The organism is Cellulomonas sp. P4_D11 (genome assembly GCF_056401915.1).
The window spans coordinates 107,218-161,894 of sequence record NZ_JBFUIK010000005.1 but is presented as its reverse complement, the minus strand read 5'-3'; the positions used below and the strand labels follow the sequence as shown (position 1 = coordinate 161,894).

Here is a 54,677-nt window from a genome sequence, read left to right as displayed (position 1 = left end):
GGGCTGCATCGTGAAGCCGAGGCCCAGCCCGAACAGGATCGACACCGTGAAGACGAAGGGCAGCGTCGTGCCGGACTCGAGGCGCGAGAACAGGAGGGCGCCGGTGCCCATGAGGATCGTGCCGGCCACCGGGAACAGCTTGTAGCGGCCCGTGCGGGACGTGGTCTGACCCGCGATGATCGAGCCCGACATGATGCCGAGCGTGAACGGGATGAGCGTGAGCCCGGCCTCGGTGGGCGTCTGGCCCTTGACGATCTGCAGGTACAGCGGCAGCGTCGCGAGGCCGCCGAACATGCCGAGGCCGATGACGGTGTTGGCGCCCGCGCCCACCGAGAACGTGCGGTTCCGGAACAGGTACAGCGGGAGGATCGCGTCGGCCTTGGCGTACCGCTCCGCGAGGATGAACGCGACGATGCCGAGCACGCCGATGACGTAGCAGGAGATCGAGCGCGTCGAGTCCCAGCCCCAGATGCGGCCCTGCTCGGCGACGACCAGCAGCGGGACCAGGGCGACGACCAGCGCGAGCGCGCCCGGGTAGTCGATCTTGTGGTTCACGCGCTTGAGCGGTGGCAGGTGCAGCACCCGCGAGATGACGATGATCGCCACGATGCCGATGGGTACGTTGATGAGGAAGACCCAGCGCCACCCGGTGATGCCGAGGATCGTCTCGGCACCCGCGAAGAACCCGCCGACGACCGGCCCGAGCACGGACGACGTGCCGAACACGGCGAGGAAGTAGGCCTGGTAGCGGGCGCGCTCACGCGGGGCGACCAGGTCGCCGAGGATCGTGATCGCGAGCGCCATGAGGCCGCCCGCGCCGAGGCCCTGGATGCCGCGGTAGATCGCCAGCTGGTACATGGAGTCGGCGGTGCCGGACAGCAGCGAGCCCACGACGAAGATCGAGATCGAGATCATGTACAGCGGCTTGCGCCCGTAGATGTCCGAGAGCTTGCCGTACAGGGGCGTCGAGATCGTGGCCGTCAGCAGGTACGCCGTGGTGACCCACGCCTGCAGGGACAGCCCGTTCAGGTCGTCGCCGATCGTCCGGATGGACGTCGCGACGATGGTCTGGTCGAGCGCGGCGAGGAACATGCCGAGCATCAGGCCGCCGAGGATCGTGAGGATCTCGCGGTGAGTCGGGGGGACGAAGGTCGAGGCGCTCGCCTCGGCGGGTGGTTCGGTCGTGGTGCTCTGCTGGGACATCGGACCTTCTCGGCAGACGGGGGGACGCGGCATGCGACTGCACTGGCGGGCGACGCTACGGGAGGGGTACGACACCCCACATTGATTGCGCAGGACAACCATCCCGCACGAACTCCGCAACAACCGTGCCAGCCCGATGTGTTCCCGGTCACGAACATTCGGCCGAGGAGCGGAGGGACGCGTCGGCCGGGCGGCCGGGGAGTTCGCCGGCGGCTACCGTGTCGGGATGCCCGTGCCAGCGACCGGACCCCTGCGCCTCGCGCGTGCGGGGACCGTCGCCGCGGTGACCGTCGCGCTCGCGGCCCTCGCACACGTGCTGGCCGGCGGGGACCTGCCGCCGTTGGTCGTGCTGGTCCCCCTGACTGCGCTCATGCTGGCCGCGGCGGTCGTCCTGACCGCTCGCCGGCTCGGCGTCGCCGGGGCGCTCGCGCTCCTCGGCGTCGGGCAGCTCGCGGTGCACTCGTCGTTCAGCCTGTTCACGTCGATGGCCTGCACGGCGGGGCCGACGGGCGAGGCCGCGCTGTTCGGGCACCTGCACCACGCGGGCATGGTGATGCAGTCGCCGACCGGGTGCTCGACCGCGGACGGGGGCGGCGTCTCGCAGCCGTTGCTCGGCGGGTCGGCCATGCTCGTGCTGCACGTCGTCGCCACCGTCGTGGCCGCCCTCGTCATCGTCGGCGCCGACCGCGCCCTCTGGTGGCTCGCCGCCTGGTTGCGGCCGCTCGTGGGCATCGGCGGCCCCGTCGTCGTCGTGCCCCGCCCGTCCTTGCCGACGCCCGCCGAGGTCCCCTGGTCGGCGACGTCCTGGTGGCGCGACGTCGTGCCGCTGCGCGGTCCGCCCGCGTGGCAGTTCCCCGTGGTCCCCCTGCGCTGACCGGTCGTGCCGGTGGCGGGCCGGCCGCGCGCTGCCACCGACGACCTCTCACCACCAAGGACCCCTCATGCCCCGCTCCGCTGCGGCCGCCGCCGCCGCACTCGCCCTCGTCCTCCTGCCCGCTACCGCCGCCTCCGCCCACGTCCGGGTGGTGCCCGAGCAGACCGCCGAGGGAGGATTCACCGTGCTCACGTTCCGCGTGCCGAACGAGTCGGCCGACGCCGCGACCTCGCAGGTCACCGTGGACCTCCCGACGGACACCCCGCTCCTCTCGGTGTCCACCAGGCCCCTGCCGGGCTGGACCGCGACCGTCGAGGAGGCGCCCCTGCCCGAGCCCGTCGACTTCTACGGCACGACCCTGACCCAGGCGCCGGCGCACGTGACCTGGACCGCCGACCCGGGCTCCGAGGTCGCCGCCGGGCAGTTCCAGGAGTTCGAGCTCTCGGCCGGACCGCTGCCCGGCGCGGGCACCCGCCTGGTCCTGCCCGCCCACCAGACGTACACCGACGGCACGGTCGTCGACTGGGACGACGTCGCCGACGAGGGCGCCGACGAACCCCAGCACCCCGCGCCCGAGCTGACCACGACGGCCGCGGCCGACGAGGGCCACCACACGGTCGACGCCGCGGCGGACCCTGCCGAGCCCGACACCCTCGCGCGCGTCCTCGGCGGCGCCGGTCTGGCCCTCGGGCTCGGTGCCCTCGTCGTCGCGGTCGTCGCGACCCGGCGTCGGCGGGCCGACGCGTGACGCGCCGCACCCTGCCCCTGCTTCTCGGTCTGGCGCTGGCCCTCGTCGGCGGGGTCGTCGGCGCCACCGCGGCCCAGGCGCACAACGTGCTGCAGAGCACCGACCCCGCGGACGGTGCCGCGCTCGAGGTCGTGCCCGACCACGTGACGCTCACGTTCAACGAGCCGACGATCGCGGTGGGCACCGAGATCGTGGTTCACGCTCCCGACGAGCGGATGGTGAGCACGGGCCCGCCCGTGCTCGTCGACAACACCGTGACGCAGGCGATCACCGGCGCGCTGCCCGCCGGCGTCTACACGGTGATCTACCGCGTCACGTCCGACGACGGGCACCCGATCGAGGGCCAGTTCACGTTCACGGCCGCGCACGACACGTCCTACGGGGTCGCGACGCCCGATCCGACGATGACGGCCGCCTCGCCCGAGCCGACAGCCTCGTCCCAGGTCACTGCCTCGCCGGCGCCCACCAGCTCGGCCGAGGTCAGCGCGTCCGCCGATCCGGCGCCTGCCGAGCGGCACGTGTCCGCCGGTCTCCTGATCGGGATCGCGGCCGTCCTCGTGGTCGTCGGCGGAGGGGTCGCGTGGCTGCTGCTGCGGAGGCGGCCGACTCCGTGACGGACCTGCCCGTGGAGCGACCTACGCTGGTCCGATGAGTGCGCCGGTGACGAGCGCCGGCCGCGCGGCCGGGGGACCGGGCGTCGACACACGTCGACCCCCGAGCCCCTGGCGCGTCGCCGTCCTCGCGGTCGCGGCGGTGGTCGCGGCCCTGCTCGGCGTGGCGTTCTCGGGCGCGGCGCTGCCGGCCCTGATCCGCGACCCGGGCGTCGCCGTGCGCTGGGGGCTGCCCGCCGCGGCGACCCTGACCGAGCTGGCCGGCTCCGTGACGCTGGGCGCGCTGGTGCTCGCCGTGTGCGTGCTGCCGCGCCGCGCGGCCACCGCGTCGACCCGGGCTCCTCGCGTCGGCGTCGGCACTGCAGACGGCGCCGCCTACCCACGCAGCACGCTGGTGGCCGGGTTCGCCGCGGGCACCTGGACCGTGCTGTCGATCGTGCACCTCGTCCTCACCTACGCCGACATCGCCGGCCGACCGCTGGACTCCGCGTCGTTCGGCGCCGAGCTCGGGGTGTTCGTCACGCAGATCGACCTTGGCCGCACGCTCCTGCTCATCACCACGGTGGCCGCCGTCGTCACCGCCCTGTCGCTGGTCATCGCGACGCCCACCGGTGCGGCCTGGACCGGGATCCTCGTGCTCGTCGCGCTGTGGCAGCAGGCTCAGCTCGGGCACGCGGCCGGGGCGTCGGGACACGACATCGCGACGTCGTCGATGGTGGTGCACCTCGTCGGCGCCGCCATCTGGATCGGCGCGCTCGCCGCGCTCGCGCTCCTGGTCCGGCGGATCGGCACCGACCTGTCCGCGTCCGTCGCCCGCTACTCGGTGATCGCCGGCTGGTGCTACGCCGCGATCGCCGTGTCGGGCCTGGTCAACGGCCTGCTCCGGACCAGCGGCTGGGACGACCTCACGACGCCCTACGGCGTGCTCCTGCTGGTGAAGACTGCTCTGTTCGGGGCGCTCGGGCTGCTGGGCCTGGCCCACCGGCGGGCGGTGCTGCCCCGGCTCGCGACGAGGACCTCCGACTGGCTGTTCTGGCGGCTCGTGCTCGTCGAGCTCACGGTCATGGGCGCCGTCTCCGGGGTCGCGGTCGCGCTCGGCGAGACCGCGCCGCCCGTCTCCGAGGAGCCGCCGCTCGACCAGTCGCCTGCGTACCAGCTCACCGGCCACCCCCTGCCGCCGGAGCCCACCGCGCTGCGGTGGCTGACCGAGTGGCGCTGGGACCTGGTGCTCGCGTCCGCGGCGGTCGCCGGGCTGCTCGTGTACTGGCGCTGGGTCCTGCGCCTGCGTCGCCGCGGCGACTCGTGGTCGCTGCTGCGCGCCGCGTCGTGGTCGGCCGGCATGGTGCTGTTCCTGTGGGCCACCAACGGGGCCCCCAACCTCTACGGGCACGTCCTGTTCAGCGCGCACATGGTGCAGCACATGGTGCTCGCGATGGTGGTGCCGCTGTTCCTCGCCCTGTCCGCGCCGGTGACCCTCGCCCTGCGAGCCCTGCCGGTGCGCTCGACGCAGCTGCGCGACGACAGCTCCCGCGGCCCCCGCGAGTGGATCCTCGTCATCGTGCACAGCCGCGTCGGGCAGTTCTTCGCGCACCCCGTCGTCGCCGCCGTGAACTTCATCGGGTCGATGCTGCTCTTCTACTACTCCGGCCTGTTCGAGTGGTCGCTGCGCAGCCCGGTCGGGCACCTCGCGATGGTCGTGCACTTCACCACCGTGGGCTACCTGTTCGTCAACGCGCTCGTGGGCATCGACCCCGGGCCCAAGCGGCTGCCCTACCCGCAGCGGCTCCTCCTGCTCTTCGCGACGATGGTCTTCCACGCCTTCTTCGGCGTGACCCTGGTGAGCGGCGACGTCCTCCTCGTCGCCGACTGGTTCGGCCTCATGGGCCGGCCGTGGGGCGCCTCCGCGATCGCCGACCAGCAGGCGGGCGGCGCCATCACCTGGGGCATCGGCGAGATCCCGACCCTCGCGCTCGCCATCGGCGTCGCGATCGCCTGGTCCCGCGACGACGACCGCACCGCCCGCCGCCGCGACCGCCGGGTCGACCGCGACGGTGACGTCGAGATGGACGAGTACAACGCCATGCTCGCCGAGCTGGCGGAGCGCGACGCCCGAGACTGACGGTCGCGCGGCGCTCCGCCGTCCGCGCCCTACGCGCTGGTGGCTGCGCCCGCACCCGACGGGCGTGCGCCGCTCCGCGTCGGCGCTCTGCACGCTGGTGGGTACGTCCCCACCCGACCGGCCTCCGCGGGCGTGAGCCCGGCACGCCCGCGGAGGCGGTGCTGGTTCGTCGGGGTGTCAGCGCCAGAACTCGGCGAGCTGCTCGGCGCGCGCAAGGCCTTGCTCGTACCCGACCCGAGCGGCGGCCGGGCGCAGCGACAGGTCCATCGCGTTCGGGCCGAACAGGTGCTCGGACTCGCTCCCCGGGAAGATCGTCTCGACCTTGCTCCCGCGTGCGCGCAGCTCGTCGGCCTGGGTGGCGAGGTGTGTGCCCCAGTCCGCCGGCACCAGCGACCTGCCGCCGAACGGCGACAGCACCAGCACGCGCTGGTACCCAGCGGCCAGATCGGCGTTCTCGGCGTTGGACCGGTAGCCGCCGTCGATGTAGAGGTGGTCCCCGATCCCGTAGGGAAGGCCGCTCGAACAGCTGGCGGCGACGGCGTCCGCCAGGTCGACGCCGCTGAAGCGGTCGAACACCACCGGGTCGCCGGTCTCCGCATCGACGGCGGTGATGAGCACCGTCCGTTGCGGCCACTGCGGGGTGGGAAGCCGCGAGGCGACGATGGCGCGCCACTTCCCCGACCAGGACCCGTCCGACGCCGCAGCCAGGTCGAGAGCCGACGCGCCCATCCGGCGGCGCATGTCGGCGGCATCCTCCGAGGTGTCGATGATCGCGGTCACGCGCTCCAGGTGGTTCACCACCGGCCGGGCCGGAGCGCGCCCCCGGTCGGGCGCTCCCTGCTGGGGTGGCGCGGCGAGGCTGACGGCGTACAGGTCCGTCGTCGTCGCGCCGGCCAGCTGGGCTGCCGCCGTCGAGCCGGCCGACGTCCCGATGGTCAGGTCCGGCGCGGTGACATCCAGACCGGCGTCGAACAGGCCGGCGACGACGCCGATCAGCCAGGCGTTGCCGGTCGATCCGCCGCCGCCGAGGACCAGCGCTCGCTCGCCTGTGGCGGGAATCCGCGACGTGGCATCCACCTGCGCGTGGACGTGCTCCGCCGTCGCCGGGTGGGCATGCGGGCGTGATGAAGAAGGTGTGGTGTTCATGGGAGTGCCTCTCGCGATTTGCCTGGCAGGCGCTCCCGGCGGCGACTAGCTCAGTCGCGCAGTCGTGGACTGCAGGGGAGCACCCAGTGTGGGTACTGCGTTCATGGGTCTCACCTCCTGCGGTCGGGTCACGATCACCGCGACGGTACCTACCTGTGGCGCCAGCGCGCAATCGACTTAGTGCCGGCCGCCGTGCCGCCGCCCCGAGCACCCGGAGCTGGAGGCGCTGGCCCGGCTCCCGGCGGGATTACGGTCGGTACGGCCTCAGCCGCACCCGGGTTGGTCGGGGTCGTCGACGCAGTTCTCCGCGACCAGGTGGGACCGGCGTTCCACCACCGCGAATGGCGCCGACGTGCTCGTCGTCTCGGCGGTCCCGACGACGTCGCGCCACTCGTCGTCACCGTCCACCCGATAGCGCCCCGACCACGTGGTGGTCAGGGCGATCGTCTGGGCGGCCGCCGGCTCCGCGTAGACGTGGAACACGTCGAAGGCCGGGTAGGGGTGACCCGGGCTGGTCGTCGACAGGTTCCGGGACTCGTCGAGGAAGTCCCACGTCCAGCTCGTCGGCGTCGCGATCACGTCGACCCCGTATCCGAGCAGCGTCGTGCGGAACGTCTGCTCGGCGGCGTCGGTCAGCACGATCGTCTCCTTGTTGACCAGCACCCAGCCGCGGTCCGGCTGCATCTGGACCACCTGTGGAGCGATGGGCAGCAGGCGGAAGTCCGCGGCGGTCAGGGTCGGGAGCAGGTCGGCGGGGCAGCCGCCGTCCGCGACGATCGTCCACGCCGACCAGGGTTCGGTCGGAGTCGCGCGGGTGCGGGTCCACAGCGGGAGCACCGGCGCGTCCTGGCCGCAGTTGTTCAGACCGGTGTCGCCCTCAGCAGCGGGGCAGGCGCCGTTGAGGGGCGTCGTGAGCTCCGCGGAGCTGGTGTTGCAGATCAAGGCTCGTTGGTACTCCCGGAGCAACGCTTCGGGCGTACCGGCCTTGGCGCGTAGGGCAAGCGCAGCTTGCTCACCTTCGAACGCGGTAAGCATGAATGCGCTCGCGTGTGCCTTGGCCGTCGTTTGGTCTCCCCACTTCTCTGGCCCTGGGGTAGTCGATGTTGATATCAGCCCGACTAACAGCGCGATGGCAGCCGCCTTCATCGCTCGTCGGCCGTGACGTCGACTTCCCGAACCGTCCAGCCGCCGTTCCAGTCCAGTGCGAACAGCAGCGCGTATTCGCTTGATGCGGATGTGCCGACGACCGCACCATCCGCATCGACTTCGGTCGTCGCACCCTGCGTTGCTTGAACGTCGACACTGTAGAAAGTCCCAGGATTCACTTCGGTGCCGCGTGCTTCATGAATCTCGGTTCCGGACTCGAGTTGCTTGTGCCCGAGCGACTGCATTGCCTCGACATTCGTCATGACGCTGCCGCAGAAGACGCAACTTTCGTCGCTAACCGCTCGCCAGTCCGCGAGGTCCCCGGTTGCGTAGGCATACGCGTAGAGAGCCAAGTAGTACCGCGCCACCTCCACCGCTCCATCGATGCTCGGCGGCTGGTCCATCGCCGCTGGGCGATCGGGCTTCACGGTGACATCCACGACCGACGGCTCGGTCGGCGTCGGAGGTGCGGATGGCGTCACGTCAACTCGCGGCGTCGAAGTTTCGGTCGCCTCGGGCGTTCCGCCCGTGCAGGCGCCAACCAGCAGCACGACAGTCACAGGCACGACGAGTCGGGCAGCACCGCGATACCTCGTCAGCCAGGGCATGCGGGCGAACGTACCGAAAACGGACGCCTCGTGTCAGGACCGTTCACCCGGTTGTGGATAACCACTGTGACGGCGAGCGCCGACGCAGATTGCCTCAATCGCTACACGCACCGAGCCCATGCGCGGACGGACAAGTCGCGACGTCGTTGCGCTGGGCGGGCGCCCGTGAACGGGCGAGCCGGTGCTCGGTGTGCGCCCGACCGGCGCCGTCCGGCGATCACGTCTGGGTGAGCAGGCCGCCGTCGATCGTGAACGTGGACCCCGTGACGTTGCCGGTCCGCGGGCTGGCGAGGAGGACGACGAGGTCGGCGACCTCGTCGGGACGCGTGAACCGCCCGGTCACCATGCTGGCCTCGGCCCCCTTGACGACGTCCGCGGCCGACACCCCGCCCGCGGCCGCGAAGGTCTCGGCGACCCCGCCGCCGCCCAGCCACAGCGCGGTCGCGACGGGCCCGGGCGCCACCGTGTTGACCCGGATCCCGCGCGGCCCGAGCTCCTTGGACAACGACTTCGACACGCTCGCGAGGGCGGCCTTGGCGGCGCTGTAGTCGAGGACGCCCGGGTCGGCGAGCACCGAGTTCACGGATCCGACGGTGACGATCGACCCGCCGTGCTCGAGCATCCGCGGGATCGCTGCGCGGGCCGCGCGCACCGCCGCCATGAGCGTGAGGTTGAGGGTGGCGGCCCAGTCCTCGTCGGTGATCGAGACGAATCCCCCGGTGCGCACGGGCGCGATGCCCACGTTGTTGACCAGCACGTCGACCCGCTCGCCGGCGGCCGCCACCAGGCGCTCCGGCCCGCCGGCATCCGCGAGGTCGACCGCGACGATCTCGACGTCTCCGGTCCGCGCGAGCTCGTCGAGCTCGGGCGTCGACCGCCGCGCCCCCGCGACCACGCGCGCGCCCTCCTGCACCAGCGCCGCCACGACCGCCAGCCCGATCCCCTTGCTCGCCCCGGTCACCACCGCGACCGCCCCACCCAGCCCGAGCTCCATGTCCACTCCCGTCGTCTCGCCCCACGGTGCCGCAGGACGCGCGGCCCCGCATCCGTCACTCGACGGTCGCCATCGAGCCGCCCACAAGCTCCGCGGGCCGTGCGTTCGCCCACGGGTGCCCTGCACGGAAGGGATCTGGCCAGCGGACTGTGCTGACGTGGCCACGTGCGTCCCTCCCAGCCGCTGCCGCGGTCCCTCCTGACGCTCGCGGCCCGGCAGGAGGGACTTCTCGGCGCGGCGCAGTGCGACGACCAGGGCGTCAGCACCGCCCGGCGCGCACGACTCGTCGCGGAGGGTGTGTGGGCGCGGGTCACGCGTGGTGTGTTCGACGTCGATCCTCGACGGGACCGGCCGTTCGACGCCGATCACCGGCGTCGGCGCGCAGCCTGGACGGGGATGCTGGCGTACGGGCCTGATGCGATTGCGGTCGGCGCCTGCGCTCTGGCGTTGCACGGCGTGATGGGCCTGCCGCTCGACATCACCCCCGAGGTGGCGCTGCCTGGGGGCTGCTCCCGGCGGTCGAGAGACGGCGTCCGCGTCCGGCAGTTCGGTGGCGGTGCCACGTTGCGGGTCGGGTCCCGCGCGATCGCCGCTCTCACGCCCGCTCTGGTTCAAGGGCTCCCGGAGCTGCTTCGGGAGAACGCAGTCGCCGTCTTGGATGACGTACTCCATCGGGGTCTTCTGGCGCCGCAGGGACTCGACGAGGTGCGCACGCTCGTGCGACGTCGGCGCGGTGGTCGGAACGTCGAGCAGTGGTGCGGGCTCGTCGACTCGCGGTCGGAGTCGCCGCTCGAGACCATCGCCCGGCTTCGGTGCCTCGATGCCGGCGCGCCGCCCGATCAGCTCCAGGTCGAGATCCGCGATGACATGAACCGGCTGGTCGGCCGGGGTGACCTGGGCTGGCGGCTCCGCGGTGGCCGGTGGTTGATCGCGGAGATCGACGGTCGCGAGGTCCACGAGTCGCCGACGGCGGTCTTCCACGACCGCGCCCGTCAGAACGCGCTGGTCCACACGGGCCGCGTCGACCTGCTGCGCTTCACGGCCCGAGACGTGGCATCGCGATCGACGATCCCGGCGGCCGTGCGCGCAGTTCTCGCACGGAACGAGGGCTGAGGCCGATCGACCATGTCGTTAGACGTCTCATTCGCTCGTTTGGGACCGCTAACGACATGGTCGATGGACCAGCGAGGTCGAAAGGTCGAGTCGGGCCCGGGGCAGCGGTGGTCCGCGGGGAAAGTCGGGCGCGGGGGACAGGTCGAGGTGATAGGACGGAGCGCATGACTTCGACGCCCTTTCATGATCTCGATCAGTACGTCGCCATCCCGCGGCTCAACGGCCTGGTGCTCTCGCCGGACGGCACGCGGCTGGTGACCGCCGTCGCCACGCTGAACAGCAAGAAGACCAAGTTCGTCACGGCGCTCTGGGAGGTCGACCCGACCAACGACGAGCCTGCGCGCCGGCTCACGCGAAGCGCGAAGGGGGAGTCCAGCGCGGCGTTCACGCAGCACGGCGACCTGCTGTTCACCAGCGCGCGGCCGGACCCGGACAGCGACAAGGACGACGACGACGCGGTCCCGGCGCTCTGGTTGCTGCCGAAGAACGGCGCGGAGGCCCGGGTGGTCGCCCACCGGGCGGCGGGGCTGGGCGGCGTGCACGTCGCGAAGGACGCCGACGTCGTGCTCGTCGGGTCGGACGTGCTGCCGAGCGCCACGGACGCCGAGACGGACGAGAAGCTGCGCAAGGCCCGCAAGGAGAAGAAGGTCGCGGCGATCCTGCACGACAGCTACCCCGTCCGGTACTGGGACCACGACCTCGGCCCGGAGTCGCCGCACCTGTTCGTCGCGACCGTCGGCGACGAGGTCGTCGCGCCACTGGCGTCGGCTGCCGACCCGCGGCTGACCCTGACGGACGTGACGCCGGGCGCGCGCTCCGCGCTGGTGGAGCAGGAGTCGGCGATCAGCCCGGACGGCCGGACGGTCGTGACGGGCTGGCACGTGACGATCGCTCGCGGGGACCTGCGCAGTCGGCTCGTCGCGATCGACGTGGCGTCCGGGGAGCACCGCGTGCTCGTCGACGACGCGGCGGCCGACGTCGGGTCGCCGAGGATCTCGCCGGACGGCCAGTGGGTCGCCTACAGCCGCGAGACCCTGTCGACGCCGTACGAGTCGCCGCGCGTGACGCTCGAGCTGGTCGCCCTCGCCGGCGGGGAGCCGCGGACGCTCGCCGCGGACTGGGACCGCTGGCCGCACAGCCCCGTCTGGCTGCCGGACAGCTCGGCGGTGCTCGTCCTCGCCGACGACGACGGCCGCGGCCCGGTGTTCCGGATCGACGTCGAGAGCGACGAGGTCACGAGGCTGACCAGCGACGACGCCACGTTCTCGGATGTCTCGGTCAGCCCGGACGGCACCACCGCGTATGCGCTGCGGACGTCGTACGAGGCCCCGAGCCACCCCGTGCGGATCGACCTGGCGACGGGCGGGACGACGGCGCTCAAGAGCCCGATCGCGACGCCCGAGCTGCCCGGCACGCTCACGGAGGTCGAGACGACCGACGCGGACGGCCGGCGCGTGCGGGCCTGGTTGGCGCTGCCCGAGGGCACGAGCGCGGACGCCAAGGCGCCCCTGCTCCTCTGGATCCACGGCGGTCCGCTGGGCTCGTGGAACGCGTGGTCGTGGCGGTGGAACCCGTGGATCCTGGTGGCCCGCGGGTACGCGGTGCTGCTGCCGGACCCGGCGCTGTCGACCGGCTACGGGCAGCAGTTCATCCAGGACGGCTGGGGGGCGTGGGGCGGGGCGCCGTACACCGACCTGCTGGCGATCACCGACGCCGTCGAGGCTCGCGACGACATCGACGAGACCCGGACCGCGGCCATGGGCGGCTCGTTCGGCGGCTACATGGCGAACTGGGTGGCCGGCCACACCGACCGCTTCCGGGCCATCGTCACGCACGCCAGCCTGTGGGCGCTCGACCAGTTCGGGCCGACGACGGACGCGGCGTTCTACTGGGGCCGCGAGATGACCGAGCAGATGGCGCTCGACAACTCGCCGCACCTGCACGTCGAGAAGATCGTCACGCCGATGCTCGTCATCCACGGCGACAAGGACTACCGCGTGCCCATCGGGGAGGGCCTGCGCCTCTGGTACGAGCTGCTGGCCAAGAGCGGCCTGGCCGCCGACGACGAGGGCAGGACCCCGCACCGGTTCCTCTACTTCCCCGACGAGAACCACTGGGTGCTCAGCCCCCAGCACGCGATCGTCTGGTACCAGGTGGTGGAGGCGTTCCTGGCCGAGCACGTGCTCACCCGGACGGGTGAGGATGACCCGAAATATCCCGAGATCCTGGGGTAGTCGGCCGTCTCGACGTGCGGGGTCGCCCGGTCGGCGCCAGACTCGCCGGTCGGAGCCGGGCGACCCCCGCACGGCACGACGAAGGGACCGACAATGGGTATCGGAGGCGGAATCGCCCTCATCGTCATCGGCGCGATCCTCTCGTTCGGCGTCAGCGACGCGGTCGAGGGAGTCAACCTGGCGGTGATCGGCTACATCTGCATGGGCGCCGGTGTCATCGCGCTGATCCTGGCGATCGTGCTCAACGCCCAGCGCAGCAACACCTCGCACACGGCGGTCGTCGAGCAGCGCACCACCCCCAACGCGGCGCCGGCACCGGCCGCACCGCCCGCCCAGCCGGCCCCCGTCCAGCAGGCGCCGGTCCAGCAGCAGCCGCCGACCGCTCCCCCCGCGGTCTGACGGCAGCAAGGCGAAGCGCCCCCGGTGATCCGGGGGCGCTTCGTCGTGCGTGAGGGACGACGTCAGGCCTGGAGCGGGCCGCGCACGATCGAGTCGCCGGAGTGCGCGGGGTTCCCGTCGAACTGCTCCTCGGACACGTCGACCACCGAGTACTGGCTCAGGTCGAGCCCGTCGGGCAGGTCGAACCTGCCGGACGTGCCGGTGAGCGTCCCGAGGCTGACCAGCCCGCTGACGTCGGGCTTGAGCAGCCAGACCTCGCGGAAGCCGTCGGCGGACGGGTCGTGCTCGGCGAGGTCGACGACGAGCACGCGGCTCCCGTCGGCCGCCGTCTCCACGACTGCGGAGCCGGACGCGTCCCAGCCGGGCAGCGGCTCCAGGGTCGCCGTGGCCAGGACGGTGGGCGGGTCGTCGTGGTTGGCCACCCACCACGCCCCCCCGCCACCGACGACGAGCCCCGCGGCCGCCGCGGCAGCGACCCAGCGCCAGGTCCGGGGCCTGTCCCGGCGGGAGTCGAGCGGCACGACAGGTGCGATCGACTCCGTGGGCTCCGCCGCCGAGCGCTCGGGTGCCGCCGCGATGGCCAGGGCCTGCGCGCCGGGAGACAGGCCGAGCTCGCCGGCGATGCGGTCCCACACGGCAGGCGCGGGCGCGACCAGCGCGTCGTCGGGGCCGCCGGAGCGCGCGAGCGCGACGACGTCCCCGAGCGCGGCGAGCTCGTCGGTGCAGCGCTCGCACTCCTCGATGTGCGCGAGGTCCGAGGTCGACGCGGCGGGCTCGCCGAGGGCGAGGAGCGCCAGCACGTCGTCGTCCACGTGCGACTCATCGAACGGCACCGTCCACCTCCCATCGGGTCCGCAGCCGAGCGAGGCTGCGCCGGACATGGCTCTTCACCGTGCCCAGCGGCAGGTCCAGTCTGCTGGCGATCTGGTCGTGCGTGAGGTCGTCGTAGAACGCGAGCCGCAGGATGGTGCGCTGCGGGTCCCCCAGCCGGTCGAGCTCGTCGGCCACGACGACGCGGTCGACCACGCGGCCGTCCACGGCGGGTACCGGCGTCTCGAGCGCCTCGGACACCGACCTGTCCCGCAGCCGCCGGTCGCGCGCCCGCTTCTCGTGGGTGTCCGCGACGACGTGCCGGGTGATCCCGAGCAGCCACGCGGGCAGGCGGGACCGGTCCGGGTCGAACCGAGCGCGGCTGCGCCAGGCCTCGACGAACACCTGCTGCGTCACGTCCTCGGCGTCCGACAGACTGCCCAGCGAGCGGAGCGCGACGGTGTGCACGAGCGAGGACCAGCGCCGGTACGCCTCCGCGATCGCGGTCTCGTCACCCTGGGCGAACGCGGCCCCGAGCTCCTCGACGCCCTCGCCGTCGGGGTCGAGCCGGTGCGCCGGGCGCGACGAGTCCGCGGACCCGGCCCCGGGTGCGCTCACGCACGACTCCTCACTCGTCGGCTCCCCGACCACGGGAGCGCTGTGCAGCAGCGTCATGGCTACCCACCGAGCGGCTCGGCCGTGACCACGACGTTGTCCGTATAGTGCCCGATGTCACGGCGAAACGTGCCACCGCAGGTCACCAGCACCAGTCTGGGCGCGCCGGACCGATCGAACCACTGGTCCACGGGCGCTCCCTCCTTCGGGATCTTCTCGACGCCGACGACGCGGTACGCGTGCTCGCTGCCGTCCGCGGTCGTCACCGTCAACGTGGCTCCGACGCCGACCTCCCGGAGCCGGGCGAACTGCCCGATCCCCGTCAGGCGGCTGTCGACGTGCGCCGCCATGACCGTCGCGCCCGCGGCGTCCGCCGGCGCCGGACCGAACTCGTACCAGCCGGCGCGGTCGGCGTCCTCGGGAATCTGCATCTCCCCGTCGTCCTGGACCCCGACGGGGTCGACGGGCATGTCGATACCGACGTCGGGCACGACGAGCCGGACGGGCGGGGGCGACGCCGCGGCGGGCTGCTGGGCGCTGAGGTCGGCGTCGTAGACGGGGACGGACGGCAGGGCGGGGGTCGGTCGCGGCGTCGTCGTCGACGGGGACGACGACGCCGCGACCACCGGCTCGGAGGCAGGGTCCGGGCCGGTGCACGCGGTCAGCGGGCCGAGCGTCGCGCCCAGGACGACGACGGTCGCGAGCACGCGCGCCGAGACCCGGGAGGACGCGAACGCCTTCCCGGGCCACGACGATCCGGTCATGTGCAGATCAGCTCCGCTGCGTCGCGACGCGACGGGTGACGCCGAGACCGACCAGGCCGGCGACCGCGAGGGCGCCGAGGGCGAACGGCCAGGCGGGAGTGCCGCCGTCCGAGACGAGGCCGACCTCGCCGGCGTTCACGCCCGACGGGTTGCCGTGCAGGCCGGTGATGGTCTGCACCGCGAGCGCGAGCGTCGCGGGCGAGGCGGTCGCGCTGCCCCACGCGTAGACGATCGTGTTGGTGCCCTCGGTGATCGGCACGTCGGCCGGGCCGAGCAGCGCGGGCGTCGTCGTGCCCGTGGCCGTCACGCTGGCCGACACCGTGCCGGCGGGAAGGTTGAGCACCTTCTCGTTCGGGTTGGTGAGGTTGCTGATCACGGCGGAGCCACCGGCGACGATGTCCACGCCGGGGGCGGCGGCGACGTGCCGGACGGTGAGCCGGCCCTGGCCCGCGGCGGTGGTGGAGATGTCGTTGGTGAACAGGGTGGCGGTCGGGGCTCCGGCGGCGTCCAGGTGCGCGACCGCCGTGTAGTTCTTGCCGGCCTCGAGCGCGAGGTCGACCGGCCCGATCGCCGGCGCGCTGGCGTCGGCAGCGTCGGCCGCCGTGATGGCCACCGTATAGGTGCCTGCGGGCAGGTCGAGCGGGCCGGCCATCGAGCCCGGCGCGAAGTCGTCGAGCGTGCGCTCGCCGTTCACCCAGACGTCGACGGTGAGGCCCGGGACGCCGTGGAAGACCGAGAGCTTCGCGTTGTCGGCCGCAGAGGCGGGGTTGGCGGCGAGGGTGAGGAGGGCGAGGGTGCCGGCGGCGATGCCGGCGACGAGTCGTGCGCGCATGGTGCGTCCTTCGAGGACTGGCCCGGCGGGGTACGTCCGGGCGGCCGATGTGCTGACACCCCCTCTTCGGCCCCCGACCCGTCCTCGGATGCAGCGATCAGCCCCCGAGCCCGATCGTGTGCGCCGCGCCCGCGGCGACGTCGGTCCAGTGGACGCCCAGTCCCACCTGGACCGGCAGCGGTCGGTCGGTCGTCGTCCCGTCGCCCAGCTGTCCCCAGGTGTTGGAGCCCCATGTCCAGAGCGATCCGTCGGAGCGCAGTGCCATCCCGTGGCCGGCGCCCGCTGAGATGGCTGTCCAGCCGGTACCGGTGCCCACCTGGACGGGCGGGTTCGCGAGCTGCGGGAAGGTCCAGCTCCAGATCGTGCCGTCGGCCCGCAGCAGCACGCCGGCGCTCCCTTCCAGGTCGACATCGACCCAGTCGGAACCGGTGCCCACCTGCACGGGGTAGCCCGCGAACAGCCACAGCGTGCCGTCGGTCCGGATGCCCACGGAGTAGTCGTTGCCGGCCGCGGCGTCGAGCCACGACTCGGTGCTCATCTTCCAGGGCGCGAGCTGGTCGTGCCCGGTGTTGTCCCCCAGAGCGCCGAAGTCGTTCTCGCCCCAGCCCCAGAGCGTGCCGTCGGTCTTGAGGGCGACCGAGTGGAAGAGGCCGCCCGAGACCGACGCCCAGTCGAGGTCGGCGCCGATCTTGATCGGCGTGGGGACCAGCTGCGGACCGGGGCCGGGGCCGAGGTTCCCGGTGCCGAGCGCGCCGTACTCGTTGTCGCCCCATGCCCAGAGGCTGCCGTTGGTCCGGATGCCGAGCGTGTGCTGGTACCCGGCCGCGACGACGGCCCAGTCGGCCCGGGTGCCTACCTGGTGCGGCGTCAGGACCGACGCGTTGGTGCTGCTCGCCCAGCCGGTGCCGGTCTGCCCGAACGCGTTGTACCCCCACCCCCAGAGCGTGTGGTCGGCGCGGATCGCGAACGATGTCTGGTTGCCGGCCTCGACGTCCGCCCACGCCCCGGTCAGGATCCGGAACGGCAGCGAGGTGCTGGGGCGGTTGCCCCCACCCAGCGCGCTCCCGTCGACACCCCACGTGTAGACGCCGGCCGTGCCCGCCACGCTGACGCCGAGGCTGCCCGTCACCGAGGACGTGGCGGTGTCCGTCACCGTCACCACCCGGGCGCCCGAGTCGCGCAGGACGACGCCCGCGAAAACGTGGATGCCCGCGTCGCCCGCGGTGAACGCGTACGGCGCCGGCAGGGTCGCGCTCGGGTCGCTGCTGGTGAAGGCGACCGTGCCACGGTAGGCGCGGACGATGTTGAACCAGGCGTCCTTGGCGGTGACCTGCACGCCGAACGCCTGCCCGGACGTCACGGTGGCGGGACCGGCGACGGCGAACCTCGACACGGCACCGGGCGCGACGACGATCGGCGCCGACCGTCCGGTGATGGTCGGCCTGGCCGTGTCCTTCGCGGTGATGAGGCGGGAGCCGGCGGTCCGCAGGGTCGCGGTGAACGTGTGCACGCCGCGGTCGGTGGCGGTGAACGTGTACCCCGCGTTCAGCACGGGCATCCGGGCGTCGTCGCTCGTCAGGGCGATGCGTCCGCGGTAGGACGTCGCCACCCGACCTGCCGAGTCCTTGGCGGCGACCGTGACCGCGAACGGGGCGCCCGCGGTCGCCGTCGCCGGGGCGCGCACGGAGAGGGTGGTGGCGGGGCCGGAGCCGGCCGCCTGGCCGGGCGGGGCCCCCAGGAGCGCCAGGGCGACCAGGGCCCAGGCGGCGACGACGGCCGTCACTGTCCGACGAATGCTCGCGTCCATGGCGCACCCCGCGCACGGGACCGCGGCCAGGCGACCCCTGGTCGGTGCCCGCGTCCTCCACCGTCCTCCGCCGGGACAAAAGGTGTCAAGTCAGGCGCGTGCGGCCTCGGCGATCGCGGCCGCGAGGTCGGCGGGCCGCGAGAACATCGGCCAGTGGCCGGTGGGCAGGTCGACGTAGGTCAGGTCCGTGCTCTCGCCCAGCTCCGTGTGGAACGGCGGCCCGCCGTGCGCCATCGTCTTCAGCACCTCGGACGGCAGGCTCGTGCAGATCGCGGTCGCCGGCACGTCGAACCGGCGGGGGTCGCTCACGTGCACCGCCCCGCGCACCACCTGGGCCGGGTGCGGCAGCGCGCGGCGGCGGAACTCGGCGAGGCGGTCGTCGTCGATGCCCTCGATGCTCGACCCCTGGGCCTCGAACTCGGCCCAGGTGGGCAGCGGGACCTCGATCTTCTCGGTGGTGGCCGCGTTGATGGCCGCCCCCTCCTCGAGGGGCCCGGAGTCGACGTAGATGGCGCGGCGCACCCGGTCGGGTCGCCGGTCCACGACCTCGCCGACGAGGGCGCCGCCGCCGCTGTGGCCCACCAGGACCACGTCGCCCTCGAGGCTGTCGACCAGGTCGACGACGGCCTGCACGTGGTCGGCGCGCGTGATGTCGCCACGGGCCGCGTCGGGCTCGAGGCCGGGCAACGTGACGGGATGGGCGTCGAACCCCTCGGGGAGAGCCGCGACGACCGCGTCCCACGCCCAGGAGCCGAGCCAGAAACCGGGGATCAGAACCAGTGGAGTAGTCATAGGAACAGGGTCCACCGCGCGAGGTGACACCGGGATGTCACCTTTGTGTCACCATGCTGAGACCGTGAACCGCACCGACCGCCTCTACGCCCTCGCCGAGGAGCTGCGCCGCGTCGGCCGCGCCGGCACCACCAGCACGCGCCTGGCGCGGCTCTTCGAGGTCTCCCCCCGGACGGTCAAGCGCGACATCTCCTCGCTGCAGCAGACCGGCCTGCCGGTCGTCGCGCAGGCCGGAGTCGGCGGCGGGTACGTGCTCGCCGCGTCCGTCGGGCTGCCCCCCGTGAACTTCACGCCCGCACAGGCCGTCGCGCTCGCGCTCGCGGTCCGCGCCCTGCCGCCCGGCAGCCCCTTCGGTGCCGATGCCGACGCCGCCCGCGCCAAGGTCCTCGACGCCCTGCCGCCCGCCGACCGCGCGCGGGCCGACGAGCTGGCCGGTCGGGTCTGGTCCCGGCCCGACGAGGTCGGCGACGTGCCCGCGCCGCGCGTGCTCCGTGCCGTCGAGGAGTCGCTGGGCCGCCGCCTCGTGCTGGCGATCGAGTACCGGAGCTCGTCGGGGGCGGTCAGCCGTCGTCGGATCGAGCCCGTGGTGCTCGCCCGCACCCGTGGCACCTGGTACCTGGTCGCCTGGTGCCAGACCCGCGTGGGGTTGCGGTGGTTCCGGCTGGGTCGCATCGTGCGCGCGGACCTCACGCCCGAGCGCTACGAGCCCCGGCCCGTGGCCGACGGCGGCGAGGCCCCACCCGACGCCCGACCCGTCTCGGCCCGCTCCTCCGACTGAGGGCGTCGGCCAGAACGTGGTGCCAAAGCGCTGGATGCGGAGCGGGGCGCGCCGCTACCTTGAGAGCGCTCTCAGCCGAAGGAGTCCGCGTGCGTCCCGTGCTGCCGGTCGTCGTCGCGATGCTGCTCGGCCTCGTCGCCCAGGAGGGATGCCGATGATCCGCACCTGGTACCGGACGGCGGTCCTCCCCAGACGCGACATCGCGCGTCTGCTGCCGACCGCCGGGGCCGGGTCGGTCGCGGGGCTCCTCGCGCTCGACGTGGTGCTCGGGCTGCTGCCGGTCGCGTTCGTGCTGGCCACCAGCGTGGTGGTCGGGCAGGTGCCGGCGGCGGTCGAGGGCGGCACGGGCTCGGCGGCGTGGAGCGACCTCGTCCGGACCTTCGTGCTGGCGGCGGTGCTGTTCCTCGCGCGCCAGGTGCTCGCGCCGGTGCAGACCGCGCTCGGCGTACGGATGCAGCGCCGGATCGACGGTGCGCTGCGGGACCGGGCGCTGCGGGTGGCCCTGCGGTCGACCAGCATCGCGCCGATGGAGGACCAGGCCACCCTCGAGGCGTTGACCGAGGCCACCCGCGAGTTCGAGGCGGAGTTCCGGAGCCCGGGCGCGTCGGCGGCCGGGCTGCTCGCGCTCGTCGCGCGGTACGTGCAGCTGATGGGTTTCGCCGTGGTCGTCGGGCTGGTCGCGTCATGGCCGGCCGCCGTCGCCATCCTCGCGGCGACGCTGGTGTTCCGGTACGGGCAGCGCGGCGGGCTGCGCAGGTACTCGCAGGTGTGGCGGCACGTGATCGGGTTCCGGCGCCGGTCGGTGTACCTGCGCGAGGTGGCGATGGGGCCGGTCGCGGCGAAGGAGATGCGCGTCTTCGGGCTCGCGGGCTGGTTCACCGACGAGTACACCGACGCGACCGAGCGGATGCTGGGGCCTGTCGCCGCGCGCCGTCGGCAGCTGTACCTGGTGCCGTACCTCGCCTACACGGCGATCGGTCTGGTGGTCTGCGCGGGCGTCCTGGTGTCGATCGCGCGGTCGGCGTCGGCGGGCGACATCACGCTCACCGCGCTGGCGCTGGGCATCCAGTCGGTGGTCGCCGCGATCGCGCTCGGCGAGTACTACCCGGAGTCGGACGTGCAGACCCAGTACGGGATGCAGGCCGTCGCGGCGCTGGGCGAGTTCGAGGCGCGGATGGCCGAGGCCCAGGCCCGCCTCCCGCAGGCCGGATCGGCGCTGCCCGTTCCTGCGGGGGCGCCGACGACCGCCCTCCGGTTCGAGGGGGTGCACTTCTCGTACCCGGGCAGCAGCCGCGCGGTCCTCGACGGCCTCGACCTCGAGCTGCCCGCCGGCCTGTGCACCGCGATCGTCGGCGTCAACGGCGCGGGCAAGACGACGCTGGTCAAGCTGCTGACCCGCCTGCACGAGCCCACGACGGGTCGCCTCACGGTCGACGGCACCGACCTCGCCGATCTCGACGTCGCGGCGTGGCGTCGCCAGGTGAGCGTCGTCTTCCAGGACTTCGTGCGGTACGAGCTCTCGGCCTCCGACAACATCCTGGTCGGCGCGGTGCACGCGCCGCGGGACCCGGCGGCCGTCCGGGGGGCGGCCGAGCGCGCGGGCATCGCCGCCGCCGTCGACGCGCTGCCGGCCGGGTTCGACACCACCCTGTCCCGCGCCTACGAGGGCGGCGCCGACCTCTCGGGCGGCCAGTGGCAGCGCATCGCGATCGCCCGCTCGCTCTACGCGCTCGAGGCGGGCGCCCGGGTCCTGGTGCTCGACGAGCCGACCTCCGCGCTCGACGTCCGGGCGGAGGCGGCGTTCTTCGACAGCTTCGTCGAGCTGACCCGCGGGGTGACGTCGGTACTGATCTCGCACCGGTTCTCCAGCGTGCGGCGCGCCGACCGGATCGTCGTCATCGACGCCGGCCGGGTGGTCGAGCAGGGCACCCACGACGAGCTCGTGGCGGCCGGCGGGCACTACGCCCGGCTGTTCCGGCTGCAGGCCGAGCGGTTCGCGGCGGGGCTCGACGCCGACGGGAACGAGGTGGAGCCGTGAGCCAGACCGTTCGGGGGTGCTGGGCCCTGCTGCGGCTGGCGGGCCGGATCAGCCCGGCCAAGCTGGCGCTCTCGGCCGTGCTCATGGTGCTCCAGTCGGTCGCGATGCCGCTCGCGGCGCCCGCGCTGGCGGTGCTGACCGACGCCGCGATCGCCGGGGACGCCCGCCGCGCGTCGATCGCCGCCGTGCTCGTCGCCGCGCTGGTGGTGGCCGCGCTCACCGCCGGGCACTTCGCGCACATCTTCTACTTCGAGCTGGGCGACCTCGCGGTGATGCAGCTGGAGCGCGACCTCATCGCGCTGTCGCACGACTCGCCCGGCATCGAGCACCACGAGCGGCCGGAGTACGCCGACCGGTTGCAGGTGCTGCGCTCCGAGCTCGACCGCTCGGGCTGGGGATCCATGCAGGCGCTGCTGTCCGCCATCGGGCTCGGCGTCGCGCTCGTGATCACCGGCGTCCTGCTCGCCCGGCTCAACCCGTGGCTCCTCCTGCTGCCGCTCGCCGCGATCCCCCCGCTCGTGCTGGGTCGGCGCGCGGAGAGCGTCCTGGGAGCCGCACGCACCGCGGCCGCCACCGACAACCGCCGCGCGCGGCACCTGTTCCTGCTGTCGCTCGACGCCTCGGCCGCCAAGGAGCTGCGCACGTGCGGGCTCGGCGACGAGGTGCGGACGCGGCTGCGGGCGTCGTGGGACGCGGCGACCGCCGTGCTCTGGGCGGGCGAGGTGCGGGCCGACGCCCTGCGCGCGGCCGGCCAGCTCGCGTTCGCGGTCGCGTACGTCGCGGCGACGCTCCTGGTGCTGCGGGACGCGGTCGCCGGTGAGCGGACGGTGGGTGCGGTCGTCCTCGTCATCACGCTCGCGTCGCAGGTGAACCAGCAGGTCACGGCCGCGGTGACCATCCTGCAGCAGCTGCAGCGGGCTGCACGCACCATGGCGGACCTCGCATGGATGCGCGCGCTGGTGCGGTCGCAGAACCCGCCGCGGACCACCGTGCCCGCGCCCGACGCGCTGCGCGACGGCATCCGGTTCGACGGCGTCTCGTTCACCTACCCCGGCACGGACGCTCCCGTGCTCGAGGGCGTGGACCTCGTGCTCCCGGCCGGGACCAGCGTCGCCGTCGTCGGCGAGAACGGCGCCGGCAAGACGACCCTGGTCAAGCTTCTCTGCCGGTTCTACGCGCCGACCACGGGCACGATCAGGGTGGACGGCGTCCGGCTGGACGACCTCGACCCCGTGGCGTGGCGGGAGCGGACCGCGGCGGGGTTCCAGGACTTCTGCCGGTTCGAGCTGCTGGCGCGGCAGAGCGTCGGCGTGGGCGACCTGCCGCGGATCGACTCGGACGACGCGGTGCTCCAGGCCCTCGACCGGGCGCACTCGTCGGACGTGCTCGCCCGGCTGGAGGACGGCCTCGACACGCAGCTGGGCACCAGCCACGCGGACGGCGCCCAGCTGTCCGGCGGCCAGTGGCAGAAGCTCGCGCTCGGCCGGGCGATGATGCGCGAGTCGCCGCTGCTCGTCGTGCTCGACGAGCCGACGGCGGCACTCGACGCCCAGGCCGAGCACGACCTCTACGACCGGTATGCGGCCCACGCCGCTGCCGTGGGCGCCACGACCGGAGCGGTCACGCTGCTGGTCTCGCACCGGTTCTCGACCGTCCGCATGGCCGACCTCATCCTCGTCGTCGCCGACCGCAAGATCGTCGAGACCGGCTCGCACGAGGAGCTCGTCGCCCGGGGTGGCCTCTACGCCGAGCTCTACGGGATCCAGGCAGCCGCGTACCGCTGATCGGTCTGCGGGTGTGGGTGGGGGGCGGCAGACTGACAGCGCGCCGGGAGGAACCGGACGAACGAACCCAGGGGGATGCATGGACCACGGCGAGGCACGCGAGACCAAGGCCCAGGCGGTCGACTTCGCACGGGAGCTGTCCGAGCGGCTCGTGCGCCCGTCCGACGTCGCCGACGGCGGCCCGGCCCTGGCCATCGGCCTCGCCCCGCAGCCCGACGGGTCCTACGCGCTCGCCGTCCGCTACCGCCTGGGCCTGCCCTCCGTGCGCAGCATCGCCCGCAAGGTGGTCGCGGAGCTGCCGGACGCCGACGTCCGCCGCACGGGCCGGATCAAGACGCTGGCCACGGACGACGACCGCAAGGTCCGCCCGCGCCCGCCGGTGATCACCGCCCGCGCGCTGGGCGAGACCGGACGCGTCCGCCCCCTGCGGCCGGGCATCTCGATCGCGCACGTCGACGTCACGGCCGGCACGCTCGGCGCGTTCGTGCTGAAGAACGGGTCGGTCCACGCGCTGTCCAACTACCACGTGCTGTCGGGCACGCCGTCGGCGCAGGTCGGCGACGTCATCGTGCAGCCCGGCCCGGCCGACGGCGGTCGGGCTCCGCGGGACAAGGTCGGCACGCTCGCCGCCCGCGTGGAGCTCGAGCCCGGCGGCGACGCCACGGTCGACTGCGCGATCGCCCTGCTCGACGACCAGGAGGTCGACCCCGAGTACCCCGTCGGCCTCATCACGACGACGGCCGTGACGCTCGGCGACGAGAAGGTGGCCAAGATCGGTCGCACCACGTCGGTGACGCACGGGCGGGTGACGGCCATCGAGCTCGACAACGTGGTGGTCGGGTACGGCGACGAGCTGGGGGAGCTGAGCTTCGACAACCAGATCGAGGTGGAGTCCACCGGCACCGGACCGTTCTCCCGCGGCGGCGACTCCGGCTCGCTCGTGTACCGCGAGGACGGCGTCGCGCTCGGCCTGCTCTTTGCGGGGTCGGAGTCGGGGGGAGAGAATGGCACCGGGTTGACGTACATCAACCCGATCGATGCCGTTCTGCACGCTCTCGGGGTCACACTGGTCTGACGATCGTCGGACCGCCGCCCCCGCGGCCGTCGCGGTCGGCGGGAGGCGGTGCACCCATGGCGGACCTCGAGCAGGCACGCGCGGCGAAAGAGCGTCTGCGCATGACCCTGAAGGGGCGCTCGGACGTGCGCGGCATCGGGATCGCCCGGTCCGGCGACGGCTACCAGCTCCAGGTCAACGTCTCCCGCGGCCCGGCCCCGGACCTGCCCGGCGCGGTCGACGGGGTCGACGTCCACGTCCGAGTGGTCGGCGCCATCCGCGCGAGCGCCTGAGGGCCCCGCCCGCGACCTCGGACCCGGCTCGGCCGGGAGCCCGCCGCGCGCCTGGGAGAGGGACGGGGTAGGCGGCCCTTACCTTGACGGCTATGGTTTCCTGACATCTCGTCAGCACCTCGAGGAGTCCTGTGACCGCCATGTCCGTCCTGCCGCAGGCCGTCCCGCTCTCGCTCGCGCTGCGCGAGGGCACCCGGCGCGAGCACGAGACGGCGGAACGCTCGGGCTTCGTCGAGCTGCTGATGTCCGGGTCGCTGGACCGCGCGGCCTACACGGACCTCGCCGCGCAGCAGCTGTTCGTGTACACCGCACTCGAGCGGGCCGGCGCCGGGCTCGCGGACGACGGCGGCCTGGTGTTCGCCGAGCTCGAGCGGGTGCCGGCGATCGAGCAGGACCTCGCGTACCTGGTCGGCTCCGACTGGCGTGCGCAGGTGCGGGCACTGCCGGCGACCCGGACGTACGTCGAGCGGCTCGAGGAGACGGCCGACGCGCTCCCGCTGTACGCCGCGCACGCCTACACGCGCTACCTCGGGGACCTCTCCGGCGGCCAGATCATCAAGCGCATGCTGCAGCGCCACTACGGCTTCACCACCGAGGGCGTCGCGTTCTACGACTTTCCCGAGATCCACAAGCTCAAGCCGTTCAAGGACGTCTACCGCGAGCGTCTCGACGCGCTCGCGCTCGACGACGAGGCGCGCGCGGTGGTCGTCGAGGAGGCGCGTTACGCCTTTCGGCTCAACGCGGCGGTGTTCGGCGAGCTGGGTGCGATCCACGTCCGTTGACCCGCTAGCGCACGCGTAAACGATTTCGCGTCGTTCAGACGGGTGATCTCACCGACCTCTCATCCCCTTCCGTCGCCCCAGATGGGGCTGAGGGTCGATGATGGGCGACGTGACGCGTCGCGGTACGGCCGCCCAGGGTGCGCGCGCGGACAGCAGGTCCGCGGCGGGCCTGGTCGGCGTGCGCGCGCTGGCCCTCGCGGCGCACCGTCTGGACCGCTGCCGGTCGATCGACGAGGTCGCGCACGTGGCCGCCTCGACCGCGGTCGAGGTCCTGGACGCCGGACGGGTCGCGTTCTGCCGCATCGACCAGGACACGTGCCGCACCGTGCTGGTCGAGCCGCCGCCCACGGACCCCCGCATCGTCTGGCACGTCCGCGCGTCGCACCGCGCCGACGACCGCCCCGCCCTGCGTGGCCTGATCCGCGACCGCTCCAGCTGGGTCGCCCACGCGCGCACGGTGCACGACGAGCTGACCGTCCCGGACGACCCGGACGCCGGCGACCCCGTCGAGGTCGACACCCTCAAGGAGCTCGACGCGGCGACCGGTCTCGCGTCGCCCCTCATCGTCAACGGCTCCGTCTGGGGTCAGCTCTACGCCGTGCGGCCCCGGCCCGGGCCCCCGTTCCGGGTCGACGACGTCGCCCGCGCGGAGGTGCTCGCCGCGCTGGTCGCGGGGGCCGTGGCGCGCGTCGACCTCGAGGCGCAGGTGCGCCACCTGGTGGCCGACGACCCGCTGACCGGCCTGGCCAACCGCCGCGTCGCGGACGCCGAGGCCGAGGCGGCGCTCGAGTCGGGTCACGAGACCTGCATCGTCATGTGCGACGTGGACGGGCTCAAGCGCGTGAACGACGAGCTGGGCCACGACACCGGCGACGACCTCCTGCGCTCTGTCGCGGACGTGCTGAGCCGCGCGTCGGACGCGCTGCCCGGCTCGACGGCCGCGCGCATCGGCGGCGACGAGTTCTGCCTGGTGACCGTCGGGCGGCGGCGGGCCGAGGTGGCCGACGTCATGGCGGCGACCATCGCCGAGTTCCCGCTGCCCCACGGCGCGGCGATCTCCTACGGCATCGCGTCGACGGCCGTGACCGGCTCCGTCTCCGCGCGGCACCTGTTCCGGCAGGCCGACACGGCCCAGTACAAGGCGAAGCGGGCGCGCGCGCGGGCGCTGCGCTCGCTGGTCCCGGCGACGGCCGACCCCGCGGTCACCGCCGAACGCGTGCTCGTCGCCGGCACGGCGGCGATCGTCGCCGCCCAGTCCGGCGTCGTGCCCCGCCTGTGCGCCTTCGCGGCCGCGGCGACCGAGACCCTCGGCGGGTCCGCGTGGGCCGTGCTGACCCGGCGCAGCCCCGACGAGCCGCCGTCCGCGGTCGCCCGTGGCGGCAGCCCGGCCGAGCTCGGCGTCGAGTCGTCCACCGCGGTCGTCATGCACGACCTGTGGCAGGTCGAGATCGGCATGTCGAAGACGGCGGCCACGGGCGAGGTCGTCGCGACCTCGTTGGACGCGCTCGCCGCCGTCGCGATCCTGGGCGCGCGCTGAGCCGTCCGCGGACGAGGCCTCAGCCGTGCAGCGGCAGGGTCAGGGTGGTCGGCGCGCCCTCCACCAGCCGGACCGGCACGCCCCAGTCCTGGGCGTTGAGGTGGCAGGCCGGGTACTCGATCGCGGGGTCGGCGTCGCAGCTGGCCGCGTGGGCCGTGACGTGCAGGACCCCCTCGGGCACGGACGGGTCCAGGCGCAGGACGCGGTCGAGCGGGACGTCGTCGCCGGCGCCCTCGAGCAGCAGCCCCGGCGGGGTGGACGAGACCTGCAGACGCGTCGACGGTCCGTAGCGGTCGTCGTACTTCTGGCCGGCGGCCGGCGTGAACACGACGTCGAGGCGGACCTCACCGGGCGCCAGCTCGGTGACCGGCCGCTGGGTGCGGTGCGAGCCCGAGTCCAGGATCTGGCCGACGAGGGTGGCCGGCAGCGCGATCCGCGTGAGCCGGTGGGCCGAGGACTCCACGACGAGCAGCGTGGACCCGCCGTCGAGCACCACGATCCCGCTCGGCTCGGCCAGACCCGTGGCCAGCGTGCTGACCTCCCCGTCGGCGTAGCGGCGCACCGCGCCGTTGTACGTGTCGGCGACGACGACCGACCCGTCGGGCAGCACCGCGACGCCGAGCGGGTGCTGCAGGCGCGCCTCGCTCGCCGGGCCGTCGCGGTGGCCGAAGTCGAACAGCCCCTCGCCGACGACGGTGTGCACGGTCCGCTCCACCGGGTCGACCCAGCGCAGCGCCGACGTCTCGGAGTCGGCCAGCCAGATCTTGTCGTCGGCCCCCACGGCCAGCCCCGACGGCTGCGCGAACCACGCCTCGTGCAGCGGGCCGTCGAGCAGCCCCTCGTTCATGGTGCCGCCGAGCAGCTCGATCGAGCCCTGCTTGTCGTCGAACGCCCACAGCGTGTGGTTGCCGGCCATGGCGACGACGAACGCGCCGAGCGGCTCCGACCAGGTCACGTCCCACGGGGACGACAGCTTCTGCCGACGGGGGCCGGGGACGAAGGATGCCGCCGGCTGCGGGCGGTGGTCGCCGGGGCCGTCGGCCGACCCGAGCGTCAACGAGGACGCGAACGCGGCGAGCTCGTCCCCGGGCAGGCCGATCACGGGCATCGAGGCGGCCTCCTCCTCGGGCTCGTCGTCGTCCCACGGCAGGAAGTTGTCGGCCGCGCCGACCATGTACTGCTCACCCGTGCCGGCCACGGTGGTGACCACGCCGTCCGCCAGCCGGACCCCGCGCAGCGCGTGGTTGACCGTGTCGGCGACGAGCACGTCGTAGCCCAGCCACGGGCGCAGCTCGTCGGGGACCAGGCACAGGCCGTTCGGCTCGCTGAACCGGGCCTCGTCGGGGCCGCCGTCCACCAGCCCGCGCTCGCCGGACCCGATGCGCCGGACCAGCGTCTCGCCGTCGGCCTCGAGCTCCGCGAGGCTGTGGTGCCCGGCGTCCGCGACGAGCAGGTGGCCGTCGGGCAGGACGATCGCCTTGGCCGGGAAGCGCAGCGTGCCCTCGCTCGGCGCCGGTGGCACGTACGGACCGTCGCCGCGGTGCAGCGTGCCCTTGGCCTCGTGCTGGGCGATCAGCTCGCCGACCAGGATCTCGACGTTGTGCTTGTGGCCCTCGCCGGCCATCTGCGCGACGACGTAGCCCTCGGGGTCGATCACGACGAGCGTCGGCCACGCCCGCGCGGTGTACGCCGACCACGTGACCAGGTCCGGGTCGTCCAGCACGGGGTGGTGCACCTCGTAGCGCTCGACGGCCGCGGCCAGCGCGACCGGGTCGGCCTCGTGCACGAACTTCGGGGAGTGCACGCCGACGATCACGAGCACGTCGCGGTGCTGCTCCTCGAGCTCCCGCAGCTCGTCGAGGACGTGCAGGCAGTTGATGCAGCAGAACGTCCAGAAGTCGAGGATGACGATCTTGCCGCGCAGGTCCGCGAGGGTCACGTCACGGCCGCCGGTGTTCAACCACCCCCGGCCGACCAGCTCGGACGCACGGACCCGGGGCAGACGACTCTCACGCACGGGTCCATTCTCACTCAGCGTCATCGGCCGGTCGCACCCACCCCGAGAACGTCAGTTCGCCGCGAGAACGGCAGTTCACAGTGACGTTCTCGCGGCGAACTGACGTTCTCGGCCGTGGGCCGGTCGTCACTCGGCGCGCGCCGCACACGCCGGCGGTCCACTTGTCGGACGCTGGACCCCTCGTACTGCGGTCAGCGGCGGCGCGCGCGCAGGTCGTCGGCGATCTGCTGTGCCTGGGTGTGGACCAGCTGGCGCAGGAGCCAGTAGCGGTGCGCGACCACCTCGGCGGGCGCGCACGTCTCGCACGAGTGCTTCCACTCACGGCGCGCCTGCGCGATGTCCTGGTCGGTCACCTCGACCCGCAGCTGGTCATCCATAGGGTCAGGGTGTCGTGCCCGTCGAGCGAAGAACAGGGTGAATCCGTACCTTGATCGCAATTGCACGGGTGATGTGACCCGCAACACACCCGTTCGGGCCCGGAATTCGTCGTCGATCGGGCGACGGCCGATCGCGCATCCGGGTCAGGTGCGGTCGAGGACGTAGATGCGCGGGTGGTGGCCCTTGGCGAACACGCGCGTCTCCGAGCGGACCCGCCAGAGGGCGTCGGCGTCGCGCAGGCAGCGCTCCATGACCTTGATCTCGTGCGTGAGGACGACGAACCGCGCACCGGGCGCGGCGGCGTCGTGGGCGGCCTGCAGCATGCCGGCGTGGACCTCGGCGTTGGTCGCGTGGGTCCCGTGCAGGGTGCCCCATGGCGGGTCGGCGAGCAGCAGGTCGTACCCGGTGCCCGCGGCCTCGACCAGCGCGGGTCCGGTGCAGTCGGCGCGGAGCAGCCGGGCGTCGCGGCCGAACGTGGCGGCCGTGAGGTTCTCCGACGAGGCCGTGAGCGCGTCGGACGACAGGTCGGCGCCGACGGCGTCGGTGACGGGGCCCGCCGCGAGGCGCTCGACCAGCAGCGTGCCGGAGCCGCACATGAGGTTGAGGACGCGGTCGGCCGGGTCCACGCCGCCGAGCCGGACCATGGCGGCCGCGATCGTCGCGTTGACGGCTCCCGGGTAGTCGGTGACGCGCCACCGGCGTGCAGAGAGCGGTCGCGAGCCCAGGCGGACCAGCACGTCCCACCCGGGCTCGCCGGACGGGCCGGGACGGACCCCGCGGCGGACGCGCAGGACGAGCTCGCCCTCGCGGTCGTCGTACTTCAGGCCGGTGGCCTCCGCGAGGAGGCCGGCGAGCCGCTCGAAGACCGCCGAGTCGCTGCCGGCGGCCTCGAACCGGAACGTCGACGAGCTACCCGCCCGCAGCGAGGCGTACATGGCGTCGACGATCCGGGACAGGTGGTCGCCGCTGGTCAGGGACTTGGGGCGCGGGACGTCGAACCGCAGCACGAGGAACGCGGCGACGGCGGTGCGCAGTGCGAGGGCGTCGGCGGGCGGACCCCACGCCGCGACCTCCAGGGCGTCGTCGCGGCCGGGGACCGGGGTCGGCTCGCCGTCCAGCAGGAGCACCTCGGCCGCCTCGTCGGAGACGAGCGACCCCAGGCCCGGGAGGAACGTGAGCTCGAGGGCCGTCGACCGGCGGACCGGGGGGCGGGAGCGCGGTCGGCGCTCGACGGGATGGCTGCCGTGGTGGGCGGGCGGAGGTCCGCCGCGTGCGCGCTTGGCCACCGGGTCAGGCCGGCACGACGGCTGCGGCACCGACGGCGCGGAGCACGAACGCCTCGGTCTGCGCGATCGCGCGCTCGCGCTCCGGCCCGTCCGGGGGGACGCCGCGGCCGGACAGGCAGGCGTTGATCAGCGGGACCGTCACGTCGAGATCCTGCTCCGGGAACGCGCCGGACTCGATGCCCGCGGCGAGGATGCCGCGCAGGATCTGCTCGACCACCACGACGTGCTCGCGGACGCGCTGCTGGGTGCCGCGCGAGAGGACCGACCGCAGCTCGGGCCCGGGCGCCAGGTGGTAGACGCGGGTCAGCGCGGCCTGCTGCCGGACGTAGGTCTGCAGCTGCTCGGTCGGGTCGTCGATGTCGTCGAGCGAGCGCTGCAGCGTCGCGGCGTACTGCTCGGTCTCGTGCGTGATGAACCCGAGGAGCAGCGACTCCTTGTCGGGGAAGTGGTTGTAGACGGCCGTCCGGCCGACGCCCGCGGCGGACGCGATCTCGGCGAGGGTGATGGCGTCGAAGCCCTGGTCGGCCATGAGGTTCGACAGCGCCGCGAAGAGCTTCTGGCGGGTCTGCTCACGGTGCTCGTGCAGCGATCCGCCGATGATCTTGGGCATCGTGACATCATCGCACGGTCTGTCACCAAAATGCGCCCGGGGGCGACGATCGTCGACGACACCCGGCCGAAATCCTGGGCGGGACGACTGTCCAGTTCGTACACTTTTCGCACGGACGTCCAGCTGCGCTCGACCACGGCACGGTCGACGACGGCGTCGGAGGGAGTCGGATGGTGGACATCGCCGACTCCGCGCGCGTGCGTGCGGCCCACGAGCGCTTCGTCACGACAGGCCAGGTGTCCAGCCGCGCGGTCCGCTCGATCGTCGCCGACTCGTGGCGGCGCAGCCTGCGCAGCGGCGTCGACCCCGAGGTGCAGAACGTGCCGGTCGACATGGGTGGAAACGACCTCGTCGGCTACCGCGGCTCCCTCGCCCTGGCCGCGGCGATGCCGGTGGTCCGCGAGCTCCTCGTCCGCCCCGGTGCCGACGCGGGGTGGGTCACCGCGCTCACCGACGACGTCGGCCGGATGCTGTGGGTCGAGGGTGACCGGGCCGTGCGCCGCGGGGTCGAGGGCGTGGGGTTCGTCGAGGGCGGCGTCTGGAGCGAGGACGCCGTCGGGACCAACGCGCTGGGGACCGCGCTCGCCACGGACCAGGCGGTGCAGGTCGTCGGCACCGAGCACTATGCACGCAGGGTGCAGCCGTGGAACTGTGCGGCCGTCCCCGTGCGCAACCCCGACGGCCGACTGCTCGGGGTGCTCGACGTGACGGGCACCGACGTCGTGGCGTCCCCGCTGGTGATGTCGCTGGTCCGGGCCACGGTCGCCGCGATCGAGGCCGAGCTGGCCCGGGTGGCGCCGGCCTCCGCCCCGCCGGCCTCGTCGCTCGTCCGGACCGCTGGCCCCGTCGCCCGGCTCCGGGTCCTCGGCGCGCCGATGGTGCACCTCGGGTCGGCGGACGTCCGCCTGACCCTGCGCCACGCGGAGATCCTGCTGCTGCTGAGCAAGCACCCGGGCGGCCTCAGCGGGGACGAGCTGGCCGTGCTGCTGAGCGAGCACGAGCTGTCCGACGTGACGGTCCGGGCCGAGGTCTCGCGGCTGCGGCGGCTCGTCGGCCCCCTGCTCAGCGAGTCCCGGCCCTACCGCCTGACGTCACCCCTGCGCACGGACGCCGACATGGTGCACGCGCTGCTCGACGCCGGCGACACCGAGGCGGCGCTGACCGCGTACCCGGCGCCCGTCCTGACGCGTTCCGTGTCGCCGGGGGTCGAGCGCGTCCGCGAGGAGCTCACGGCCGACCTGCGCGCGGCCGTGCTGGCGAGCTCGCAGCCTGCGGTGGTCAGCCGTTGGCTCGCGTCCGACGACGGCGCCGACGACTGGCAGGCGTGGGAAAGGCTGGCCTGGCTCGCACCCAAGGGCTCACCGGTGCACGTCCGCGCGGTCGGTCGGCTGGACCTGCTGGCGCGCCGGCTGGGCGCGCCCGCTCCCCACCGCCCGTAGGGCTACGGCGCGGGTCGACCATGTCGTTGGCCGTCTGACCGGGGCCGATGGCATCGCCAAGCACATGCTCGGCGCTGCAACCCTCCTGCAACCCCTCCCGCCCTAGCGTCCGAACCAGTCGGCCGGGCGTGGGCTGGAGGGGAGCCCACGCCCGGCTGCGACGCCTGAGCACGCCGGCGCCGGGCGTGCCGCGAAGGTGGCGGGACATCGACGGCTCCTGGCAGTGGTGCGCGGGACGCGTCGTCTAGCCTGCGGACCATGACGAGCAACGAGGAGATCCAGCCCGACACCAAGGACTGGACCTGGGTCCTGTCGCAGCGGTGCCCGGAGTGCGGGTTCACGGCCGCGGACGTGGACGGGCCGGCGATCGGCGGCACGGTGCGGGACCTCACGCCGCGCTGGGTCTCGGCGCTGCACCGGCCGGACGCGCGGACCAGGCCCGAGCCCACCACCTGGTCGACCCTCGAGTACGGCGCCCACGTGCGCGACGTGTTCCGGGTCTTCGACGGCCGCCTGGAGCTGCTGCTCACGCAGGACGACCCGCTGTTCGCCAACTGGGACCAGGACGCCTCGGCGCTCGAGGACCGGTACGACCAGCAGGATCCGACGGTCGTCGCCGAGCAGCTGGTGGAGGCCGCCGAGACGGCCGCCGCGCGGTTCGACTCCGTGGCGGGCGACCAGTGGGACCGGTCCGGCCGGCGGTCCAACGGCTCGGAGTTCACCGTGCTGACGCTCGGCCAGTACTTCCTGCACGACGTGGTCCACCACCTGCACGACGTGCACGCCTGACCGGTTGTCCACAGGCACTGTCCACAGGGGTGTGCAACACGGTGAATCCTGTGGAGAACGCGGTGACCTGCGGGCTTTCGTAACACAACCGCATCACGAGGTGTGTACCGTCCGCCCGCATGAGCCTGCCGCAGGTGGTCCTCCCGGGTGATCTCGACGGCCGGCACGTCCTCGTCGTGCCGAAGGGCACGGACGTGGCGGGCCTGGCCGCGGCCTGGTTCCCCGACTCCGCCTGGACGCGCGAGCCCGTGACGGCGGCACAGGCCGCGGCGAGCGCGCGGCCGATGAGCGGCGCGCGCTTCCGCGGCAGGGTCGCCGACGACGCCGAGCCGACGCCGGGCTCCCTCCGTCTGGACGCGTCGGCGTCGCTCGAGGGACCGACGCCACTCGCGGGGTCCCAGGCCCAGGCTGCCGGTCTCCCGCCACAGGACGCCGACCTGTACGCCGTGGTTCCCGTCGACGAGCGTGCGTCGCTCGACCTGGTCTACGGCTGGATGTCCGCCGCGGCCCGCCGCGCCGGCGGCGCCATCGTGCCCGCGGACCGCGCCCGGCCGGTCGTCCCCGACCCCGGGTCAGCGGTCGACCTGACCCTCTGGTCGCCCGTGCCGCTCTCGGCGCAGGACGCCGTCCCGCTGCTGCGGCCGGCCATGACGGGCGCCCGCGTCGGTCCGACCGACGTCCCGCAGCAGCCCGCAGGCGACGGCCCCGCCGCGTTCTCGGTGACGGGCACGTTCGAGTACGACGGGGCGATCACCGTGCGGACCGGCCGCTCGCGCGAGGTCCCCGTGGCGCTGTCGCGGCTGGACTGGCGCGAGTACGGGCCGTGGTCGTACCACGTGACCTGGGAGCCGCCGCTGCCCGACGAGCTGCAGAGCGAGCACCCGTCGCAGCTGCACCTCATCGCGCGCTCGCGGGTGCAGCCGTCGGTCGCGCGCGTCGCGGCGGCGCTGTGGCGCGCGGTCGGCGGGACCGTGGTCGACGGCGGCGGGTTCGTCGTGCCGCCCGACGAGCTGCGGGACCGGGCGGCCTCGCGTCGCTAGAGGTAGGGCTCCGCGCCGGACGGCACCAGGTCGACCGAGACCGTCAGGCGCGACCCCGAGCCCTCGGTGAAGATGACCCCGCGCAGCGGCGGGACGTCGTCGTAGTCGCGGCCCCAGCCGAGCAGCACGTACCGGTCGTCGACCAATTGGTCGTTGGTCGGGTCCACCTCGACCCAGCCCGCACCGGGCACCCACGCGGAGACCCAGGCGTGCGAGGCGTCGGCGCCGCGCAGCTTCTCGCGGCCGGCCGGCGGGCGGGTCTCGATGTAGCCGCTCGAGTACCGGGCGGGCAGACCGTGCAGCCGCAGCGCCGCGATCATCAGGTGTGCGAAGTCCTGGCAGACGCCGGCCTTCTGGGCGAGCAGCTGCGCCTGGGTGGTATGCACGGTGGTGGAGCCCGACCGGTACGCCAGCTCGGTGCGGATCCGGTGCGCCAGCTCGACCAGGACGTCCACCACGGGACGGTCCTCCGAGAACGTCGGCGCGGCCCAGTCGCGGACCTCGTCGGCGAACGTCACGTGCGGGGAGGGCAGCAGCGCCTCGCGCAGGTCGACGAGGCCGGGGTCGAGCCGGCCCACCTCGCCGGCCGCGACGCGACGCGCGACCTCGTGCCAGCCCACGGTCGGCAGCGCGGCGGGGTCGGGCGCGTGCCGGGTGACCTCGATGGTCGAGCGTGCGGTGACGACGAGCCGGGTGTGGGGCGTCGTGACGCCGAAGTAGGTGGTGCGGTTGCCGAAGTAGTCGACGTGCATGTTCGTGTCCGCGGGCGGCGGATCGATGTCGATGGACGTGCTCAGGCACGCCTGGCCCGGCACGTCGCGCGGCGTCATCGTCGTGCGGCCGTAGGAGTCGGTCACCACGTTCGCGTACGTGTAGGTGGTGCGGTGCACCAGGTCGTAGGTGCGGGTCACTCGCCACCACCGTCCCGGGCGTCCCACGGGTCCTCGAGCGCGCGGCTCGGGGCCAGGCGGACGAAGTGCACGCGCTCGATCTCGTCGGCGGCCGAGTGCAGCCGCCACAGCATCGACTCCAGCGTCTCGGCCAGCCGCGCCCGGCGCCCGTCCTCCGTGACCGCGCCGGCGACGGCCACCGGGTCGACCTCGGCGAGCAGGTCGACCACGTCGGCGAGCAGGTGGTCGCGCTGGTCGGGGGCGCGGCCGGCGAGGGGGACCAGGGCGAGCGACTCCTGCAGCCGGTCCAGCTGGTACGCCAGGGACCGCGGGTTGGTGGGGTCCAGCAGCAGCAGCTCGAGCAGCTCGGCCAGACCCGCGCCGGTCTGGTGGCGGCGGCGGAACGTGATGGCCGACTCGTGGGCCAGCAGGATCGCCTCCCGGACCACCGAGTCGACGTCGGCGGGGCGCTGCTGCACGACGGTGTCGAGCAGGCTCTGGACCACGTGCTGCGCGCGCTCGATGCGGCGGCCGGCGTCGAGGAACTGCCAGCCCACGTCCCGGACGAGGCCCTCGGCCGTGATGCCGGCGACGGCGAGGAGGCCCTCGAGCACGCGGTCGAGGGCGGGCCGCAGACCCGCCGTGGTGCTGCCGCCGACCACGCCCAGGTCCAGCGCGTCCCGCCCGTGCGACCGACCGCGGGTCCTGTTCCGCTCGTCGCGCAGCGCGCGGTCGATCCGGGCGAGCGGCCCGAAGGTGTCGGTCGACAGCTGGTCGCGCACCGCGGCGGCGGACGCGGCCAGCCGACGCACCGACCGCGCGACCGTCCCGGGCGTGCGCGGGTCCAGGACGAGCTCCCGGAACGCGGGGGTCGCCGGCTCGGCCGGGGTCAGGGCCGCGAGGAGCACCTCGAGCGCCTGGCCGCCCGCGGAGGCCGGGCGCTTGTGGAAGTCGTCCCAGCGATCGATGACCACGCGCAGCACCCGGGCCGAGTCCTCGGCGCGCTCGGCGTACCGGCCCATCCAGTAGAGGTTCTCGGCGGTGCGCGGCGAGATGCCCGTCGCGGGGCGCCGCGGCGTCGGCGCCTCTCCCGCGGAGGACTCGTCGGACGGCACCCACGGCTCGACCGGGGCGTCGGGCTGCGTCGACAGCACCCAGACGTCCTTGGCGGCGGCGCCGAGGGCCGACGACACGACGTGCCCGGCCGCCACGCGCGCGAGCCCGCCGGCCATGACCGTGTACGACGACCGGTGCGCGACCGCGTAGGTCCGCAGCACCGCGGCGCGCGGCCCCAGGTCCGCGGGCCCGACACCCTCCGCCGACGGCAGGTCGCTGCCGACGCCCACGGGCGACCCGTCCACAGTGGGCCCGACCGGCCCGACCGGCTCCTGCCCCACCCAGAGCCAGGGCTCCGCCGAGATCCGCGCCGCCAGCAGCTCGCGCTCGCGGTGGCTGAGCGTCCAGCCCAGGATCGTGCCGATGTCGGTGCCGCGGACGGTCGGCAGGATCACCAGCTGCTCGAGGCGGCTCACGACGTGCTGCAGCGACCTCGGCTCGCCGCACCACCAGGTCGGGGCCGACGCCAGCGTGAGGTCCTGGTCGAGCACCGCGTTGGCCAGTCGCGGCAGGTACGTGAGCAGCGCGGGGTTCTCGAGCACCGAGCTGCCCAGCGGGTTGACCACGCTCACGGTCCCCGCACGCACGGCCCGGACCAGCCCGGGGACGCCGAGCCGGGACCCCTGCCGCAGGTCCAGCGGGTCGCACCACTCGGCGTCGACGCGCCGCAGCACCACGTCCACAGGCTCGAGGCCCTCGACGCCCCGCATCCAGACGCGGCCGTCGCGGACGAGCAGGTCGGAGCCCTCGACCAGGGGCAGGCCGAGCATCGACGCGAGGTAGGCCTGGTCGAACGCGGTCTCGCTCGCCGGCCCGGAGGTGAGCAGGACGACCCGCGGCTGCTCGTCGTGCCCGGGGGCGACGTCCCGCAGCGCCAGCCGCAGCGCGCGGAAGAACGGGCCGAGCCGCTGGATCGACGCCTGCCGGTACACGCCCGCGAGCACCTGCGAGACGATCCGCCGGTCCTCCATCGCGTAGCCGACGCCGGACGGCGCCTGCGTCCGGTCCGCGACCGCGCACCACGCCCCCGAGCCGTCGCGGACGAGGTCGGTGGCGGTGAGCACGAGCTCGCGGCCGCCGGGGAGCCGCAGCCCGTCGACGGCGCGGACGAACCCGGGGTGCCCGAGCACGACCGTCGGCGGCAGCAGCTTGTCCGTGAGCAGGCGGCGGTGGCCGTACGCGTCCTGCAGGATCGCGTCGAGCAGCTCCGCGCGCTGCACCAGGCCCGCGTCGAGCCGGGCCCACTCGGGCTCGTCGACGATGACCGGCAGCGGGTCGAGGTGCCAGGGGTGCTCGCCGTCCTCCTGGTCCGCGCCGTACGTGACGCCGTGGTCCGCCAGCAGCCGCTCGGCCTCCTCGCGCGCCCGCGCGAGGTCCGGTGCGGTCGGGGCGTCGGCGGGGTCCGGGAGCCAGGACCAGTCCGCGCGGTGGTCGACCAGGCCCTCGCCCAGAGGGCGCGGGGAGGAGAGCAGGTCGGTCACAGACAGGAGTGTCTCCTACGACGACGCCACCCGTCCGGGTCGGCGCGCTGCTCAGAGCAGCCGGCGGTCGTCCGTGACGTCAGCCACCGAGACGTCCACGCGCACGCGGTCGACCGGCGGGCTGGTCAGTCCGAGGGTCTCGGCGACCGCGGTCGCGGCGACGCGGCGGACGTCGGCGGCCAGCGGGAGCACCGGCGTGCCGTACAGGACGACGAGCTCGACGGTGAGCCGGTCCAGGTCGTCGTCCGGCGTGGTGGTGCACGCGATCCGCAGCGCGCCGGCGTCGGGGACACCGGCCAGGGCGGACCTCACGCGAGACACCAGTGCGGCCGACGCCACCCACAGCTCGCCGCCCGGCAACCGCCCGCGGACGGGTGCGGACGGTCGGAACGCGCGGACCGCGGCGGCGACGACGTCGTCGCGCAGGGCTACCCACCCGGAGTCGGTGTGCTCGCGCAGCGTCCGGGCGGCGTGGGCGAGCAGCTGGTCCGCGTTCATCGCCACGCCTCCATCCGCTGGATCAGGTGCACCCGGGCCCGGTGGAGCTGGCCGCGGACCGTGCTGGTGGTCGTGCCGGAGACCTCGGCGATCTGGTCGTACGTCAGACCTTCCACCTCCCGCAGCAGCCACGTCGAGCGCGGGCCCGGCGGGAGCTCACGCAGCGCCGCGTTCAGCGCCTCGAGCAGGTCCGCGTCCTCGGCCGACCGTTGCGGGTCGACCGCGCGGCGATCGACCTCGTCGTCCGGGGCGAACGGCAGGGGCAGCGCGGTCCGGGTGCCGCGGCGCTGCAGCGACCGCACCTTGTGCGCCGTGATGGCGAACAGCCAGGTGCGCAGCGTCGACCGGCCCTCGAAGAGCGGCAACGAGGTCCACGCGGCGGCGAACGCCTCCTGCACGCAGTCCTCGGTGTCCCGAGGATCATCGAGCATCCGGCGGGCGTAGCGATAGAGCGCGGGGCCATGTCGGTCGACGACGAGCGCGAACGCCCGGCGGTCGCCGAGCCCGGCCCGTCGGGCGAGCACCTCGTCGGGAACCTCCGGCTCGTCCATCCCGAGCACTGTGTGCCCGCGCGACGGCCCGCGCATCCGGGCCGGTGTGACGCAGGTCACATTCGTCCCGCGTGACGAATCGGACGCGACGACGACCAACCAGGTGAACGTGCCGACACCCGTCGAGAGAAGGTCACCCATGAGCGAGTCCGCTATGGCCGTCACACCCCCCGCCACCCGAGCCCGCCAGAGCGCGCTCGTCACGCCCGAGGGCAGCACGACGATCGCCGACACGGTGGTCAGCAAGATCGCCGGCATCGCGGCCAGCGAGGTCACCGGGGTGCACTCCCTGGGCGGCGGCGCGGCCCGGGCGATGGGCAGCCTGCGCGAGCGCATCCCCGGCGCGCGCACCAACCACTCCCAGGGCGTCTCCGTGGAGGTGGGTGAGACCGAGGCGGCGGTCGACCTCGATCTCGTCGCGGAGTACGGCGTCTCGATCGCGGACCTGGCCAACGGCATCCGTCGCAACGTCATCAGCGCGGTCGAGCAGATGACCGGGCTGCACGTGGTCGAGGTCAACGTGTCCGTCAACGACGTGCACCTGCCGCAGGACGACGCGTCGCCGGCGGCCCCGCAGGAGCAGCGGGTCCAGTGACGGGTCCCGACGAGGCGCCGGTCCCCACGCCTCTCGAGGTCGCGCCCGACGTCGCCCCGATCGACCTGGTCGAGCCACTCGTCGTCGTCATCGGCGACGTCGCCCCCGAACCCCTCACCCCGGCCGAGGCCGTCGCCGCCGCGGTGCTCGCGGTCCCGGGCGTCGTCCGGCTGCACGGCGGCCGGTTCGGCGAGCTGGGCACCTACCTGCCGGGCCGTCGGGTGACGGGGGTGCGGATCGACGACGAGGGGACCGAGGTGCACCTCGTCGTCTCCGACCTCGTCCCCGTGCCGCAGACCGCCGCCCGCGTCCAGCGCGTGGTCTCGGCCATCGCACCGAGGCCCGTCCGCGTCCACGTCGAGGACATCGACACCATCGTCTGAGGAGTCACCATGTCGTCTGTCGCCATCGGGCTGTTCGCCGGCCTGCTGCTCGCCCTCGTCGCCGCCGTCGGCGGGTTCAGCATGTTCGTGCTCGCCCTCGTGCTCGCGGGGGTCGGGGTGCTGGTCGGCCTGGTCGTCGACGGGCGCCTCGACCTGTCCGGCGTCGTCGCGGGCCGCCGCCGTGGCTGACCCCCGCGGCACCCTGACCATCGCCGACCGCGCCCTCACGCGGATCGCCCGTCAGGTGACCCTCGAGGTGCCCGGCGTCGCGCCCGAGGACTCCGCCGGCACGATCGAGCGCCGGCTCGGGCGCAGCTACCCCCGCGTGCAGTGGCAGCGCGCCGGTACCCGGGCCCGCGTGCAGGTCGAGGTCGCGATCACGTGGCCGGCGTCGGCTGCGAGCGTCACGCTCGGGGTGCAGGAGGCGGTCCGCCGCGAGCTCGAGCGGCAGGCCGGCCAGGACGTCGCCCACGTGAGCGTGGCCGTCCGGGAGGTCGTTCGGGCCGCGACCGCGGCGCGACCGGCGGCGAGGGTGCGATGACCCACGTCGACACCCCGAGCGGCTTCGCCCCGGCCGCCCCGGCCACCCGCGCGGGGCGGGTCGCGTGGTGGAGCATCGCGCTCGCCGTGCTGCTCGTCGCGCTCGGCGTCCTCGTCCTGCGCGAGGCGCTCGTCGCCGCCGGGACCGTGGACGGGGAGCCGTGGCTCGCGCCGGTCGTCGACGGCACGGACGGCGTCGAACCGTCGACGCTGGTGTCGGTGGTCGGTGTGGTGCTCGCCCTGCTGGGGCTGTGGCTCGTCGTCGTGGCCCTCGGTCGCCGGGTCCGCACGCGGCTCGCGGTCACGTCGTCGGCCGGCACGACCACCGGCATCGGCGACGCCGCCCGCCTCGCTGCCTCGGCCGCCGACGACGTGGACCGGGTGCTGTCCGCCAAGGCGTCCGCGACCCGACGGTCAGTGACCGTCACCGTGACCACCCTCGAGGGCGACGACGTGTCCGACGCCGTGCGCGCCGCGGTGACCGACCGGCTGTCGCCGCTGGTGCAGCCCCTCGCCGTCCGCGTGGTCAGCCGCGTCACGGCCGGCCTCCACGCCGGGGGTGACGGGCGATGAGGCGTTCGATCCTCGCGTTCGACCGGGTGGTGGTCCTGCTGCTCGGGCTCGTCCTCATCGTCGTCGGCGTGGCCGCCGTGGGGTGGCAGGTGGGCTTCCTGTCCGACGTGTGGCCCGACGCCCCCGAGTCGGTGGACGTCGACACCGGTCAGGTCACCGACGCCTCCAGCTTCGCCGTCCTGGCGGGCGTCGTCGGCGGAGCGCTCGTCGTCATCGGCCTGTGGTGGGTGCTGGCGCACCTGCCGCGGCGGTCGGTCGGGTCGCTCCGGCTCCCGTCGGGCCCGACATCCGGCCGGCTCGTGATCGACCCCGGGCCGGCGGTCGCCACCGCGGCCGAGGTGCTGGCCGACGACCCCGTCGTCCGGTCCGCGCGCGGAGCGGTGCTGGCCGACCGCGGCGAGCTCGTGGTCCGGCTGCGGGCGACCGTCGACCCGGACTCCGACCTCGACGCCGTCGTCGGGGCGTGCGACCGCGTGCTCGCCGACCTCGCGCACGTCCTGCCCGCCGAGCAGCTGCGCTCCCGGGTGGAGCTGTCGGTGCTCCGGCGCGGGGAGGCAGGCCCGCGCGTGCGGTGACGATGTCGGACGTGCGCGGCAGACTCGTCGAGGGACGACCGACGAGTGCGAGGGGCGTGCGATGGGCAGGGATGCGGTCACGGGGTGGGTCGAGCGGTACGAGCAGGCGTGGCGCGACCAGGACGTGGACGGCCTCGACCGGCTGTTCCACGAGGACGCGCGCTACCTGCGCTCGCCGTACGCCGAGCCGCTCGACGGCCTGGAGGCCATCCGCGAGTTCTGGGTGGACCCGACGCCGTTCGAGATGACCGCGGAGGTGATCGCGGCCGACGGGCGGGACGCGGTGGTGCGCGTCGAGGTGCAGTACGGCGGCGACAAGCCGCAGGAGTACCGCGACCTGTGGGTCCTGCGGTTCGGCCCCGACGGACGTGCCGAGCTCTTCGAGGAGTGGGCCTACTGGCCCGAGAAGGCGTACACCGAGTCGGGCGACGCCTGACCGCGGTGCAACCGTTCACGGTGCACGTGCCCGACGAGGTCCTCGACGACCTCCGGGAGCGGCTGCTCCGGGCCCGCTGGCCGCAGACCCTCCCCTCCGCCGGCTGGTCGCGCGGCGTGCCCGAGGAGTACCTGCGCGCGCTCGTCGATGCGTGGTGCACCGAGTACGACTGGCGCCGGGTCGAGGCGCGGCTGAACGAGGTCGAGCAGGTCCGGCTCGAGCTGGACGGCCAGACGTTCCACATGCTGCACGCCCGCTCGGCGGACCCGGCCGCGCTGCCGCTCGTCCTCACGCACGGCTGGCCCGGCTCCGTGCTCGAGTACCTGGACCTGCTGGCCCCGCTGACCACGCCCGGCCCGGACGCGTTCCACGTGGTCGTGCCGTCGCTGCCCGGCGTGGGGTTCTCCACGCCGCTCGCCGACGAGGGCTGGGACCACCACCGGATCGCGCGGGCGTGGGCAGAGCTGATGGCGTCGCTCGGCTACGACCGCTATGGCGCGGCCGGCGGGGACACCGGGTCGGTGGTGTCGCCCGAGCTCGGCCGCGTCGCCCCCGGCCACGTCGTCGGCGTCCACGTGCACGGCAACCTGGACGTCCCAGCCGTGGACGGGCCGCTGACGTCCGCGGAGATCGAGCGGCTGGCCGGCGCGGCGCGGCGCCGGGAGACGGACACGGGCTACGCGGCGCTGCAGTCGACCCGGCCGCACACCCTCGGCTACGCGCTCGCGGACTCACCCGTCGCGCAGCTCGCGTGGGTCGTCGACAAGCTCCACGACTGGACCGACCCGGCCGTCGACGACCCGGCCGAGGCGGTCGGCCGCGACCACCTGCTCGACCTCGCGACGCTCCTGTGGGTCACCGGCACGGGCGCGACCTCGACCCACCTGTACTACGAGAACCGCGTCGCGGCGCCACGGCCGGCGGTCGTCGACGAGGTCCCGTTCGGTCACGCGCTGTTCCCCACCGACCCGGCGATCCGCCAGGCCGACGCCCGCGAGCACCGCCTGGTGCACTGGACCGAGCACGAGCGCGGCGGCCACTTCGCGGCGCTCGAGGCGCCGAACCTGCTGGTGGGCGACCTGCGAACGTTCTTCCGCCCGCTGCGCTAGGCCTCCGGCGCGCGGCACCGGCGGCGTCGGACCTGTGGTGTCGCGACGTCCCGCACATCTGGAGCCCGCGCGGCGTCGGGACCCTCGCGTGAAGACTTCGTCTCGCGGGGCGCGACGAAGTCTTCACGCGGGTGCCGCGCCGTGCCTCGTCAGCCGGCGCGGTTCGGGGGCTCGAAGTGGATGCCGTCGTGGCCGGCGGACTCCTCGGCGCGGATGACGTGCATGACCGCGTTGATGAGGGCCAGGTGCGTGAAGGCCTGCGGGAAGTTGCCGAGGTGCCGGCCGCTGCGCGGGTCGATCTCCTCGGCGTAGAGGTTGAGGGTGCTGGCGAACGACAGCAGCCGCTCGCACAGGGCGCGGCCGCGGTCGAGCTCGCCGATCTCGACGAGGGCGGACACCAGCCAGAACGAGCAGATGGTGAAGGTGCCCTCCTCGCCCGCCAAGCCGTCGTCGGTCTCCTCGACGCGGTAGCGCAGGACGAGGCCGTCGGTCGTGAGCTCGTCGGCGATCGCGAGGACGGTGGCCCGGACGCGGGGGTCGGCGGCCGGCAGGAACCGCAGCAGGGGGATCAGCAGCAGCGACGCGTCGAGGGCGTCGGACCCGTACCGCTGCACGAAGACGCCGCGCTCGTCGACGCCGTTGGCGCAGATGTCGGCGCGGATCTCGGCCGCGAGCTTGCTCCACTGCTCCGCGAAGTCGTGCTCGTCGTGCATGCGGGCCAGGCGGGCGCCGCGGTCGAGGGCCACCCAGCACATGAGCTTGCTCGACGTGAAGTGCTGGGGCTCGCCGCGGACCTCCCAGATGCCGCGGTCGGGCTCGTGCCAGTGCCGGATCGCGGCCTCGACCTGGCGCTTGAGCACGGGCCAGAGCGCCTCGGGGAGCTGCTCGCGGGAGCGGGTGTGCAGGTACACCGAGTCGAGCACGGCACCCCAGACGTCGTGCTGCGCCTGGTCGTAGGCCGCGTTGCCGATCCGCACCGGCTGAGCGCCCTAGTACCCGGACAGGTGGCCCAGCTCGGCCTCCTCGAGCCGCTCCTCGCCGCCGACGCCGTACATGATCTGCAGGTCCTTGTTGTCCACGCAGACGTCGTGGATGAACGCGAAGAAGTCGTTGGCCTCCCGGTCCAGGCCCAAGGTGTAGAGGCCCCAGAGCGCGAAGGTCGAGTCGCGGATCCACGCGTAGCGGTAGTCCCAGTTGCGCTCGCCGCCGGGGGTCTCGGGGAGCGAGGTCGTGGCCGCCGCGAGCAGGGCGCCGGTGGGGGCGTAGGTCAGACCCTTGAGCGTGAGCGCGCTGGTCTGCAGGTAGGTGCGCCAGGGGTGGTCGGGGAAGACACCCTGCGTGATCCACTCGCGCCAGTACTCCTGCGTGCGCCAGAGATGGTCGGCGGCGGCCTCCCACGTGGCCGGCGCCGGCAGCGGCGACCAGGACAGCGCGATGTAGGCCTTGTCGCCGTTGACCATGCGGGTGCGCGCGGACGCGGTGCGGCCGTCGATGCCCATCCGCAGGCTCGACGTGAGTCGCAGCGTGGGGCAGCGGGAGCCCTCGGGCGGCGTCGCGTGCACGGCGTTGTAGCCGGAGCCGTCGTACTCCCAGCGCGCGTCGCCGCGGCCGTAGTCCGGCGACGGGTCGCACTCGACCTGGAGGTCGACCGTCCCGCTCACGCAGGTGATGGTCCGCAGCAGGATGTGCTCGGCGTCGTCGTCGGTCGGGGTGCGGCGGTGCGTCGCCGACCGCTCCTCCTGGTTGTGCCACGGCCCCATCACCATGGCGTCGCGGACGATCAGCCAACCGGTCGGCGTCTGCCACGTCGTCTCGAGGACGAGGGTGCCCGGCAGGTAGCGGCGGGCCGTCGGGACCCGGATGCCGTGCGGCCCGACCCGGAAGGAGCCGGCGCCGCGGTCCAGGATCGAGGCGAAGATGCTGGGCGAGTCCGGCCTGGGGACGCACATCCACTCGACCGCACCGGCCGGGGAGATCAGGCAGTTGGACTCGCAGTCGGACAGGAACGCGTAGCTCGCGATGGGCGGGAACGGCGACCGGTGCGCGCCGTCGGACTCACGCGCGAGAGCGGCCTGCGGGCTGGCTGGGGACGGCGCCATGTCTCAGCGTGACGGAATCGCCCCCGGTTGTCAGCAGAGCAGGCTGACGATCTCGTACGTCTCGGGGTCGGCCTGGGCTCTGATGCGCTCCCGGGCGAGGGCGAACGCCTCGGCGGGCGTCGCGACGACGGCGCTCGCGCGGATCTCGGGGGCGCAGCTCAGCACGCTGTACAGCGGTCCGAGGGGGTTGCCGTCGTCGTCGCACTTCTCGACGGCGACGACGAGCACCTGGTGCAGCACGTCTGGGGTGGAGTCGGTGATGAGCGTCACACCGTAGTCATCGGCACGTGGGGACCGTTCCTGGAACGAATCTGTGGGGCAAGCCGTGCAGGACCCGTGAGAAGGTCGTGCTCATGCCCGCTGTCATCCGGCCGTTCCACCCGTCCGACCTGCCGTCGATCTACCGCATCTGCCTGCTCACGGGCGAGGTGGGCGGCGATGCGACGGCGCTGTACCGCGACCCGGACCTGCTGCCGCACCTGTACGCCGGGCCGTACCCGATCGCCGACCCGGGCCTGACGTTCGTCGTCGTCGACGAGCTGGGGATCGTCGGCTACATCGTCGCCACGGCCAGCACGCCCCAGTTCGAGCAGTGGCTCGAGGAGGCCTGGTGGCCCGTGCTGCGGGAGCGGTACCCGCGGCGCGAGGACCCGCAGGACGGCACGGAGGACCACGTGCTGGTGGAGCGGATCCATGACTGGCCGCGCGCGGACGGAGCGCAGTTCGAGCGGTTCCCCGCGCACATGCACATCGACCTCCTGCCGCGCGCGCAGGGGCACGGGCTCGGGCGCCGGCTGATCGCGACGCTGTCGGAGGCGCTGCGCGCCCGCGGCGTCCCGGGGCTGTGCCTCGGGGTCGACGAGCGCAACCAGGGTGCGATCGCGTTCTACCACCGGGTCGGGTTCGAGCTGGCGAGCCAGCACGACTGGGGACGGACCCTGACGCTCGACCTCACGTGACGGGGCCGTCGTCCTCCGGGGGCGTGCTCCGCTGCAGCGCGAGGAGCTGGTCGACGTCCGCGAGGCTGGCGCCCGGCATCGACAGCAGGGCGCGGAGCCGCTCGAGCGGGGCGGCCGCCTCGTCGGGCGTGCTGGGCGCGGTCTTGCGGGGTGACAGGAAGAGGTTGGCGAGGTAGCCGGTGAACGTCCCGAAGATGCCGACGCCGACGATGATGATCATCGACCCGATCACCCGGCCCTCGTTGGTCACCGGGTAGCGGTCGCCGTAGCCGACGGTCGAGATCGTCACGATCGTGTACCAGAGGGCGTCGGAGGCGTCGGTGATGTTCGCACCCGGGGCGTTGGCCTCGACGCCGAGGATCGCCATGCTGCCGAACTGGAGCACGAGGATGCCCGTGAACAGCAGCGTGAACAGCGCGCTGCCTGCACGGTCGCGGACCAGCCTCCGCAGCACGGCACGGCCGCCCACCTCGCGCAGCAGCCGGAACACGCGGACCAGGCGGAAGATGCGCAGGAACTTGAGCTGGGGGAACGGGAGGCTGGCCAGCAGGTCGGCCCACCCGAAGTGCCGGAAGAAGTAGCCGCTGCGCGAGGAGGCGGTCGCCAGTCGGTAGCTGAAGTCGACGAGGAAGATGCCGCTGAAGATCGCGTTCATGACCAGCAGCACCTGGTCGAGGTCGCCGCCGCGCCGGGCGAAGGCGATGAGGATCAGGTTGAAGATCGACAGCAGCGACAGCGCGCCGATGAAGATCTCGTAGCCGATGTTCTTCAGCTCGCTGCGCGTCGCGCTCACGATCGGAGTGTCTCAGTCGCGACCCGCTCCGGCGTCGACCGACGCGAGCCAGGGCAACAACGTCCTCAGGGCGCGCTCCGCCACGAGGCCGTGACCGGTGCCGGGGATCCGCTCGACGTGCACGTCGGTGCCCAGGGCACGCTCGTGCGCGACGAACTCGGCGGTGATCTCGGGCCTGACCAGCTGGTCGGTCTCGCCCGCGACGACCAGGAGGACGCCCACGGCCGCGCGCGCGATCCCTCGGCCGAGGCGCATGGTGCCCGAGCGTACGAGGGGTGGCCGTCACGCGAAGAGTGTGACGGCGGTCAATGACTTCTTGACTCTCGGGTGTCACGGGCGCACTCTTGGAGAGACGTCGCAGGGCCGGATCCCCAGGAGGGTGGGGATCCGGCCCTGCGCGGACGTCAGCGTCAGCTGCCCGGCTCCGGCACCGTCACGTTGGAGCCGCCCGTGATCGACGGGTCTGCGACGTCGGAGGCGATGACGACCCAGAGACCCGGACCGGGCACCAGGCCGCCGGACGGCGGGCTGAACATGACCTGACCTTCGTCGGCAGCCGTGAACGTGTACGTGCTCGGTGCGACGTCGGCCCCGGCGGGCGAACCCTGGACGCCGAGCGCGATCGTGCCCCGGTAGGAGGTGGCGATGTTGCCGGAGCGGTCGAGCACCGTGACTCCGAGGCTGAACCGCGCGCCTGCCGCGACGATGCCCGGGGTCGTGACCGCGAGCCGAGCGGGGGGGCCGGGCGTGATGAGGATGACGCCCTCCCCACGGATCAGGGGAGACGCCGAGTCCCACACGTCGATCTCGCGGGTGCCCTCGATCAGCAGCGTCGCGTCGTCGAACGTGTGGGTGCCGCGGTCCGCCGCGGTGAACGTGTAGCCGGACACCCGCGGGTCTCCGGCGTTGGCCGAGGTGATCGTGCCGCGGTAGCCGCTGACCACGTTGTAGAACGGGTCCTTCGCCGTGACTGTCAGCGGGAACGGTTCGCCGGACGTCGCCGTCGCAGGCACGACGACCGCGAGCCGGCTGACGGCGGCCGCCGAGACGGCTATCGGGCCGCCGGTGCCCGTCACCGGGCCGGCGCTCGCGGTGAGAGTGCGGTTCCCCGCGGTGTGCAGTGCCACGCCGGCGAACGTGCGGACCCCGCCGTCCGACGCGGTGAACGTGTACGGCGCAGGGAGCACCGGGGCGCGCGGGTCGGTGCTGGCGAACGTCACGGTGCCGCGGAACGCGCGGACGATGTTGAAGAACGGGTCCTTCGCTGTCAGCTGGACCGAGAAGGGCGACCCGGCGACGGCCGTCGACGGAGTCGCGACCGCGAACCTGGTTGCGGCGCCCGGCGACACCGCGATGGCGGCCGTCCGACCGGTGATCGTGGCGTGGGTGGTGTCGGTGGCCGTGACGGTGCGTGAGCCCGCCTGGTGGAGCACGACACCCGCGAACAGGTGGGTGCCATGGTCCGCTGCCGTGAAGTGGTACGCCGCCGGCAGCACGGGTGCGCGGGTGTCGTTGCTGGTGAACGCGACCGAGCCGCGGTAGTCGGTCGCGACGGCGCCGCCCGCCGTGCGCGCGGTGACCCGCACGGCCACCGGGCTCCCGGCCACGGCGGACGCCGGCGCCGAGGCGACGAGGGTGGCGGCGGGCGTCGCGGCCACGGCGGTCGTCGCGGAGCCGACGAGGGCCAGGCACGCCAGGGCGGCGACGAGCGCCGCCCACCGCGCAGGACGGGACGTCGCGCGAGCGACCATGTCGCACCTCACCCTGGAGGGCGCTCCGCCGAGGCTCGACCTCGGTGCGGCCCAGCACTCCTCAGCGTGATGACCGCTCGACTGCAGGACAAGGCCGCCGGCGGGTGAAGAGGCTCGTGAGGAGCGGACGGAGCGGGTGACGAGAATCGAACTCGCGCTATCAGCTTGGGAAGCTGAAGTTCTGCCACTGAACTACACCCGCGCGACCGACAGGATCGGTCCGGCAGAGAGCATACCTGGATGGATCGGTGAGGCGAACTCAGCCGCGGAGCGTCATCGTGAAGGCGCCTGCGCGCTCCTCGCCCGGGTCGAGGACGAAGACGCCGGTGCCGGGCACGCCCGCCGCGTGCAGCGAGAAGCCGTTGTTCACGTTGGTGACGGGCTCGACCGCGAAGTACGAGCGTCGCCGAGGCGCGTAGACGACGAGGTGCGCGTACACGGGATCGGCGTGCACGTCGACCGAGACGCCGAGGTCCTCGTAGGTGATCCGGGCGGGGGCGCCCGGCTCCCAGTCGGTGAGGACGTCGTCGACGAACCCGAGCCCCAGCCGCCGGGCCACCCGGAAGTCGGCGCGCGCCGGCACGTCTCCCGCAGGGCCCTGGGCGAGCGCGTTGACCAGCGAGTAGCCCTTGCGCGTGGGGACCTCGAGCACGGGTTCGCCGGGGGTCGGCGGGGCCGACGTGCCCACGGGCGAGAGCGTGCGCTGCAGGTACGGGTGGTGCCCGAAGCCTGCCGGGAACGGCTCGGCGTCGATGTTGCGCACCGAGGTGCCGACCGTGAGCCGGTCGCCGGTCAGCGCGTAGGTGATCTGCGCGCGGAACTGCCAGGGGAAGTTCACGCCGACGAGCCCCGTGGTGTCGAGCTCGAGGACGACCCGCGACTCCGAGCGCTCCGTGACCGACCAGGCCGAGTACGCGACGGCGCCGTGGATCGCGGTCCCGTCGGCGCCGTTGCGCTGGAGCTGCCACGTGCGACCACCGAACGTCAGCAGGCCGTCGCTGATCCGGTTGGACCACGGCACCATCGGAAAGCTCGAGCACTTCTCCGGCTGGCCCAGCGCGGACGACCGCGTCGGACGCAGCAGGTCGCGCCAGACGCCGTCGGACGTGCGGATGCGCCCGCCCGCGAGGGACGCTCCGGTGGCCGGGAGCACGTCGAGCTCCCACGTCGCGCTGCGGAGGGTGACCATCCGCGACGTCTCGAGGGTGGGCGGCGCTAGCGCTTCGATCTCCTGGACAGCCGTCATCACAGAGCTCCGCCGGACCCCGGGGTCAGACGGTGACCTCGACCCGGACGACCTGGCCCGGGGCGGCGTAGGGGACGAGGTTGCCCTCGACCGGCGAGCCGTCGACGGTCAGGCGCCCGCGGGCGCCCTCCGTCCCGGAGTTGGTCACGTGGATCTCGTACGTGGCGCCACGCGCGACACGGGTCACGGTGAAGTCGGCGACGTCGGGGCCGATCTGCGGGTCGACCACCAGGCCGTCGTAGTCGGGGCGCACGCCGAGCAGGTACTGCGAGACGGCGACGAAGTTCCAGGCGGCGGTGCCGGTCAGCCACGAGTTCTTCGCCTCGCCGGCGCGCGACGCCTCCTTGCCCGCGATCATCTGCGCGTACACGTACGGCTCGAGCTTGTGCGTGTCCGAGATCTCCTCGCGATACGCCGGGGTGATCCGCTTGTAGTAGTCGAACGCCTTGGCGCCGCGGCCCACCACGGTCTCGCCGATGATGACCCACGGGTTGTTGTGGCAGAAGATGCCACCGTTCTCCTTGTACCCGGGCGGGTAGGTGGAGACCTCGCCCAGCTCGATCTGGTACGTCGTGTACGCGGGGTACTGGAGCACCAGGCCGTGCGGGGTGCCCAGCATCTCGCCGACGGAGTCGAGCGCCTTGATGGCCGGAGACGCTGCATCCTGAGGCGAGGCGTCGTTGACCCCGATGCCCGCCATGACGGCGAAGCCCTGCGGCTCGATCCAGATCTTGCCCTCGGGCTTGGCGTCCGTGCCGACGGGGTTGCCGTAGAAGTCGTACGCGCGCAGGAACCACTCGCCGTCCCAGCCGTGCTCGAGGACGGCCGCGCGGACCTCGTCGACGACCTTGCGGGCCTGCGAGGCCACCTCGGTCAGGCCGCGGCGCGACGCCAGCTCCGCGAACTGCTCCCCGTAGAGGACGAACTGCGCGGCGATGAACACCGACTCGGCGTGCCCGCCGGCCTGGTTCTCCGTCGTCTGGAACGACTCGCCCGGCGTCGTCGAGAAGCAGTTGAGGTTGAGGCAGTCGTTCCAGTCGGCGCGGCCGATGAGCGGCAGGCCGTGCGGGCCGCGGTTGTCGACCGTGAACTGGAACGAGCGGACCAGGTGCTCGAACAGCGGCACCTCGGAGCCGGGCGCGTTGTCGAACGGCACGAGCTCGTCGAGGATCCCGTCGTCGCCCGTCTCCTTGACGTACGCGGCCACGCCGGCGATCAGCCACAGCGGGTCGTCGTTGAAGCCCGACCCGATGTCGTTGTTCCCGCGCTTCGTCAGCGGCTGGTACTGGTGGTACGCCGACCCGTCCTCGAACTGCGTGGACGCGATGTCGATGATGCGCTCGCGCGCGCGCTCGGGGATGAGGTGCACGAAGCCGAGCAGGTCCTGGTTGGAGTCGCGGAAACCCATGCCGCGGCCGATGCCGGTCTCGAAGAACGACGCCGAGCGCGACATGTTGAACGTGACCATGCACTGGTACTGGTTCCAGATGTTGACCATCCGGTCCAGCTTCTCGTCGTCGCTCTTCACCGAGTACGTCGACAGCAGACCCGTCCAGTGTGCGCGGAGCTGCTCGAACGCGGCGTCCGTCTGCTCGGTCGTCGCGAAGCGGCCCAGCAGCGCGTGCGCGGGCTCCTTGTTGATGACCTGGTGGGCGTCGTCGGCCCACTTCTGCTCGTCCGGGTTCTCGATGTAGCCGAGGACGTACGTGAGCGACCGGGACTCGCCCGGCTCGAGCGTGAGCTCGACCGAGTGCGAGCCGATCGGGTACCAGCCGGACGCGACGGAGTTCGCAGACGTCCCGCTGCGGGGGACGGTCGCCTCGCCGAGCCCGTTGTAGGCGCCGACGAAGGTGTCGCGGTCCGTGTCGAAGCCGGTGGCGTGCGTGTTCACGCCGTAGACGGCGTAGTGGTCGCGGCGCTCGCGGTACTCGGTCTTGTGGAAGACGGCCGAGCCGTACGGGCCGTCCTGCTCGACCTCGACCTCGCCGATCGAGAGGTTGCGCTGGTAGTTCGTCTGGTCGTCCTGCGCGTTCCAGAGGCAGAACTCGACGAACGAGAAGAGCGAGACCGTCTTCGCGGCGTCGGACGTGTTGGTGACCGTGACCTTCTGGATCTCGGCCGTCTCGCCGATGGGCACGAAGAAGAGGGTCTCGACGGAGATCCCGCGGCGCTCGCCGGTGATGCGCGTGTAGCCCAGGCCATGGCGCGTCTCGAAGTGGTCGAGGTCCGCCTTGACCGGCAGCCACGACGGGGTCCACACGTCGCCGCCGTCGTTCACGTAGAAGTACCGGCCGCCGGCGTCCGCCGGGATGTTGTTGTAGCGGTACCGCGTCAGGCGACGCATCTTGGCGTCGCGGTAGAACGAGTACCCGCCGGACTGGTGCGAGATGAGCGAGAAGAACTGCTCGGAGCCCAGGTAGTTGATCCACGGATAGGGCGTGTGAGGCGTCTCGATGACGTACTCGCGTGCCTCGTCGTCAAAATGGCCGTACCGCATGGACTTGCCCCTCGAGTGCTCGGCAGTGGCGCCCGCGGCTCCCCGACCTCCCCCGCTGCAGTGCGGTGGTGCGTCGTGGCTTCCGGCGCGATATCAGTGTGCGAGAGCGCTCCCACCCAACTCTCGGACGAGAGCATAGCCGCCCGGATCGGATGGTGGAACGGGCCAGGGGGTCGAGGAGGAGAAAACCCTCATCGACCCCCGGCGCGATCAGCCGACGGGGACGGGCGTCCTGACGCGGGCTCGACGCGGATCCAGGCCGACCGCGAGAATCGTGCCGACCGTCAGGTGGAGGGCGAGCAGCGTGCCCATGGCCGCGGGAGAGGTGGCGCCGAGCGGGCCGAGCAGGGAGACCAGCAGCACGATGCCGCAGGTCAGCCACCACGCCACGGGTGTGCGGCGCCGGACGAGGGCGCGGACGCCCCAGGCGCCGAGGGTCGCGACGAGGGCCGTGGCGACCACCGCGGCGACGCCGATGGTCTGCGGCGGCCGGCCCGCCGCGAGGTCGACGCCGGCGACGGGCACCGCGAGCACCCAGATCGCGACGGCGAGGACGAGGGCGGTCAGGCCGACGAGCCAGACGGGGATCGGACGGGACATGAGCTTCTCCTGACGGTCGAGGTGGACGTCGTCGACGCTCGTCGGTCCGGGCGACGGCGTCGTCGGTCGGAGGTCGTCGCAGCCCCCTCCTTTGGTCGGTGGTGCGCCGTCGGACCCGTTCCTACGCTCGCCGCATGACCTGCTCCTCCTCGCGCCGTGACCTCCCCGGCGTCCCCGTGCTGCTCGGCCTGCTGGTCGGGATGGCGCTGCTGACCTTCTTCGCCGCCTGGGCGGCCCTGGGCGACGGCGTGCCTCTCGCGATCGACCTGCTGCTCGGCGCCGGCGCGATCGCCGTGCTCCCGCTCCTGCGCAGCCGGCCCCTGCTGGGCGGTCTCCTGCTCGGGGTGCTCGCCGCGGTGAGCCCGGCGGCGACCCCGGCAGCGACCGCCGGCACCTACGTGGTCGCGCGGCGGGAACGGTTGGGGATCGCGGTGCCGGTGGCCCTCGCGGGCATCGCCGGTCACGCGGTCCAGGCGCTCTGGCGCTCGGTCGGCCTCCCGCTCGGGTGGTGGCTGCTCTGCGACGTCGCGGTGCACGCCGCGCTGCTGGGGTGGGGCGCGTACGGCCGCACGCGCGACGCGCTCGTCGACGAGTGGAGGGCTCGGGCGCAGCGGGCGGAACGGGACCAGGCGCACAAGGTCGAGGAGGCCCGCAGCGCCGAGCGGACCCGGATCGCGCGCGAGATGCACGACACCCTCGCGCACCGGCTGACCCTGCTGGCGACGACGGCGGGGGCGCTGGAGTACCGGTCGGACCTCTCGCCGGCGCAGGTGCAGGCGGCGGCCGGCGTGGTGCGGGCCAGCGCGGGCGAGGCGCTGGAGGACCTGCGCACGGTGATCGGCGTCCTGCGCGAGACGCCCGACGAGCGGCGACCGATGCCGAGCCTCGCGGACCTGTCGGCGCTGGTCGCGCAGGAGCGGGCGGCCGGGTCGGTCGTCTCGCTGGACGTGCCTGACGTCGTCGTGCCCGCCGCCGTGGGCCTCGCGGTCTACCGGACGTGCCAGGAGGGGCTGACCAACGCGCGCCGCCACGCGCCGGGCTCGGCCGTCGACGTGGTCGTGCGCCGCCTCGACGACGGGCTCCGGGTGCGCGTGGCGAACGGCCGGGGCGGCCGCGGCCTCGGTCCGGGGACGGGAACCGGCCTTGTCGGGCTGACGGAACGGATCGAGCTGCTGGGCGGGACCGTCTCGGCAGCGTCGACCTCCGACGGCTTCGCGCTGGAGGCGTGGCTACCGTGGGAGGCGTGACCGTCCGGGTGCTCGTCGTCGACGACGACGCGCTCGTGCGCTCGGGGCTCACGCTGATGCTGGACGGGGCGCGCGGCATCCGCGTCGTGGCGCAGGTG

54 protein-coding genes, 1 tRNA gene and 1 pseudogene (2 of these 56 only partly in view) are annotated in these 54,677 nt (G+C 73.5%); 28 read left to right on the top strand and 28 right to left on the bottom strand.

All coding sequences use genetic code 11. From position 1 onward, the window contains the following. Window positions 1–1,203, bottom strand: the 5' portion of a protein-coding gene (locus AC1DT4_RS05280; protein ID WP_477088718.1) for an MDR family MFS transporter. It extends 663 nt beyond the left edge of the window; the window shows 1,203 of its 1,866 coding nt (coding positions 1–1,203); its start codon is at window positions 1,201–1,203; the stop codon falls past the left edge of the window. Window positions 1,204–1,429: 226 nt separating this feature from the next. Here AC1DT4_RS05280 and AC1DT4_RS05275 point away from each other — a divergent pair, with 226 nt between their 5' ends. From AC1DT4_RS05275 to AC1DT4_RS05260, 4 genes are all read left to right on the top strand, one after another. Continuing rightward, entirely contained in the window at window positions 1,430–2,077 is a 648-nt protein-coding gene (locus tag AC1DT4_RS05275) for a hypothetical protein (RefSeq protein WP_477088717.1), read from the top strand. Window positions 2,078–2,144: 67 nt separating this feature from the next. Continuing rightward, window positions 2,145–2,825 (top strand): YcnI family copper-binding membrane protein, encoded by a 681-nt coding sequence (locus AC1DT4_RS05270; RefSeq protein WP_477088716.1) that lies wholly within the window; start codon window positions 2,145–2,147, stop codon window positions 2,823–2,825. Beyond that, window positions 2,822–3,439: a copper resistance CopC family protein gene (locus tag AC1DT4_RS05265; RefSeq protein WP_477088715.1), complete on the top strand. Its 618-nt coding sequence runs from the start codon at window positions 2,822–2,824 to the stop codon at window positions 3,437–3,439. The genes AC1DT4_RS05270 and AC1DT4_RS05265 overlap by 4 nt, the downstream gene beginning before the upstream one ends. A 34-nt stretch (window positions 3,440–3,473) precedes the next feature. After that, window positions 3,474–5,555, top strand: coding sequence for a bifunctional copper resistance protein CopD/cytochrome c oxidase assembly protein (locus AC1DT4_RS05260; protein WP_477088714.1), 2,082 nt, complete (start codon window positions 3,474–3,476; stop codon window positions 5,553–5,555). A gap of 177 nt (window positions 5,556–5,732) precedes the next feature. Here AC1DT4_RS05260 and AC1DT4_RS05255 read toward each other — a convergent pair whose 3' ends face one another. From AC1DT4_RS05255 to AC1DT4_RS05240, 4 genes are all read right to left on the bottom strand, one after another. Beyond that, window positions 5,733–6,701, bottom strand: a complete 969-nt coding sequence (locus AC1DT4_RS05255; protein ID WP_477088713.1) for a patatin-like phospholipase family protein — start codon at window positions 6,699–6,701, stop codon at window positions 5,733–5,735. 264 nt (window positions 6,702–6,965) lie between these two features. Further along, window positions 6,966–7,643: a hypothetical protein gene (locus tag AC1DT4_RS05250; RefSeq protein ID WP_477088712.1), complete on the bottom strand. Its 678-nt coding sequence runs from the start codon at window positions 7,641–7,643 to the stop codon at window positions 6,966–6,968. 200 nt (window positions 7,644–7,843) lie between these two features. After that, window positions 7,844–8,455 (bottom strand): DUF6318 family protein, encoded by a 612-nt coding sequence (locus tag AC1DT4_RS05245; protein ID WP_477088711.1) that lies wholly within the window; start codon window positions 8,453–8,455, stop codon window positions 7,844–7,846. A 217-nt stretch (window positions 8,456–8,672) separates the two neighbouring features. Beyond that, on the bottom strand, window positions 8,673–9,449 hold the full coding sequence (locus AC1DT4_RS05240; protein ID WP_477088710.1) for an SDR family NAD(P)-dependent oxidoreductase: 777 nt from the start codon (window positions 9,447–9,449) through the stop codon (window positions 8,673–8,675). A gap of 165 nt (window positions 9,450–9,614) precedes the next feature. Here AC1DT4_RS05240 and AC1DT4_RS05235 point away from each other — a divergent pair, with 165 nt between their 5' ends. From AC1DT4_RS05235 to AC1DT4_RS05225, 3 genes are all read left to right on the top strand, one after another. After that, window positions 9,615–10,562 (top strand): type IV toxin-antitoxin system AbiEi family antitoxin domain-containing protein, encoded by a 948-nt coding sequence (locus tag AC1DT4_RS05235; RefSeq protein ID WP_477088709.1) that lies wholly within the window; start codon window positions 9,615–9,617, stop codon window positions 10,560–10,562. A 164-nt stretch (window positions 10,563–10,726) separates the two neighbouring features. Beyond that, a complete protein-coding gene (locus tag AC1DT4_RS05230) occupies window positions 10,727–12,796 on the top strand; it encodes a S9 family peptidase (RefSeq protein WP_477088708.1) in 2,070 nt (689 codons plus the stop codon). A gap of 93 nt (window positions 12,797–12,889) precedes the next feature. Further along, entirely contained in the window at window positions 12,890–13,195 is a 306-nt protein-coding gene (locus AC1DT4_RS05225; RefSeq protein WP_477088707.1) for a DUF6458 family protein, read from the top strand. Between the two features lie 62 nt (window positions 13,196–13,257). On the opposite strand, the gene AC1DT4_RS05220 is transcribed toward AC1DT4_RS05225, so the two are convergent. The 6 genes from AC1DT4_RS05220 to AC1DT4_RS05195 form a co-directional block, all read right to left on the bottom strand. After that, window positions 13,258–14,028 carry an anti-sigma factor gene (locus tag AC1DT4_RS05220; RefSeq protein WP_477088706.1) on the bottom strand — a complete coding sequence of 257 codons (771 nt, stop codon included), beginning with the start codon at window positions 14,026–14,028 and terminating at the stop codon, window positions 13,258–13,260. Continuing rightward, on the bottom strand, window positions 14,015–14,623 hold the full coding sequence (locus AC1DT4_RS05215) for an RNA polymerase sigma factor (protein WP_477088705.1): 609 nt from the start codon (window positions 14,621–14,623) through the stop codon (window positions 14,015–14,017). The genes AC1DT4_RS05220 and AC1DT4_RS05215 overlap by 14 nt, the downstream gene beginning before the upstream one ends. Window positions 14,624–14,682: 59 nt before the next feature. Beyond that, complete coding sequence (locus AC1DT4_RS05210; RefSeq protein WP_477088704.1) at window positions 14,683–15,384, bottom strand: class F sortase; 702 nt, start codon at window positions 15,382–15,384, stop codon at window positions 14,683–14,685. 7 nt (window positions 15,385–15,391) lie between these two features. Next, window positions 15,392–16,216 (bottom strand): DUF4397 domain-containing protein, encoded by an 825-nt coding sequence (locus AC1DT4_RS05205; protein WP_477088703.1) that lies wholly within the window; start codon window positions 16,214–16,216, stop codon window positions 15,392–15,394. Between the two features lie 97 nt (window positions 16,217–16,313). Then, window positions 16,314–18,023, bottom strand: a complete 1,710-nt coding sequence (locus AC1DT4_RS05200; protein WP_477088702.1) for an RCC1 domain-containing protein — start codon at window positions 18,021–18,023, stop codon at window positions 16,314–16,316. A gap of 90 nt (window positions 18,024–18,113) precedes the next feature. Next, complete coding sequence (locus AC1DT4_RS05195; protein WP_477088701.1) at window positions 18,114–18,815, bottom strand: alpha/beta hydrolase; 702 nt, start codon at window positions 18,813–18,815, stop codon at window positions 18,114–18,116. 64 nt (window positions 18,816–18,879) lie between these two features. Between AC1DT4_RS05195 and AC1DT4_RS05190 the strand changes: the two genes are divergently transcribed. The 7 genes from AC1DT4_RS05190 to AC1DT4_RS05160 all read left to right on the top strand — a co-directional run bounded on the left by AC1DT4_RS05190 (window position 18,880) and on the right by AC1DT4_RS05160 (window position 27,081). Continuing rightward, window positions 18,880–19,593 (top strand): helix-turn-helix transcriptional regulator, encoded by a 714-nt coding sequence (locus tag AC1DT4_RS05190; protein ID WP_477088700.1) that lies wholly within the window; start codon window positions 18,880–18,882, stop codon window positions 19,591–19,593. Between the two features lie 154 nt (window positions 19,594–19,747). Next, window positions 19,748–21,631 (top strand): ABC transporter ATP-binding protein, encoded by a 1,884-nt coding sequence (locus AC1DT4_RS05185; protein ID WP_477088699.1) that lies wholly within the window; start codon window positions 19,748–19,750, stop codon window positions 21,629–21,631. Beyond that, entirely contained in the window at window positions 21,628–23,415 is a 1,788-nt protein-coding gene (locus AC1DT4_RS05180; protein ID WP_477088698.1) for an ABC transporter ATP-binding protein, read from the top strand. Before AC1DT4_RS05185 ends, AC1DT4_RS05180 begins: the two co-directional genes overlap by 4 nt. 79 nt (window positions 23,416–23,494) lie before the next feature. Beyond that, window positions 23,495–24,490: a chymotrypsin family serine protease gene (locus AC1DT4_RS05175; RefSeq protein ID WP_477088697.1), complete on the top strand. Its 996-nt coding sequence runs from the start codon at window positions 23,495–23,497 to the stop codon at window positions 24,488–24,490. Between the two features lie 101 nt (window positions 24,491–24,591). After that, on the top strand, window positions 24,592–24,762 hold the full coding sequence (locus AC1DT4_RS05170; protein WP_477088696.1) for a hypothetical protein: 171 nt from the start codon (window positions 24,592–24,594) through the stop codon (window positions 24,760–24,762). 140 nt (window positions 24,763–24,902) lie between these two features. Next, a complete protein-coding gene (locus AC1DT4_RS05165) occupies window positions 24,903–25,544 on the top strand; it encodes a biliverdin-producing heme oxygenase (RefSeq protein WP_477088747.1) in 642 nt (213 codons plus the stop codon). A gap of 100 nt (window positions 25,545–25,644) precedes the next feature. After that, window positions 25,645–27,081, top strand: a complete 1,437-nt coding sequence (locus tag AC1DT4_RS05160; protein ID WP_477088695.1) for a GGDEF domain-containing protein — start codon at window positions 25,645–25,647, stop codon at window positions 27,079–27,081. Window positions 27,082–27,100: 19 nt separating this feature from the next. On the opposite strand, the gene AC1DT4_RS05155 is transcribed toward AC1DT4_RS05160, so the two are convergent. From AC1DT4_RS05155 to AC1DT4_RS05140, 4 genes are all read right to left on the bottom strand, one after another. Next, a complete protein-coding gene (locus tag AC1DT4_RS05155) occupies window positions 27,101–29,122 on the bottom strand; it encodes an NHL domain-containing thioredoxin family protein (protein WP_477088694.1) in 2,022 nt (673 codons plus the stop codon). A 167-nt stretch (window positions 29,123–29,289) separates the two neighbouring features. Continuing rightward, window positions 29,290–29,475, bottom strand: a complete 186-nt coding sequence (locus AC1DT4_RS05150) for a hypothetical protein (protein WP_477088693.1) — start codon at window positions 29,473–29,475, stop codon at window positions 29,290–29,292. A 144-nt stretch (window positions 29,476–29,619) separates the two neighbouring features. Next, window positions 29,620–30,762, bottom strand: a complete 1,143-nt coding sequence (locus AC1DT4_RS05145; RefSeq protein WP_477088692.1) for a methyltransferase — start codon at window positions 30,760–30,762, stop codon at window positions 29,620–29,622. 4 nt (window positions 30,763–30,766) lie between these two features. After that, the gene (locus tag AC1DT4_RS05140; RefSeq protein ID WP_477088691.1) at window positions 30,767–31,372 is read right to left on the bottom strand and encodes a TetR/AcrR family transcriptional regulator; all 606 of its coding nucleotides are present in this window, start codon (window positions 31,370–31,372) and stop codon (window positions 30,767–30,769) included. Between the two features lie 170 nt (window positions 31,373–31,542). Here AC1DT4_RS05140 and AC1DT4_RS05135 point away from each other — a divergent pair, with 170 nt between their 5' ends. The 3 genes from AC1DT4_RS05135 (at window position 31,543) to AC1DT4_RS05125 (ending at window position 34,640) form a co-directional block, all read left to right on the top strand. Next, window positions 31,543–32,811: a helix-turn-helix domain-containing protein gene (locus AC1DT4_RS05135; RefSeq protein WP_477088690.1), complete on the top strand. Its 1,269-nt coding sequence runs from the start codon at window positions 31,543–31,545 to the stop codon at window positions 32,809–32,811. Between the two features lie 258 nt (window positions 32,812–33,069). Next, window positions 33,070–33,600 (top strand): DinB family protein, encoded by a 531-nt coding sequence (locus tag AC1DT4_RS05130; protein WP_477088689.1) that lies wholly within the window; start codon window positions 33,070–33,072, stop codon window positions 33,598–33,600. 119 nt (window positions 33,601–33,719) lie between these two features. Beyond that, the gene (locus AC1DT4_RS05125; protein ID WP_477088688.1) at window positions 33,720–34,640 is read left to right on the top strand and encodes a hypothetical protein; all 921 of its coding nucleotides are present in this window, start codon (window positions 33,720–33,722) and stop codon (window positions 34,638–34,640) included. On the opposite strand, the gene AC1DT4_RS05120 is transcribed toward AC1DT4_RS05125, so the two are convergent. Genes AC1DT4_RS05120 through AC1DT4_RS05105 form a run of 4 tightly spaced genes read right to left on the bottom strand, consistent with a single transcriptional unit; the run spans window position 34,637 to window position 39,176 of the window. Next, a complete protein-coding gene (locus AC1DT4_RS05120) occupies window positions 34,637–35,551 on the bottom strand; it encodes a transglutaminase family protein (RefSeq protein WP_477088687.1) in 915 nt (304 codons plus the stop codon). The two genes, AC1DT4_RS05125 and AC1DT4_RS05120, sit on opposite strands and share 4 nt — an antisense overlap. After that, window positions 35,548–38,127, bottom strand: coding sequence for a circularly permuted type 2 ATP-grasp protein (locus AC1DT4_RS05115; protein ID WP_477088686.1), 2,580 nt, complete (start codon window positions 38,125–38,127; stop codon window positions 35,548–35,550). The genes AC1DT4_RS05120 and AC1DT4_RS05115 overlap by 4 nt, the downstream gene beginning before the upstream one ends. Window positions 38,128–38,178: 51 nt before the next feature. After that, complete coding sequence (locus tag AC1DT4_RS05110; RefSeq protein ID WP_477088685.1) at window positions 38,179–38,625, bottom strand: hypothetical protein; 447 nt, start codon at window positions 38,623–38,625, stop codon at window positions 38,179–38,181. Next, a complete protein-coding gene (locus AC1DT4_RS05105) occupies window positions 38,622–39,176 on the bottom strand; it encodes an RNA polymerase sigma factor (protein ID WP_477088684.1) in 555 nt (184 codons plus the stop codon). Before AC1DT4_RS05105 ends, AC1DT4_RS05110 begins: the two co-directional genes overlap by 4 nt. Before the next feature lie 139 nt (window positions 39,177–39,315). Between AC1DT4_RS05105 and AC1DT4_RS05100 the strand changes: the two genes are divergently transcribed. The 8 genes from AC1DT4_RS05100 (at window position 39,316) to AC1DT4_RS05065 (ending at window position 43,387) form a co-directional block, all read left to right on the top strand. Continuing rightward, window positions 39,316–39,771: an Asp23/Gls24 family envelope stress response protein gene (locus AC1DT4_RS05100; RefSeq protein ID WP_477088683.1), complete on the top strand. Its 456-nt coding sequence runs from the start codon at window positions 39,316–39,318 to the stop codon at window positions 39,769–39,771. Further along, window positions 39,768–40,154, top strand: a complete 387-nt coding sequence (locus tag AC1DT4_RS05095; RefSeq protein WP_477088682.1) for a hypothetical protein — start codon at window positions 39,768–39,770, stop codon at window positions 40,152–40,154. Before AC1DT4_RS05100 ends, AC1DT4_RS05095 begins: the two co-directional genes overlap by 4 nt. Before the next feature lie 9 nt (window positions 40,155–40,163). Beyond that, entirely contained in the window at window positions 40,164–40,343 is a 180-nt protein-coding gene (locus AC1DT4_RS05090) for a DUF2273 domain-containing protein (RefSeq protein WP_477088681.1), read from the top strand. Continuing rightward, window positions 40,336–40,695 (top strand): Asp23/Gls24 family envelope stress response protein, encoded by a 360-nt coding sequence (locus tag AC1DT4_RS05085; RefSeq protein ID WP_477088680.1) that lies wholly within the window; start codon window positions 40,336–40,338, stop codon window positions 40,693–40,695. Before AC1DT4_RS05090 ends, AC1DT4_RS05085 begins: the two co-directional genes overlap by 8 nt. Then, a complete protein-coding gene (locus tag AC1DT4_RS05080) occupies window positions 40,692–41,267 on the top strand; it encodes a DUF6286 domain-containing protein (protein WP_477088679.1) in 576 nt (191 codons plus the stop codon). The genes AC1DT4_RS05085 and AC1DT4_RS05080 overlap by 4 nt, the downstream gene beginning before the upstream one ends. Then, window positions 41,264–41,842 carry a hypothetical protein gene (locus tag AC1DT4_RS05075; RefSeq protein ID WP_477088678.1) on the top strand — a complete coding sequence of 193 codons (579 nt, stop codon included), beginning with the start codon at window positions 41,264–41,266 and terminating at the stop codon, window positions 41,840–41,842. Before AC1DT4_RS05080 ends, AC1DT4_RS05075 begins: the two co-directional genes overlap by 4 nt. Window positions 41,843–41,903: 61 nt before the next feature. Then, on the top strand, window positions 41,904–42,278 hold the full coding sequence (locus tag AC1DT4_RS05070) for a nuclear transport factor 2 family protein (protein ID WP_477088677.1): 375 nt from the start codon (window positions 41,904–41,906) through the stop codon (window positions 42,276–42,278). Beyond that, the gene (locus AC1DT4_RS05065; protein WP_477088676.1) at window positions 42,230–43,387 is read left to right on the top strand and encodes an epoxide hydrolase family protein; all 1,158 of its coding nucleotides are present in this window, start codon (window positions 42,230–42,232) and stop codon (window positions 43,385–43,387) included. Before AC1DT4_RS05070 ends, AC1DT4_RS05065 begins: the two co-directional genes overlap by 49 nt. A 149-nt stretch (window positions 43,388–43,536) precedes the next feature. Here the strand turns inward: AC1DT4_RS05065 and AC1DT4_RS05060 are convergent. Next, window positions 43,537–45,486, bottom strand: a pseudogene (locus tag AC1DT4_RS05060) (glycoside hydrolase family 15 protein). A 30-nt stretch (window positions 45,487–45,516) separates the two neighbouring features. Then, window positions 45,517–45,756 (bottom strand): hypothetical protein, encoded by a 240-nt coding sequence (locus tag AC1DT4_RS05055; protein WP_477088675.1) that lies wholly within the window; start codon window positions 45,754–45,756, stop codon window positions 45,517–45,519. A gap of 83 nt (window positions 45,757–45,839) precedes the next feature. On the opposite strand from AC1DT4_RS05055, the gene AC1DT4_RS05050 reads away from it, so the two are divergent. Then, window positions 45,840–46,445, top strand: a complete 606-nt coding sequence (locus tag AC1DT4_RS05050; protein WP_477088674.1) for a GNAT family N-acetyltransferase — start codon at window positions 45,840–45,842, stop codon at window positions 46,443–46,445. Here the strand turns inward: AC1DT4_RS05050 and AC1DT4_RS05045 are convergent. The 7 genes from AC1DT4_RS05045 to AC1DT4_RS05015 form a co-directional block, all read right to left on the bottom strand. Next, on the bottom strand, window positions 46,438–47,238 hold the full coding sequence (locus AC1DT4_RS05045) for an ion transporter (protein WP_477088673.1): 801 nt from the start codon (window positions 47,236–47,238) through the stop codon (window positions 46,438–46,440). The two genes, AC1DT4_RS05050 and AC1DT4_RS05045, sit on opposite strands and share 8 nt — an antisense overlap. A 12-nt stretch (window positions 47,239–47,250) precedes the next feature. Further along, window positions 47,251–47,493, bottom strand: coding sequence for a hypothetical protein (locus AC1DT4_RS05040; protein ID WP_477088672.1), 243 nt, complete (start codon window positions 47,491–47,493; stop codon window positions 47,251–47,253). Window positions 47,494–47,648: 155 nt separating this feature from the next. Continuing rightward, window positions 47,649–48,989 (bottom strand): hypothetical protein, encoded by a 1,341-nt coding sequence (locus tag AC1DT4_RS05035; protein WP_477088671.1) that lies wholly within the window; start codon window positions 48,987–48,989, stop codon window positions 47,649–47,651. Between the two features lie 131 nt (window positions 48,990–49,120). After that, window positions 49,121–49,191, bottom strand: a tRNA-Gly gene (locus AC1DT4_RS05030). A gap of 57 nt (window positions 49,192–49,248) precedes the next feature. Further along, window positions 49,249–50,235, bottom strand: coding sequence for an aldose epimerase family protein (locus AC1DT4_RS05025; protein ID WP_477088670.1), 987 nt, complete (start codon window positions 50,233–50,235; stop codon window positions 49,249–49,251). Window positions 50,236–50,260: 25 nt separating this feature from the next. Further along, entirely contained in the window at window positions 50,261–52,732 is a 2,472-nt protein-coding gene (locus AC1DT4_RS05020) for a glycoside hydrolase family 94 protein (RefSeq protein WP_477088669.1), read from the bottom strand. 210 nt (window positions 52,733–52,942) lie between these two features. Then, complete coding sequence (locus AC1DT4_RS05015; RefSeq protein ID WP_477088668.1) at window positions 52,943–53,332, bottom strand: DUF6069 family protein; 390 nt, start codon at window positions 53,330–53,332, stop codon at window positions 52,943–52,945. A gap of 134 nt (window positions 53,333–53,466) precedes the next feature. On the opposite strand from AC1DT4_RS05015, the gene AC1DT4_RS05010 reads away from it, so the two are divergent. Continuing rightward, a complete protein-coding gene (locus tag AC1DT4_RS05010) occupies window positions 53,467–54,579 on the top strand; it encodes a sensor histidine kinase (protein ID WP_477088667.1) in 1,113 nt (370 codons plus the stop codon). Beyond that, window positions 54,576–54,677: the beginning of a response regulator gene (locus AC1DT4_RS05005; RefSeq protein WP_477088666.1), read on the top strand. Its footprint extends 546 nt past the window's final position; only the first 102 of its 648 coding nucleotides appear in the window; its start codon is at window positions 54,576–54,578; its stop codon lies off the right edge, out of view. Before AC1DT4_RS05010 ends, AC1DT4_RS05005 begins: the two co-directional genes overlap by 4 nt.

Excerpts from the sequence above, each read along its gene's own strand:
- AC1DT4_RS05275 (WP_477088717.1), top strand. The coding sequence starts at position 1,430 with ATGCCCGTGCCAGCGACCGGACCCCTGCGCCTCGCGCGTGCGGGGACC.
- AC1DT4_RS05270 (WP_477088716.1), top strand. The coding sequence starts at position 2,145 with ATGCCCCGCTCCGCTGCGGCCGCCGCCGCCGCACTCGCCCTCGTCCTC.
- AC1DT4_RS05260 (WP_477088714.1), top strand. The coding sequence starts at position 3,474 with ATGAGTGCGCCGGTGACGAGCGCCGGCCGCGCGGCCGGGGGACCGGGC.
- AC1DT4_RS05255 (WP_477088713.1), bottom strand. The coding sequence starts at position 6,701 with ATGAACACCACACCTTCTTCATCACGCCCGCATGCCCACCCGGCGACG.
- AC1DT4_RS05245 (WP_477088711.1), bottom strand. The coding sequence starts at position 8,455 with ATGCCCTGGCTGACGAGGTATCGCGGTGCTGCCCGACTCGTCGTGCCT.
- AC1DT4_RS05240 (WP_477088710.1), bottom strand. The coding sequence starts at position 9,449 with ATGGAGCTCGGGCTGGGTGGGGCGGTCGCGGTGGTGACCGGGGCGAGC.
- AC1DT4_RS05230 (WP_477088708.1), top strand. The coding sequence starts at position 10,727 with ATGACTTCGACGCCCTTTCATGATCTCGATCAGTACGTCGCCATCCCG.
- AC1DT4_RS05225 (WP_477088707.1), top strand. The coding sequence starts at position 12,890 with ATGGGTATCGGAGGCGGAATCGCCCTCATCGTCATCGGCGCGATCCTC.
- AC1DT4_RS05210 (WP_477088704.1), bottom strand. The coding sequence starts at position 15,384 with ATGACCGGATCGTCGTGGCCCGGGAAGGCGTTCGCGTCCTCCCGGGTC.
- AC1DT4_RS05205 (WP_477088703.1), bottom strand. The coding sequence starts at position 16,216 with ATGCGCGCACGACTCGTCGCCGGCATCGCCGCCGGCACCCTCGCCCTC.
- AC1DT4_RS05200 (WP_477088702.1), bottom strand. The coding sequence starts at position 18,023 with ATGGACGCGAGCATTCGTCGGACAGTGACGGCCGTCGTCGCCGCCTGG.
- AC1DT4_RS05195 (WP_477088701.1), bottom strand. The coding sequence starts at position 18,815 with ATGACTACTCCACTGGTTCTGATCCCCGGTTTCTGGCTCGGCTCCTGG.
- AC1DT4_RS05185 (WP_477088699.1), top strand. The coding sequence starts at position 19,748 with ATGATCCGCACCTGGTACCGGACGGCGGTCCTCCCCAGACGCGACATC.
- AC1DT4_RS05175 (WP_477088697.1), top strand. The coding sequence starts at position 23,495 with ATGGACCACGGCGAGGCACGCGAGACCAAGGCCCAGGCGGTCGACTTC.
- AC1DT4_RS05170 (WP_477088696.1), top strand. The coding sequence starts at position 24,592 with ATGACCCTGAAGGGGCGCTCGGACGTGCGCGGCATCGGGATCGCCCGG.
- AC1DT4_RS05165 (WP_477088747.1), top strand. The coding sequence starts at position 24,903 with ATGTCCGTCCTGCCGCAGGCCGTCCCGCTCTCGCTCGCGCTGCGCGAG.
- AC1DT4_RS05160 (WP_477088695.1), top strand. The coding sequence starts at position 25,645 with ATGGGCGACGTGACGCGTCGCGGTACGGCCGCCCAGGGTGCGCGCGCG.
- AC1DT4_RS05155 (WP_477088694.1), bottom strand. The coding sequence starts at position 29,122 with ATGACGCTGAGTGAGAATGGACCCGTGCGTGAGAGTCGTCTGCCCCGG.
- AC1DT4_RS05150 (WP_477088693.1), bottom strand. The coding sequence starts at position 29,475 with ATGGATGACCAGCTGCGGGTCGAGGTGACCGACCAGGACATCGCGCAG.
- AC1DT4_RS05140 (WP_477088691.1), bottom strand. The coding sequence starts at position 31,372 with ATGCCCAAGATCATCGGCGGATCGCTGCACGAGCACCGTGAGCAGACC.
- AC1DT4_RS05135 (WP_477088690.1), top strand. The coding sequence starts at position 31,543 with ATGGTGGACATCGCCGACTCCGCGCGCGTGCGTGCGGCCCACGAGCGC.
- AC1DT4_RS05130 (WP_477088689.1), top strand. The coding sequence starts at position 33,070 with ATGACGAGCAACGAGGAGATCCAGCCCGACACCAAGGACTGGACCTGG.
- AC1DT4_RS05125 (WP_477088688.1), top strand. The coding sequence starts at position 33,720 with ATGAGCCTGCCGCAGGTGGTCCTCCCGGGTGATCTCGACGGCCGGCAC.
- AC1DT4_RS05110 (WP_477088685.1), bottom strand. The coding sequence starts at position 38,625 with ATGAACGCGGACCAGCTGCTCGCCCACGCCGCCCGGACGCTGCGCGAG.
- AC1DT4_RS05105 (WP_477088684.1), bottom strand. The coding sequence starts at position 39,176 with ATGGACGAGCCGGAGGTTCCCGACGAGGTGCTCGCCCGACGGGCCGGG.
- AC1DT4_RS05100 (WP_477088683.1), top strand. The coding sequence starts at position 39,316 with ATGAGCGAGTCCGCTATGGCCGTCACACCCCCCGCCACCCGAGCCCGC.
- AC1DT4_RS05090 (WP_477088681.1), top strand. The coding sequence starts at position 40,164 with ATGTCGTCTGTCGCCATCGGGCTGTTCGCCGGCCTGCTGCTCGCCCTC.
- AC1DT4_RS05080 (WP_477088679.1), top strand. The coding sequence starts at position 40,692 with ATGACCCACGTCGACACCCCGAGCGGCTTCGCCCCGGCCGCCCCGGCC.
- AC1DT4_RS05075 (WP_477088678.1), top strand. The coding sequence starts at position 41,264 with ATGAGGCGTTCGATCCTCGCGTTCGACCGGGTGGTGGTCCTGCTGCTC.
- AC1DT4_RS05070 (WP_477088677.1), top strand. The coding sequence starts at position 41,904 with ATGGGCAGGGATGCGGTCACGGGGTGGGTCGAGCGGTACGAGCAGGCG.
- AC1DT4_RS05050 (WP_477088674.1), top strand. The coding sequence starts at position 45,840 with ATGCCCGCTGTCATCCGGCCGTTCCACCCGTCCGACCTGCCGTCGATC.
- AC1DT4_RS05040 (WP_477088672.1), bottom strand. The coding sequence starts at position 47,493 with ATGCGCCTCGGCCGAGGGATCGCGCGCGCGGCCGTGGGCGTCCTCCTG.
- AC1DT4_RS05035 (WP_477088671.1), bottom strand. The coding sequence starts at position 48,989 with ATGGTCGCTCGCGCGACGTCCCGTCCTGCGCGGTGGGCGGCGCTCGTC.
- AC1DT4_RS05025 (WP_477088670.1), bottom strand. The coding sequence starts at position 50,235 with ATGACGGCTGTCCAGGAGATCGAAGCGCTAGCGCCGCCCACCCTCGAG.
- AC1DT4_RS05020 (WP_477088669.1), bottom strand. The coding sequence starts at position 52,732 with ATGCGGTACGGCCATTTTGACGACGAGGCACGCGAGTACGTCATCGAG.
- AC1DT4_RS05015 (WP_477088668.1), bottom strand. The coding sequence starts at position 53,332 with ATGTCCCGTCCGATCCCCGTCTGGCTCGTCGGCCTGACCGCCCTCGTC.
- AC1DT4_RS05010 (WP_477088667.1), top strand. The coding sequence starts at position 53,467 with ATGACCTGCTCCTCCTCGCGCCGTGACCTCCCCGGCGTCCCCGTGCTG.